General features: G+C 68.0%; 56 protein-coding genes (2 of these 56 running past the window's edge). 32 read left to right on the top strand and 24 right to left on the bottom strand.

What is annotated here, in order from left to right; genetic code table 11:
- A protein-coding gene (locus AAFM92_04025; GenBank protein ID MEL7299533.1) for an alpha-D-glucose phosphate-specific phosphoglucomutase crosses the window boundary here: on the top strand, positions 1-208 show its final stretch. The gene continues 1,418 nt to the left of window position 1, outside the view; 208 of the gene's 1,626 nt are visible here — the last part of the coding sequence; its start codon lies off the left edge, out of view; the stop codon is at positions 206-208.
- Between the two features lie 4 nt (positions 209-212).
- On the opposite strand, the gene AAFM92_04020 is transcribed toward AAFM92_04025, so the two are convergent.
- From AAFM92_04020 to AAFM92_03990, 7 genes are all read right to left on the bottom strand, one after another.
- Positions 213-3,272, bottom strand: coding sequence for a glycoside hydrolase family 38 C-terminal domain-containing protein (locus AAFM92_04020; protein MEL7299532.1), 3,060 nt, complete (start codon positions 3,270-3,272; stop codon positions 213-215).
- Between the two features lie 4 nt (positions 3,273-3,276).
- Complete coding sequence (locus AAFM92_04015) at positions 3,277-5,001, bottom strand: ABC transporter ATP-binding protein (GenBank protein ID MEL7299531.1); 1,725 nt, start codon at positions 4,999-5,001, stop codon at positions 3,277-3,279.
- A 100-nt stretch (positions 5,002-5,101) separates the two neighbouring features.
- Positions 5,102-6,058, bottom strand: a complete 957-nt coding sequence (locus AAFM92_04010; protein MEL7299530.1) for an ABC transporter permease — start codon at positions 6,056-6,058, stop codon at positions 5,102-5,104.
- Complete coding sequence (locus AAFM92_04005) at positions 6,058-7,068, bottom strand: ABC transporter permease (protein ID MEL7299529.1); 1,011 nt, start codon at positions 7,066-7,068, stop codon at positions 6,058-6,060. Before AAFM92_04005 ends, AAFM92_04010 begins: the two co-directional genes overlap by 1 nt.
- Positions 7,069-7,366: 298 nt before the next feature.
- On the bottom strand, positions 7,367-9,094 hold the full coding sequence (locus AAFM92_04000) for an ABC transporter substrate-binding protein (protein MEL7299528.1): 1,728 nt from the start codon (positions 9,092-9,094) through the stop codon (positions 7,367-7,369).
- Between the two features lie 51 nt (positions 9,095-9,145).
- Positions 9,146-9,826, bottom strand: a complete 681-nt coding sequence (locus tag AAFM92_03995; GenBank protein MEL7299527.1) for an MBL fold metallo-hydrolase — start codon at positions 9,824-9,826, stop codon at positions 9,146-9,148.
- Positions 9,826-10,662 carry a phytanoyl-CoA dioxygenase family protein gene (locus AAFM92_03990; GenBank protein ID MEL7299526.1) on the bottom strand — a complete coding sequence of 279 codons (837 nt, stop codon included), beginning with the start codon at positions 10,660-10,662 and terminating at the stop codon, positions 9,826-9,828. Before AAFM92_03990 ends, AAFM92_03995 begins: the two co-directional genes overlap by 1 nt.
- A 133-nt stretch (positions 10,663-10,795) precedes the next feature.
- Between AAFM92_03990 and AAFM92_03985 the strand changes: the two genes are divergently transcribed.
- The 4 genes from AAFM92_03985 to AAFM92_03970 all read left to right on the top strand — a co-directional run bounded on the left by AAFM92_03985 (position 10,796) and on the right by AAFM92_03970 (position 12,364).
- Positions 10,796-11,647, top strand: a complete 852-nt coding sequence (locus AAFM92_03985) for an AraC family transcriptional regulator (GenBank protein MEL7299525.1) — start codon at positions 10,796-10,798, stop codon at positions 11,645-11,647.
- A 79-nt stretch (positions 11,648-11,726) separates the two neighbouring features.
- The gene (locus AAFM92_03980) at positions 11,727-11,897 is read left to right on the top strand and encodes a hypothetical protein (GenBank protein ID MEL7299524.1); all 171 of its coding nucleotides are present in this window, start codon (positions 11,727-11,729) and stop codon (positions 11,895-11,897) included.
- Positions 11,885-12,058: a hemin uptake protein HemP gene (locus AAFM92_03975; protein MEL7299523.1), complete on the top strand. Its 174-nt coding sequence runs from the start codon at positions 11,885-11,887 to the stop codon at positions 12,056-12,058. Before AAFM92_03980 ends, AAFM92_03975 begins: the two co-directional genes overlap by 13 nt.
- Before the next feature lie 57 nt (positions 12,059-12,115).
- Positions 12,116-12,364: a DUF1289 domain-containing protein gene (locus AAFM92_03970; protein MEL7299522.1), complete on the top strand. Its 249-nt coding sequence runs from the start codon at positions 12,116-12,118 to the stop codon at positions 12,362-12,364.
- Positions 12,365-12,372: 8 nt separating this feature from the next.
- Here the strand turns inward: AAFM92_03970 and AAFM92_03965 are convergent, their stop codons facing one another.
- The 5 genes from AAFM92_03965 to AAFM92_03945 form a co-directional block, all read right to left on the bottom strand.
- On the bottom strand, positions 12,373-12,567 hold the full coding sequence (locus AAFM92_03965) for a hypothetical protein (protein ID MEL7299521.1): 195 nt from the start codon (positions 12,565-12,567) through the stop codon (positions 12,373-12,375).
- A gap of 332 nt (positions 12,568-12,899) precedes the next feature.
- Positions 12,900-13,370 carry a DNA starvation/stationary phase protection protein gene (locus AAFM92_03960; GenBank protein MEL7299520.1) on the bottom strand — a complete coding sequence of 157 codons (471 nt, stop codon included), beginning with the start codon at positions 13,368-13,370 and terminating at the stop codon, positions 12,900-12,902.
- A gap of 102 nt (positions 13,371-13,472) precedes the next feature.
- Positions 13,473-13,907 (bottom strand): hypothetical protein, encoded by a 435-nt coding sequence (locus tag AAFM92_03955; protein MEL7299519.1) that lies wholly within the window; start codon positions 13,905-13,907, stop codon positions 13,473-13,475.
- A gap of 96 nt (positions 13,908-14,003) precedes the next feature.
- Complete coding sequence (locus tag AAFM92_03950) at positions 14,004-15,713, bottom strand: aldehyde dehydrogenase family protein (protein MEL7299518.1); 1,710 nt, start codon at positions 15,711-15,713, stop codon at positions 14,004-14,006.
- Positions 15,714-15,723: 10 nt separating this feature from the next.
- Entirely contained in the window at positions 15,724-17,340 is a 1,617-nt protein-coding gene (locus AAFM92_03945) for a GMC family oxidoreductase N-terminal domain-containing protein (protein MEL7299517.1), read from the bottom strand.
- A gap of 172 nt (positions 17,341-17,512) precedes the next feature.
- On the opposite strand from AAFM92_03945, the gene AAFM92_03940 reads away from it, so the two are divergent.
- On the top strand, positions 17,513-17,887 hold the full coding sequence (locus AAFM92_03940) for a hypothetical protein (GenBank protein MEL7299516.1): 375 nt from the start codon (positions 17,513-17,515) through the stop codon (positions 17,885-17,887).
- A gap of 56 nt (positions 17,888-17,943) precedes the next feature.
- Positions 17,944-19,275, top strand: coding sequence for a cysteine--tRNA ligase (locus AAFM92_03935; GenBank protein ID MEL7299515.1), 1,332 nt, complete (start codon positions 17,944-17,946; stop codon positions 19,273-19,275).
- 80 nt (positions 19,276-19,355) lie between these two features.
- Here AAFM92_03935 and AAFM92_03930 read toward each other — a convergent pair whose 3' ends face one another.
- Positions 19,356-19,805, bottom strand: a complete 450-nt coding sequence (locus AAFM92_03930; GenBank protein MEL7299514.1) for an isoprenylcysteine carboxylmethyltransferase family protein — start codon at positions 19,803-19,805, stop codon at positions 19,356-19,358.
- Between the two features lie 265 nt (positions 19,806-20,070).
- Between AAFM92_03930 and AAFM92_03925 the strand changes: the two genes are divergently transcribed.
- The gene (locus AAFM92_03925; GenBank protein ID MEL7299513.1) at positions 20,071-20,760 is read left to right on the top strand and encodes a sugar transferase; all 690 of its coding nucleotides are present in this window, start codon (positions 20,071-20,073) and stop codon (positions 20,758-20,760) included.
- Positions 20,761-20,801: 41 nt separating this feature from the next.
- On the opposite strand, the gene AAFM92_03920 is transcribed toward AAFM92_03925, so the two are convergent.
- A complete protein-coding gene (locus tag AAFM92_03920; protein MEL7299512.1) occupies positions 20,802-22,076 on the bottom strand; it encodes a hypothetical protein in 1,275 nt (424 codons plus the stop codon).
- A 45-nt stretch (positions 22,077-22,121) separates the two neighbouring features.
- The gene (locus tag AAFM92_03915) at positions 22,122-22,781 is read right to left on the bottom strand and encodes a polysaccharide biosynthesis/export family protein (GenBank protein MEL7299511.1); all 660 of its coding nucleotides are present in this window, start codon (positions 22,779-22,781) and stop codon (positions 22,122-22,124) included.
- A gap of 191 nt (positions 22,782-22,972) precedes the next feature.
- On the opposite strand from AAFM92_03915, the gene AAFM92_03910 reads away from it, so the two are divergent.
- From AAFM92_03910 to AAFM92_03900, 3 genes are read left to right on the top strand one after another with little or no spacing between them, the layout of a single operon-like run.
- A complete protein-coding gene (locus tag AAFM92_03910) occupies positions 22,973-23,860 on the top strand; it encodes an AAA family ATPase (GenBank protein MEL7299510.1) in 888 nt (295 codons plus the stop codon).
- A gap of 20 nt (positions 23,861-23,880) precedes the next feature.
- Positions 23,881-25,494 (top strand): Wzz/FepE/Etk N-terminal domain-containing protein, encoded by a 1,614-nt coding sequence (locus AAFM92_03905; protein MEL7299509.1) that lies wholly within the window; start codon positions 23,881-23,883, stop codon positions 25,492-25,494.
- Positions 25,495-25,514: 20 nt separating this feature from the next.
- Complete coding sequence (locus AAFM92_03900; protein ID MEL7299508.1) at positions 25,515-26,348, top strand: CpsD/CapB family tyrosine-protein kinase; 834 nt, start codon at positions 25,515-25,517, stop codon at positions 26,346-26,348.
- A gap of 6 nt (positions 26,349-26,354) precedes the next feature.
- Here AAFM92_03900 and AAFM92_03895 read toward each other — a convergent pair whose 3' ends face one another.
- The 5 genes from AAFM92_03895 to AAFM92_03875 all read right to left on the bottom strand — a co-directional run bounded on the left by AAFM92_03895 (position 26,355) and on the right by AAFM92_03875 (position 30,767).
- Positions 26,355-28,211 carry a hypothetical protein gene (locus AAFM92_03895; GenBank protein ID MEL7299507.1) on the bottom strand — a complete coding sequence of 619 codons (1,857 nt, stop codon included), beginning with the start codon at positions 28,209-28,211 and terminating at the stop codon, positions 26,355-26,357.
- Complete coding sequence (locus AAFM92_03890; GenBank protein MEL7299506.1) at positions 28,211-28,471, bottom strand: hypothetical protein; 261 nt, start codon at positions 28,469-28,471, stop codon at positions 28,211-28,213. The genes AAFM92_03895 and AAFM92_03890 overlap by 1 nt, the downstream gene beginning before the upstream one ends.
- Before the next feature lie 108 nt (positions 28,472-28,579).
- Positions 28,580-29,410: a glycosyltransferase gene (locus tag AAFM92_03885; GenBank protein MEL7299505.1), complete on the bottom strand. Its 831-nt coding sequence runs from the start codon at positions 29,408-29,410 to the stop codon at positions 28,580-28,582.
- Positions 29,410-30,174: a WecB/TagA/CpsF family glycosyltransferase gene (locus AAFM92_03880; GenBank protein MEL7299504.1), complete on the bottom strand. Its 765-nt coding sequence runs from the start codon at positions 30,172-30,174 to the stop codon at positions 29,410-29,412. Before AAFM92_03880 ends, AAFM92_03885 begins: the two co-directional genes overlap by 1 nt.
- 23 nt (positions 30,175-30,197) lie before the next feature.
- Positions 30,198-30,767, bottom strand: coding sequence for an acyltransferase (locus tag AAFM92_03875; GenBank protein MEL7299503.1), 570 nt, complete (start codon positions 30,765-30,767; stop codon positions 30,198-30,200).
- 159 nt (positions 30,768-30,926) lie between these two features.
- Here AAFM92_03875 and AAFM92_03870 point away from each other — a divergent pair, with 159 nt between their 5' ends.
- The 10 genes from AAFM92_03870 (at position 30,927) to AAFM92_03825 (ending at position 41,906) form a co-directional block, all read left to right on the top strand.
- Positions 30,927-32,009 (top strand): glycosyltransferase family 2 protein, encoded by a 1,083-nt coding sequence (locus AAFM92_03870; protein ID MEL7299502.1) that lies wholly within the window; start codon positions 30,927-30,929, stop codon positions 32,007-32,009.
- On the top strand, positions 31,996-33,549 hold the full coding sequence (locus tag AAFM92_03865) for an oligosaccharide flippase family protein (protein ID MEL7299501.1): 1,554 nt from the start codon (positions 31,996-31,998) through the stop codon (positions 33,547-33,549). Before AAFM92_03870 ends, AAFM92_03865 begins: the two co-directional genes overlap by 14 nt.
- Positions 33,550-33,671: 122 nt before the next feature.
- Positions 33,672-34,445: a sulfotransferase family 2 domain-containing protein gene (locus tag AAFM92_03860; protein MEL7299500.1), complete on the top strand. Its 774-nt coding sequence runs from the start codon at positions 33,672-33,674 to the stop codon at positions 34,443-34,445.
- Positions 34,442-35,146 (top strand): SGNH/GDSL hydrolase family protein, encoded by a 705-nt coding sequence (locus tag AAFM92_03855; protein ID MEL7299499.1) that lies wholly within the window; start codon positions 34,442-34,444, stop codon positions 35,144-35,146. Before AAFM92_03860 ends, AAFM92_03855 begins: the two co-directional genes overlap by 4 nt.
- 5 nt (positions 35,147-35,151) lie before the next feature.
- Positions 35,152-36,138 (top strand): hypothetical protein, encoded by a 987-nt coding sequence (locus tag AAFM92_03850; protein MEL7299498.1) that lies wholly within the window; start codon positions 35,152-35,154, stop codon positions 36,136-36,138.
- On the top strand, positions 36,138-37,484 hold the full coding sequence (locus tag AAFM92_03845) for an O-antigen ligase family protein (GenBank protein ID MEL7299497.1): 1,347 nt from the start codon (positions 36,138-36,140) through the stop codon (positions 37,482-37,484). The genes AAFM92_03850 and AAFM92_03845 overlap by 1 nt, the downstream gene beginning before the upstream one ends.
- 208 nt (positions 37,485-37,692) lie before the next feature.
- Complete coding sequence (locus tag AAFM92_03840) at positions 37,693-38,304, top strand: CDP-alcohol phosphatidyltransferase family protein (protein ID MEL7299496.1); 612 nt, start codon at positions 37,693-37,695, stop codon at positions 38,302-38,304.
- Positions 38,305-38,319: 15 nt separating this feature from the next.
- Positions 38,320-39,528: an ABC transporter substrate-binding protein gene (locus tag AAFM92_03835; protein MEL7299495.1), complete on the top strand. Its 1,209-nt coding sequence runs from the start codon at positions 38,320-38,322 to the stop codon at positions 39,526-39,528.
- Between the two features lie 52 nt (positions 39,529-39,580).
- Positions 39,581-41,278, top strand: a complete 1,698-nt coding sequence (locus tag AAFM92_03830; protein MEL7299494.1) for an ABC transporter permease subunit — start codon at positions 39,581-39,583, stop codon at positions 41,276-41,278.
- On the top strand, positions 41,271-41,906 hold the full coding sequence (locus AAFM92_03825) for an ATP-binding cassette domain-containing protein (protein MEL7299493.1): 636 nt from the start codon (positions 41,271-41,273) through the stop codon (positions 41,904-41,906). Before AAFM92_03830 ends, AAFM92_03825 begins: the two co-directional genes overlap by 8 nt.
- 58 nt (positions 41,907-41,964) lie before the next feature.
- Here AAFM92_03825 and AAFM92_03820 read toward each other — a convergent pair whose 3' ends face one another.
- Positions 41,965-42,288, bottom strand: coding sequence for a hypothetical protein (locus AAFM92_03820; GenBank protein MEL7299492.1), 324 nt, complete (start codon positions 42,286-42,288; stop codon positions 41,965-41,967).
- 389 nt (positions 42,289-42,677) lie between these two features.
- Between AAFM92_03820 and AAFM92_03815 the strand changes: the two genes are divergently transcribed.
- Both AAFM92_03815 and AAFM92_03810 read left to right on the top strand, forming a co-directional pair.
- Entirely contained in the window at positions 42,678-42,821 is a 144-nt protein-coding gene (locus AAFM92_03815; protein ID MEL7299491.1) for a hypothetical protein, read from the top strand.
- A gap of 49 nt (positions 42,822-42,870) precedes the next feature.
- Entirely contained in the window at positions 42,871-43,209 is a 339-nt protein-coding gene (locus tag AAFM92_03810) for a TfoX/Sxy family DNA transformation protein (GenBank protein MEL7299490.1), read from the top strand.
- An 82-nt stretch (positions 43,210-43,291) separates the two neighbouring features.
- On the opposite strand, the gene ndk is transcribed toward AAFM92_03810, so the two are convergent.
- A complete protein-coding gene (gene ndk, locus AAFM92_03805; protein ID MEL7299489.1) occupies positions 43,292-43,714 on the bottom strand; it encodes a nucleoside-diphosphate kinase in 423 nt (140 codons plus the stop codon).
- 100 nt (positions 43,715-43,814) lie between these two features.
- Between ndk and AAFM92_03800 the strand changes: the two genes are divergently transcribed.
- The 5 genes from AAFM92_03800 to AAFM92_03780 all read left to right on the top strand — a co-directional run bounded on the left by AAFM92_03800 (position 43,815) and on the right by AAFM92_03780 (position 47,694).
- A complete protein-coding gene (locus AAFM92_03800; GenBank protein ID MEL7299488.1) occupies positions 43,815-44,240 on the top strand; it encodes a VOC family protein in 426 nt (141 codons plus the stop codon).
- Positions 44,241-44,353: 113 nt separating this feature from the next.
- Positions 44,354-46,195 (top strand): ABC-F family ATP-binding cassette domain-containing protein, encoded by a 1,842-nt coding sequence (locus AAFM92_03795; GenBank protein MEL7299487.1) that lies wholly within the window; start codon positions 44,354-44,356, stop codon positions 46,193-46,195.
- Positions 46,196-46,315: 120 nt separating this feature from the next.
- Positions 46,316-46,939: a MarC family protein gene (locus tag AAFM92_03790; protein MEL7299486.1), complete on the top strand. Its 624-nt coding sequence runs from the start codon at positions 46,316-46,318 to the stop codon at positions 46,937-46,939.
- A gap of 15 nt (positions 46,940-46,954) precedes the next feature.
- Positions 46,955-47,533 (top strand): TIGR02281 family clan AA aspartic protease, encoded by a 579-nt coding sequence (locus AAFM92_03785; GenBank protein ID MEL7299485.1) that lies wholly within the window; start codon positions 46,955-46,957, stop codon positions 47,531-47,533.
- Between the two features lie 17 nt (positions 47,534-47,550).
- Positions 47,551-47,694: a hypothetical protein gene (locus AAFM92_03780; protein MEL7299484.1), complete on the top strand. Its 144-nt coding sequence runs from the start codon at positions 47,551-47,553 to the stop codon at positions 47,692-47,694.
- Here AAFM92_03780 and AAFM92_03775 read toward each other — a convergent pair.
- Positions 47,691-48,143, bottom strand: a complete 453-nt coding sequence (locus tag AAFM92_03775; GenBank protein ID MEL7299483.1) for a DNA polymerase III subunit chi — start codon at positions 48,141-48,143, stop codon at positions 47,691-47,693. The two genes, AAFM92_03780 and AAFM92_03775, sit on opposite strands and share 4 nt — an antisense overlap.
- Positions 48,144-48,150: 7 nt before the next feature.
- Positions 48,151-49,617, bottom strand: coding sequence for a leucyl aminopeptidase (locus tag AAFM92_03770; protein ID MEL7299482.1), 1,467 nt, complete (start codon positions 49,615-49,617; stop codon positions 48,151-48,153).
- A 166-nt stretch (positions 49,618-49,783) separates the two neighbouring features.
- Here AAFM92_03770 and lptF point away from each other — a divergent pair, with 166 nt between their 5' ends.
- The 4 genes in view from lptF to AAFM92_03750 are tightly spaced (at most 56 nt apart) and all read left to right on the top strand, a layout consistent with a single transcriptional unit that may run on beyond the window.
- Complete coding sequence (gene lptF / locus AAFM92_03765; protein MEL7299481.1) at positions 49,784-50,905, top strand: LPS export ABC transporter permease LptF; 1,122 nt, start codon at positions 49,784-49,786, stop codon at positions 50,903-50,905.
- Positions 50,902-51,996 carry an LPS export ABC transporter permease LptG gene (gene lptG / locus AAFM92_03760; GenBank protein MEL7299480.1) on the top strand — a complete coding sequence of 365 codons (1,095 nt, stop codon included), beginning with the start codon at positions 50,902-50,904 and terminating at the stop codon, positions 51,994-51,996. The genes lptF and lptG overlap by 4 nt, the downstream gene beginning before the upstream one ends.
- Entirely contained in the window at positions 51,993-54,149 is a 2,157-nt protein-coding gene (lptD, locus tag AAFM92_03755) for an LPS assembly protein LptD (protein MEL7299479.1), read from the top strand. The genes lptG and lptD overlap by 4 nt, the downstream gene beginning before the upstream one ends.
- Before the next feature lie 56 nt (positions 54,150-54,205).
- Positions 54,206-55,414: the 5' portion of a peptidylprolyl isomerase gene (locus tag AAFM92_03750; protein MEL7299478.1), read on the top strand. It continues 12 nt past the right edge of the window; only the first 1,209 of its 1,221 coding nucleotides appear in the window; its start codon is at positions 54,206-54,208; its stop codon lies off the right edge, out of view.

Raw genomic sequence — 55,414 nt, 5'->3', positions numbered from 1 at the left:
TTCCGGCGGCGGCCGCGTGGTCTTCCGGCTGTCCGGCACGGGCACTCAGGGGGCGACGCTGCGCGTCTACCTCGAACGCCTCGAGACCGATCCTGCGGAGCTTCACCGTGACCCGCAGGAGGCGCTGGCGCCGATCATTGCCGCCGCCGACGCCATCGCCGGCATCTCGGCGCGCACGGGGCGCTCTGCGCCCGACGTCATCACCTAAGGGGCTAGAAGGCCGCGCGGAGCGTGAGGATCTGCGCGGGTCTCAGCTGCAGCACGATCTCTTGCGCGGGCTCCAGCTTTTCCTGCGTGACACCGAAAATATCGCAAGTTCTCAGGTTCTTGGGCGGCGTGTTGAAGCGCACCCTCGGCTCCACGTTCTCTCCGCGGGCTTCAAACAGCCGGAATTCAACCTCGCCGTCCACGGGGCGCACTGTCTCCACGATCAGGCCCGCGGGCACCTCGATCAGTGGCAAGACCTCCGGGCCCTGCGCCACGCGGAGCGGCGCGTTGAGATCGTAGGCCACGTGGTCGAGTTCGGCCCGTTCAAGCTCCGGGCTGGCGTAGAACGCATAGGTGAAATGGTGCCGCCCCTGGTCTGCCACGGGGTCCGGCGACGTGGCTGACTTGATCAAGGACAGGCGCATCACGTGGCCGTGGATATCGTGCCCGTACTTGCAATCATTCAGAAGCGCGGCACCGCGCTTGCCGTCCTCGAGCAAGGCCCATTTCTGCGCAGGCACTTCGAACCGCGCAGCATCGAAGTCCGATGTCCGGGACGTCGCGCGGCGGATCGCGCCCCATTGAATGTCGTAGAGCGCGTTATTCGCCTCGATGCTGACGGGAAACGCCACCTTCAGGAGGATGTGGCTCACACGCCAGTCGATTTCAGTTTCAAAATCGACGCGGCGCGAGCCCGCCGTGAGGCGGATCGTCTGCACGATCTCGCAGCCCCGCCAGAGATGGGTCACGCGCACGGCAGCGCGGACCGGTCCATTCTCCACGACCTCGAATTGCCGGGCGTTCGTGACCTCTTCCTGATTGTCCTCGAAGTATGGATCGATGTCCCAGGCATCCCAGCAGATGGGCCGATCCTCGAACGCCACGAGGCGATTGCCGTGCTCGCCTTCGGCGAGCGCCTGCCAGCCGGTGGCGAGGTCCGTGACCTCGGCCAAATGGCCGTTCGGGAGTACCTTCACCCGCAGGATGCCGTTATCGAGCCACGCATGCGTCGAGCCCACGGAGGCCCGCGCAGCATGGGGCGGGGTCTGGGCGGTGGAGACGGCCCGCGCGGAATAGCCGGGAAGATCCGAGAACCAGCAGAGCGCGCCGCCGCTGACCTTCTGCGCGGCATGGATTTCCGCATCCCCCTCCACGAAGGCGACGCGGGGCCCGCGTGTCGGCGCAGTGTTGATCGCCACCGGCGCGCCGCCAGGCGCCAGCAATGCCGAGGCCTTGTCCTCTATCTCACGGCGGAGGTTTGCAAATGTCTCCTTCGCCTCGTCGAAGACCTCGGTGATGGAGGTGCCGGTCAGGATGTCGTGGAACTGGTGCAGGCAGAGCGTCTTCCACTCCTCCTTGAGTTCGATCCCCTGCCCCAGCATGGCGGCCATGGCTTCCGCCTCATGGAGCGCCCATTCCGCCTTGCGGTTCGCGCGCTTGATCCAGCCCTGCGAGGTGTAGACGCCCCTGTGCCCCTCCATGTAATGCTCGCCCGTCCAGAGCTGCTCCTCCGGCACGAGGGGCGCGAGGCCCGCGAGCGCGTCCCGCACGGTGGACATGCGAAGGCGCGGCATCCCGGGCATCCCGCGATAGGCGTCGGCCTTGGCGAGGAGATCCTCCGTCGGCCCCCCGCCCCCGTCGCCATAGCCGTAGCAGATGGGCAGGTGGTCCTTCGCCGCGCCGTGGGCGTTGGACCACGTCCCGCGCACTTCCGAAGCGCTCAGATCGCTTTTGTAATTCGTCGGGAACGGCAGGTATTGCACAGCACGGGGCGTCGTGAGGATGTGCGCCAAGACACGGGTCCCGTCGATCCCCTCCCAGTGATGCGAGGCCCAGGGCACGCGATTGATCTGGTTCCAGTTGAGCTTGTTTGTCACGAACCAGTCGAGCCCGGCCATCTTCATGAGCTGCGGGATCTGGCCTGGGAAGCCGAACGTATCGGGCAGCCAGAGGACATTCGTCTCGACCTCCCCGAACTCCTCACGGAAAAACTCGCGCCCGAGAATGAGCTGCCGCACCAGCGCCTCGGGCCCTGGAATGTTCAGATCGGGCTCCACCCACATGCCGCCCATGACCTCCCACCGACCCTCGGCCACGCGGGCGCGGATCCCGCTGTAGATATCGGGGAAGTCGTGCTTCGTCATTTCGTAGAGCGCGGGCTGGGAATGGGAGAAGGTGTAGCCGTCATCGGCCTCCATCAGGCGCAGGACATTCGAATAGGTGCGCTGGTTTTTCAGGCGGATCTGGTCGATCGTCCAGAGATAGGCCACGTCCATATGCGCGTGCCCCACCCCGTGAAGCGTCACGTCGAGCGGGTCGCCCGCCTCCATGAGAGCGCCGCGCAGGGTGACGAGCGCGCCGGGCACGGACGCGTAGAAGGCCTCGCCCAGGGGGTCGCGGGTGTCGAGGACGTTGAAGGCGGCGTCGAGCGCGGAGATGAGCTCCGGATTGTCGGTATGTGTGGCGGCATCGTGGACGGCATGCGCGAGCCGGATGAAATCGAGCGTGTCGGGGCAGCGCTCCACGAGCGCGGGCGCGCCCATGTAGAGCTGCGCGCGGCTGTCGGGGTCAGGCGGCCACCCCGCAAGGCCCGTCCAGCCATGGAGCGTCAGGACATGCTCGCCCGTCGCCTCCTCTGGGAGCGGCAGGGTATGGTGATAGCGGTCCGCGCTGCCGAGCGGCGTTTCCCCGAGATAGACCATCGCCTCGGGATGATTGAAGATGTCGCCCAAGGCCCCCAGCGGCAGGTGAAGCGCGAGGTGGCGCTTGTCCCAGTCCGGCGGGACGGCCACGCGGGTCTTTAACAGAAAATCGAGCTTTGCCCGGCCCCAGTAGCTGTGATGCGGGATCTCCGGCCAGCCGGACGGGGCCTGCGCGAGGTCCGCGTTCACCTCGGGTCCCGGCAGCTCCTTGAAGAGAAATGGCGGCAGCGCGCGGCGCTTGCGAAAGACCATAGGCGCAATGAGCGCGAGGCGCGCCCCGAGCTTCTCGCGTGTCAGCCGAAGACGGTGCAGGGCCCTCTGACGACGGTCCTTCTCCAGCGCATGATCCTGCAGATCGTCCATCCCACTAGCCGGTCACGAGCTCGAAGCCCGCGATGCCACCGCGCATGACGCTGGGCGCGCGCTCGGCTTCGTCGCGCATGGAATCTGGGTCCCAACCTTCGGAGCCCCAGCTGCGCTGGAGATCGGGCCACGGGATCGAGTCGATGAGGAGCTGCGTGTAGGGGTGCTGGGGCGCGCCGATCACTTCCCGCGGTGGCCCGGCTTCGACGACATGCCCTTTGAAGAGGACCATCACGTAGTCGGACACGTGGTAGGCCGTGGCGAGGTCGTGCGTGATGTAGAGGATCGAGATCCCGTACTTGTCCTTCAGGTCGTAGATGTTGGACAGGATCGTGGCGCGGAGCGACGCATCGACCATGCTCACGGGCTCATCGGCGATGAGCAGCTTCGGCGAAAGCATCAGCGCGCGGGCCACGATGAGGCGCTGCCGCTGCCCGCCCGAGAGCTGGTGGGGATAGCGCGAGAGGACCAGATCGGGGTCGAGCCCCACGGCGGCGCAGGCCTCCTCCATCGCCTTTTGCGTGGCGGCCTCCGAGGTGGCGAGCCCGAACTGCTTGTAGGGGAACTTCAGCGCGTGATTGACCCGGTAGAACGGGTTGAAGCAAGCGTAAGGGTCCTGGAACACCGCCTGCACATTCTTGCGGAACGCGAGGCTCTGGGCGGCGTTCATGCGCGCCACGTCCTGCCCCTCGTAGAGCACGCGGCCCTCGCTCGGCGGATTGAAGCCCAGCATGATCGAGCCCATGGTCGATTTGCCCGAGCCCGATTGCCCCACGATGGAGATGATCTGAGGCGTGTCCCCTTCGAGCGTGAAGGACATCGGATGGAGCGCGGTGACGGTGCCGTAATCCTTGCGCACGTTCTCGAAGCGCAGGAGCGGCTCCTTCGAGCTGCGCTGCGCCGCTGGCGCGTTGCGGTCCGGGTTGAGGAAGCTGTCGCCGCCCACGAGCGGCACGGAAGAGATGAGATCCTGCGTGTAGGGATGCTTCGGGGCCTCGATGATCTGCTGGACGGTGCCGTGCTCCACGAGTTCGCCATCCTTCAGCACGGCCAACTCATCCACCGACTGCGCCATGAGCCCCATGTCGTGCCCGATGAGGATGAGGCCCGAGCCGATCTCGGCCTGGATGTCCTTCAGGGTCTGCATAACCTGCCGCTGGGTGACGACGTCGAGCGCGGAAGTGGGCTCGTCGGCGATGATGAGATCCGGGTTGAGGATGAGGCCCATGGCGATGCAGACGCGCTGCTTCATGCCGCCGGAGAGCTCGTGCGGGAAGAGCTGTCCCGCATGTTCGGGCAGACCCACCGAGACGAGCGCGGCGTCCGAGCGTTTCTGCAGCTCTGCCCGGGGCAGATTGCCCTCGTGGGCGATGATCGCATCCCACATCTGCGGCTCGACACGCATGACGGGATTGAGCGAGTTCATGGCCCCCTGGGGAATGTAGGCCACCGCCGAAAGCCGCGCGCGGCGCATGTCTTCCTCGCCAAGGGCCAGCATGTCGGTACCGGCGAGGTCGATGGAGCCGGAGGAGACGCGCCCCGGTTCGGCGAGCATCTGCATGACGGCGAGCGCGGTCGTGGTCTTTCCCGACCCGGACTCGCCGATGAAGCCCACGCGGCGCCCCTTCTCGATCGTCAGGTTGAGGCCCTTCACCGCCTGCACGACGCCCTTGGGCGTCGGAAACTCGATGGAGAGGTCTTTCAGGGTCAGGACGGGTTTGTCGGTCATGGTCTTTTCCCACGGCGGAGGTCCCGGGTCAGGCCCGGGACGGGTGTGTCGCGCTTCACGCCCCGGGCTTGACCCGGGGCCTCCCGCTTTGAGGCCGCCCTCATGACAGCTTCCTCAGGCGCGGGTTGGAGACCTCGTCGAGACCCAGATTGATGAGGAGGAGCCCGATGAACATCGTCGCGAGTAGGAGCGTGGGCAGGCCCCACCACCACCAGAGGTTCTGGATGAGCGCGCCGGCATTGATGGCCTCGTAGATCGTGCGACCCAGCGTGGGGATCCGCTGCGGCCCGAGGCCGAGGACTTCGAGCCCCACGGCGGTCACAATGGAAGTGGTGACCGAGGCAATGAAGGAGCCGAAGAGATAGGGCACGAGGTTGGGCATCATCTCCCGGAACATGATGTGGAAGGTGCCCGCACCGCTGAGCTGCGCCATCTGCACGTAGCCCGAGCGCTTCATCGAGAGCACCTGCGCGCGGATGAGGCGCGTGGGCGATTGCCAGACGAAGCCCGCGATGAGGAGCGCCATCATTGTGAGCGAGACGTCCCCGAAGGACGACTGGAAGACGACGAGGATGAGAAGCGGCGGGATCGTGATCATCACGTCGGCGAGGACACGGATCGTGTCATCCGTGCGCCCGCCCAGGAAGCCCGCGGAGAAACCGAGGAAAATGCCGATGGACATGCCTATGAGCGAGGCCAGAAGCCCCACGAAGAGCGTGTTTGGCGCGCCGATGATGAGGAGCGCGAGAAGATCGCGACCGCCGCCATCGGTGCCCAGCGGGTGGGCGAGCGTGCCTGCCTGACCGCGCATGTTCTCGAAGCCGAAGGGCGTCTGCCGCGGCAGGCCCGAGCCCACGAAGACGAGATCCGGATCCCAGAAAATGCGCCCGAGGAGGCCCAGTGCGATGATGCCGAGGAGCAGCCCCACGCCCCACATGAGCTTCGGATTGAGCCACGGATTGTCGAACCTTTTCAGCCGCCTCGCCTGCTTTCTTTCAGCACGTGTAAGCGGGGTTTCGGCTTCGGCTGCGCCGTCGTTTGTCGAATACTCAGCCATCACGCAGCCTCATGCCGGATACGGGGGTCGATGAAGGGATAGAGCAGGTCCACGAGGAAGACGCTCACGGCGGTCATGAGGATGATGACGTAACTCACCCCCTGGATGACCGGGAAGTCCTGGTTGAGGATCGCGTCGTAGAGCAATTTGCCCATCCCGTTATAGGCGAATATGCGTTCCACGAGCACCTGCCCGGCGATGAGCAGCCCGATTTTCAGTGCAAAAGCAGTGATTTGCGGGAGGATCGCGTTGCGAATCATGTAGCGGTAGAGGATGTACCGCGGCTTCAATCCCTTGGCCTTGGCCAGCGTCACGTAGTCCTCGCCCTGCACGGTGATCATGAGCCCGCGCATGCCGAGCGCCCAGAAGCCGAACGTCACGATGACGATGGAGAGCGCGGGCAGAAAGCCGTGGTAGAGGACGGATTGCACGAACGTCCATGTCCAGCCCGGCTCCACGAAGATCGAATAGGCACCGGTGAGCGGAAACCACTGCAGTTTCGCGCTGAAAATCCACATGAGGAGAAGCCCGGAAAGGATTGGCGGAATTGAGGTAAAGACCATCGCCGCCGGGATCGCCACCTTCACGAGATTGGGCGATTTCTCCCAGACCATCAGCGCGCCGAGGAGGTTGCCGATGAAGAAGGTGATCAGGAGCGACAGGATCATGAGCCCCAGTGTCCAGGGCAGCGCGTTGAGGATGAGCGTGGCGACCGGCGTCGGGAAGGCCGCGGTCGACAGCCCGAAATCGAAAACAAGAGCGCCCGACAAGTATTTGAAATACTGAACGATCAGTGGCTGATCGATGCCCATCTGTGCCCTGAGCTGCGCGAGGATTTCCTCGGAATTTGCCACCGTTCCTGCGCCCGCTGCCATGCGCCCCAGTGCGATCTCGGCGGGGTCGACCGGCGAAAGCCGCGGGATGATCCATATGATCGTCGCGGCGATCAGAATGGTGAGCACCAGCGTCACCAGACGGTTGATCAGGTAATCCCTTGGAATGCGTCCCATGGCGGGGCTCCTTTCCGTTGCGGCGGATGGGCACTGGCACACGGCGTACCCGGGGTCGTACACACAGCGTCTGCACACCGGTCGGGCGGGGTGTGCCTTGGCATCACGGGCATGGACTGCCCGCGGCAGTGATGTGTCACGGTCGCCCCAGGCCTCTTGCGGGCCCTCTCGAGGCGGCGCGAGGTCCCGGATCGGGGTCCGGGACGGTCGTCTTTCGTATCACGCCCCGGGCCTGACCCGGGACCTCTCGCCTCAGAGGTGGAGGCCCCGGGTCAGGCCCGGGGCGGCGTGAAGGTTCTTAGCCCGCGGGCTCCAGATTGTGGATGATCTGGTGCGTGTGGCCCCACCAGAAGAACGGGTGGTTGTAGTAGTTCTCCGAGGTCGGCCAGCCCGTCCAATGGGTCGTGTTGAACGGGATGAGCTTCGAGGCCTGCGCGAGCGGGATGAAGGGCATCTCGGCATCGAGATACTGGTAGGCTTCCGCCACCAGTCCTGGCACCTCGGGATCCCCAAGGGGCTTCGTGGCGATCTGGTCCACGATGGCCGTGTAGGCATCCGCCGCGGGGCCGTCCCACCGCGAGGTGTTGTTGAAGCCGGGCGAACGCTCGCCCACGGGCACGACATCGCGCGAGTTATAGCGGCCCATGGAGGCCCATGGCTCGTTCACCGACCCGCAGGACAGCCAGCTATAGGACATCTCGTAAGCGCCGAAGGGCAGAACCTCGCCCCAGAACACGCCGTTTTCCACGGGCGTCGCACGGGCGTCGATCCCGGCGCGCTGCAGCTGCTCGACGACCACGTCGATGGTGCGGGTGTATTCCGTGGAGGCGGAGTTCACGTGGATGTCGACGCCAAGCGTCTCGCCGTCCTTCATGTAGTAGTCGCCGTCGCGCACCCAGCCTTCAGCTTCGATGAGCGCCTGACCCGCCTCCACATCTGCGCGCGCCGGCAGGCCATAGCCCGCCTCCTCCACAGCTTCGATAAAGGGCGCCATGGAGCCGTATTGCGCGAACATCGTCCGCGACGCTTCCGTCGTGCCCTCGTAGGCCACGTTCACGATCTGCGAGCGGTCGATGATCGAGGCCACGGCGCGGCGCATGTTGGCGTTGTCCCAGGGCGCGACGGTGGTGTTGATCTCGAGCTGGCGCGCGCAGGGATCGGCGGCCGCGAAGGGGAAGCCGTCCACCCACGCGATGACGGCGTCGTTCTGCGCCTGAATCGCCTCGAAGGTGCCGATGGTGACGTTTTGCGCGGCGTCGAGCTGGTTCGACGCGATGAGCTGTGCGCGGCTTTCCTCGCCGCCGCTCTCGAGGAAGATGACACGCTCGGGTGCGGGCATGTCCATGAAGCCCGTCTCTGCGCCCCACCAGCTGTCGCGGCGGTCCCAGATCATGCGGTTCGACGCGCCAGAGCTGTAGGCATAGGGGCCCGTGCCGATGGGCGGGAAGAAGGTGAAGGTGGCGGGATCGTCCACCGCCGACCACACATGCTCGGGCATGATGAGGAAGGAGTTCGCGATGCGAACGCCGAAGTTTTCCACGATGAAGCGCGGATTGGAGCCCTCGAGCGTGAAGCGCACGGTGAGGTCGTCCACCTTCTCGACGGAGGCCACCTGGCTCGTGAGCGCGGACACTTCGCGGGCGGAGAAATCCTCGGTATTCTCAGCCATGTTGACAGTGAATACGACGTCATCGGCGTTGAATGCCTCGCCGTCGGACCACGTCACGCCATCGCGGAGCGTCACGGTCCACTCTGTGAAGTCCGCGTTGCTCTCGGCGCCCGTGGCGAGCCACGGCTCGAGCTCACCCGTGCCATAATTCAGGATGAAGAGCGGCTCCCACATCGTCTGGTGCGCGCCCGCGAGGCGGCGGACCCCAGAATTGTCGGTGAACCAGTTGAAGTTCTCCGGATCCGTGATCGTGCGGTCGAGGTCGAAGATGACCGTGTTTTCCCGCGCCACGCTCTGCGCGGACGCGACCGAGGCCGCGATCGCCAGGCTTGAGGCGGTGATGATGAGCTTTTTCATGGACTTCCTCCCAAAGAAGTAATTTGTTTATTGGCTGGTTATGGGCCGTAGCTAACGCAAATAATCCATCACGAGGACGCGCGTGCGCTCCGGCAGGTCGGCACGGGTCAAGTTGACCCTAGGTGAACAGGCGAAATCAACATCCGCGTCGTTGAAATGGGCGAGGAAGCTCTCGATCCACATCGTGTTGCGCGGGCGATAGGTGAGCGTGCGGAAGTGCATGGGGATCACGAGGCGCGGCTTCACGCGGCGGATCATCTCCATGAGATCGGGTAGTAAGATCGTCAGATAACCACCTGCCAATGCGAACAAAATGTCGGTGCCGCGGAAGAAATCCTGCTGCGCCTCGGTGAGCGGATTGCCCACGTCGCCCATATGGGCGCAGGCCATGCCGTCGAGCTCGAAGCGGTACATGCCGTTTTGCCCGGGCACCGCATGCTCTGGGTGGTGATCCCACTCGGCGGCCTCGATGGCCGTGATGTCGATGTCTTTGGCCCGGCTCGTGCCGCCGGACTGCGCGACCTTGAGGGCGTTCACCACCTCTGGATCGCCGCTGATGAGATCCGCCCGGCAATGGGCGCTGTCATCGTCGGAGGAGATGATGACGAGATCCGCGGGCTCGGCGATCGGCGGGTAGCCCACGCCCTCGGGCGTGTAGGGATCGGTGATGATCCGCGGGCCCGTCTCCGGTGCCAGCCCGAAGGCGGCATGGCCGTACCACGTGATCTCCATCAGTTGTTGCCCACGACGTGGGGCGAGCGCGTCCGCGTGATGTCGTCGTTCTCGGGGCGCGGATGGGTGGCCCAGCGGCCCGCCTGCCCGCGGCAGAGGATCGCCTCCACGCCCGCGGCCCAGGCGGCATCGGTGATTTGCACGGTGGGCGGGCAGTAGCGCAGCGTGAAACCGCAGCGCCGCCGATCGGACGTATTGGCCAGCGAGCCATGGACGAGCATGTCGGCGTGGAGCGAGATCTGGCCCGCTTTGAGCGCATTGGTAAAGGGCGCGCCGAGCGCGTCTGCCCCGGCCGTTTCCTGGTGGAAGACGGCGCGGCCCGCCTCCGTGGCCTGCACCGCGAAGGCGCCGCGGTCGTGCGTGCCGGGGATAAAGCGCATGGCGGAGTTCTCGGCGTCGGCGTCGTCGATGGCGAGCCAGACCGTGACCGTGCGCGCCGGGCTCAGCTTCCAGAAACTCGCGTCCTGGTGCCAGGGCACCGCCTTTGGATCGTGCGGCTTCTTCGAGAGGATCGCGGTGGCCCAGCAGAGGATATCGGGGCCGAGAATATCCTCCACGTGATCGAGGATGCGCGCGTCGGTGGCGATGTCGTAGAGGCCGGCGAGTCGCGCCTGGTAGCAATTGATCCCGTAGGCGCCTGCCTCCCCTGCATCGCGCATGAGGCCGTCGATATAGGCGCGGATCTCGGCCATCTCGGCGGCGTTGAAGATGTCGAAGGGCTGCGCGAAGCCCTGGGCATTGTAATGGGCGATTTCGGCCACGCTCAGCCGCTTCGGCGCGGGATTAACCACCGGCGCGAAGGAAAGGTCTGGGCTGTCGAGCGCCAAGCCGGGCATGAGTCGTCCTCGTTAACTCCTTGTTTACACTCCGCCCATTTTTTGCGCATTTCAGCGACGCGGCTTGATATAGACATGTACGAAATTGATCTTTTTACGCTGCAATGCCGCGAAAACTCGCTAATCTTGCTCCATGGAGACTGAGACCTACCGGCTTGCCAGCTACCTCGCGCGTGGCGAAAGCTTCCACTACGCGCGCAAGATGCTGGCCAAGCGCTTCCCGGCGCGGGCGCATACCCACGACTTTCACGAGGTGTTCCTGATCACGCGGGGCCGCACAGCGCATTGGATCAACGGGCAGATGCAGACGCTCTCGGAGGGACAGCTCGTCTTTATCCGCCCGCGGGATGCCCATGCCTTTCGCGCCGCGCGGGAGGGCTGCGAGATCATCAACGTCATGTACGAGAGCGCGAGCGCGGCGCATCTCGTGGCGCGCTATGGCGACACGCTGCGAGGCCGGTTCTTTGACGCGCCGGGTGCGCTGCCCGAGCTCCACACGCTCGGGCCCCAGCAATTCGAGCGCGCGCTGGCGATCGCGGGGCAGCTCCAAACGGCCGACAGGACCCTCGCGCGGATCGAGGAATTCCTGCTCACGCTCTGCAATCGCGTGGCCGTGCCCAGCGCGCAGGGCATGGCGGCGGGGCCGGCCTGGTTCTCCGCGGCCTGTTCTGCTGCGCAGGACATCGAGGTCTTCCGCCTCGGCGTGGCAGGCTTCATCGCCGCCGCCGGGCGCAGCCACGAGCATGTGTGCCGGACCTGCAAGGAGGTGCTCGGGCTCACCCCCACCGACTACGTCAACCGCATCCGCATCGACCACGCCGCGCGCCTCCTGCGCACGGAAGACGCAAGCATCGAGGCCATCGCCTCGCGCTGTGGCTTCGAGAATACCAGCTACTTCTACCGGCTTTTCGCGCGCTCCATGGGCGAGACGCCCAAGCGCTACCGCGCGGCGCAGAAACGCGATCCGTTCGCAGCGGCGGATTAATTCCTGATCAAAACACTAAGATTGACTCAACCAAGCAAATCAGTCAGGAATTAAGGGCAATGCAACAGAAGGTTGTCCCATGGCTGATGATTCCAGACTGCGCCCCCGTCTGCGACACTGGCATGCGCAGGATGATGGCTGGGCCCTGCTCGCGTCGCTCTTTGCCGCCCTCGGCACCGACAGCGCGACCTGGGAGATCATCGACAACCTCGTCGAGAACAAGGAGTTCGAGGGACTATGGTGGTGGTAGATTTTCCGAGAGAGGTCGAGACGTCTGAGCGCCCGGAGGACCGGGTCCCGGTCTATGATGCCGAGGTGCTGACCCGCGACGGGCTCGCCCGGATCGCGCTCGGCGACCAGCTCTACACGCTGCGCATCACGCGCGCGGGAAAGCTCATCCTGACGAAATGACACCTCTCGCCTCTGCGCGCTGATCCCTATATCTGGGACAGGCAAAGAGGCTTTTCCATGTCCAAGAAGCTCCCGTCCCCCTGCGTGGACGTCTGCAAGTACAAGCGCGCCGGGCACTGCATCGCCTGCTCTATGACGAAGCCGCAGAAGAAGATCTTCAAGCGGCTGAAAAAGCCCGTGGAGCAAGCGGCCTTCATCGACCTGATCAAGCACCAGCAGGCCCAAATGGGCAAATTCAGCGCATGGCCCGCGCTCTATGCGCGCAAGCTCGAGAAGAAAGCGAAAAAAGCCAAGAAGGCGGCCTGACGGGTCCTTTAGAGGTCGTCCGCGCCATCGTCCTGGGCGAGGCGCACGATCTCGTCGGTCAGGCGTTTCTTGTAGCGGCGCTGCCGGCGGCGGGCCTTGGCCGGGTTGGCGCGCCAGCCCTCGCGCTTGTCGGTGACGACCTCGTCGAGGTCATCGGCCGTCTCTACGCGGGCGGCGTCCTTTGGGTAGGTGCGTTTTGGCATAGATCGAGGGTAAGTTGCGCGTCCCGCGGGGCAAGTACCTGCGCCTTCGGCCCGGACTTGCCGCGCCACACTAGCGATTGTGCATTGAGGGCGTGAAGATCAGCGTCGCCCAAAAGAATGCGGTCGCAGAGGGCAGCGGCGTCGCGTGCATGGGCGTCTGACATGTGTTTGTAGGCGGGGCGCTTGACGTGATCGTACCAGCGGCCACCGCAGACATGGTCGAGCACGATGCGCTGGAAGCAGTGATCCTGATGGACCGGCCAGCCCCGTGCCCGCGCCTCACGCGGCATCACCTGCCGCGTGAGACGGAGATATCGCTCCAGCGGCGACACTCAGCGCAGATGCGCGTCGAGCATCCAGGCAAACTTCTCGTGGACCTGCTGACGCTCGATCATGAGGTCATGGGTCGCCACATCGCCGGCTTCCTCGGCATAGGCGGCCGTGCCCGCGATGGTGTCGGCGATGGTCTTCTCCGCATCGGAGAGGTGCTTGATCATCTCCTTGTCGGATTGATGGCCGTCCTGCTCGCCCACCTTGGAGCGCTTGAGCATGCCGGCAAGCTGGCCCTCGGCATGGCCGCCGATGGCCTTGATCCGCTCGGCGACGTCGTCCTGCCCTTCGAAGTGATCTTCGTAGATCTCCTGGAAGAGCGCGTGGAGAGAGCCAAAGCCCATGCCCGTCACGTTCCAGTGGAAGTTTTGCGCGAGCATCGTCGTCACGACGGTCTCCGCCACCACCTGGTTCAGCTTCTCGATGATTTCTGTCTTGGCCTCGACGGAGAGGCTCTCGGCGCTCTGCAGCATATCTTTGTCCTTTACGGTCGAGCGTCCCCACAGGAACGCGTGATTGGCTGGCCCAAAGCTGGCTGCCAAACAAATTAGAACAATTCTAAACTAGCGCAAGGGCTAGGGTCTCAGAATTGTGCTCACTGCCCGCACAATGCTGCGGAAGGCGTGGTGGTTCCGGGCCGGTACCCGGCGCCGCAGCAGGAACTCCACGCTCATCGTGTCCTTCGCGATGGCCCGGTCGACGACGCGCAATAGCCATTCCTCGTCAAAGCTCATATCCGCGGCGCCGGGCGCGCGGAAGCACACATGGCCGCCCACGGCCTCCGAGAAGACCCGCACCATGGAGGTGGCCACGGCATCGAGGCTCTTTTCCGGGCAGGCATGGATGGCGGCGCAGGCGACGGCGAGATCGAGACGCGCCTCGGCGCGGCAGGTCTGCGCGATGAAGCGCACGCGATTGAGCAAGGGCCTCAGCGCCGCGAAGGCGGTCTCTTCCGGGGCTGGGCTGTGATCCGGGGCGCTCTGTGGCGCGGCGAGCAGGACTGCGCTCACAACGGTCTTCCTTTACATCGCGGCGCTCACGCCCCGCTTACTGACGCTTAGATAGCATCAAGAAACCCGAACGAAAAGGTCAGCATTGGCCGCACCCTATCCGCGCAATGCGTGCCAAAGGAGCGCCGCCAGCCGCGCGGGCCGCCCCGTGGCGGTATAGTCCACAAGGGCGCGGGCCACCTTGTCCGCGTGCCGGTGCGTGACGAACCAGGGCGGCTTGGGCATCAGGTGCCGCTCTCCCAGCCACCACGCGCGTGGGATCGGTGCCCACGGCCCGTAGAGCACCGTGCGCTCGGAGGCCTCGAACATGAACGTGTTGTGCACGGTGCCGATGCCCGATTGCACATCCTCGAGCGTGTGCCCCGGAAACGCGCCCCACGGGATCTCGGTGAGCGCGAAGCTTGCCCCCGTCCAGGCATTCACCGCGATATTGCCGTAGCGCAGCTCCCGCAGGCAGGCGTCGAAGCAGGCCTTGCCGATCTCTGCGAGCGTTTCGGGGTGGATGACGATGTTGGCCCCGAGCGTGCCGTGGAGCGTGTCGTTGGCATAGGCGATGGCCGCGCGAAGAAACGCCTCCCCCTCCCCGGCGATATCATGGGTCGAGAGTGCATGGGCGAAGACCTCGGTCTGGGCGAATTCTCCGCCTACGCCTTCCGAGAAGATGAAATCGGGGGCCGTGCCGCGGGGGATGGCCTCGTGCGGTGCGCCCGCGGCGAAGGCCGCGCTCCGATCGGTGGCGCCTGGATAGTAGGCCGGCCGGTCCTGCGCGGCGAGAACGCGCTTCATGGCGCGGAGAAACGGCTCCTTCTGCGCCCAGACCTCGGGCAGGAGCAGGACCTGCGTGGAGACGCAATTGAACCCGGCATTCACCATTTTCTGCGTGGCGACCTGCGCGGCCTGATGCGCGATGTCCGCCCGGCTCCACGGGCCCGGCACGATGATCGTGGGGCAGACCGCGCCGAGCTCGGATGTGACGCGGCGGGTGTTCCGCGGCGTGCCCGCCGCCTTGGCCCGCTTGCCCTCTTTGCCCGCGCCCCAGACGATGAGATCGTGGGTGGCCTCGGCCCCGGTGATGTGGATCTCCTCCACCGCCGCGTGCTCGCAGAGGTAAGCGCCGACATCGCCGCCGCCGGTCACGATGCGCAGCGCATCGCGCGCAACGAGCGGTCCGAGCGCCACCTGGAAGACATCCGCCAGATAGGCGTTCACCGGGTTCATCTTCAGAAGCACCACCTGGTTTTCCACGAAGAGCTTCTGGAAGACGTCGAGCACCGGGATCGAGGCGATGTTGCCCGCGCCGAGGACGAGCGCCAGCGCGCCGGTGCGCTCTGCCTCCGGCGTGTCATAGGCGGTGGCCGTCGTCCCCGGCAGGTTCGCTTCGCTCACCCCCTCCCGCATCCAGACCTCGGCCCGGAGCCCCGGCATGATCAGCGCGTCGCGCGGGGTGGCCGGCACGACCTCCACGGCGAGCTGGCCATGGGGCAGATACCGCTTCTTGAGCCCGCGGAGATACTGCCGCCCTTGGAGGCCCTCGAGCGTGCGGATGAGCCCGTCGCAGGCGCGCAGCACCGCGTAGGGCCCGCTCAACCATTCCTCGCCCGCTTGCGGCGCGTTGGGCGCGAGGCCCTTCTTGCGCGCGGCCGTTTCGCCCCAGGCATGGGCCACCTGCCCGGTGAGGCGTTTGATGTCCTTGAGGAGCGTGATCCGGTCCGCCACGGGCGTCCGTGCCCAGGCATCCTTGGCGCCGTCGAGGGCGGCGAGGTCGGCGTCGAGCGCGGCGTGGCCCGGATCTGCATGGGCATTCATCGGTGTCTCCTCAGGCGGCAAGGATGAGATCGGCGGCTTTCTCGGCGATCATGATGGTGGGGGCGTTGGTGTTGCCGCTGACGATGTGGGGCATGACGGAGGCATCGACGACGCGGAGCCCCTCCATGCCGTGCACGCGGAGCGAGGCCGGGTCCACCACCGCGCCGCCGCCCTGCCCCATGCGGCAGGTGCCCACGGGGTGATAGATCGTATCGGCGATCTGGCGGATCCGCGCGGCCCAGTCGGCATCGCTCATGTCGCGGCTGTGGCCCACCGCCGCGCCCCGCCAAGGGGAGAGCGCGGGGGCCTCGAGGATCTCCACCGCGCGCCGTGCGCCCGCCGTGATCGTGGCGATGTCGCGTGTATCGCTCAGGTAGCGTGGGTCGATCCCCGGCGGGCCGAGCGGGTCGTCAGAGGTGAGGAACACTTCACCGCGCGAGTGAGGGCGCAGCGCGCAGACATGGGCGGAGAAGCCATGGCCCGTGCGGATCGTGCGCAGGTGGTTCTCGATCATGGCAACCACGAAATGGAGCTGGATGTCCGGCGCGGGCAGCGCGGGGTCGGTGCGGAAGAACGCACCGCCCTCGGCAATGGGCGAGGTGGCCGCGCCCGTGCGGTGCCGCAGCCATTCGGCCACCGCGCCCAGGGTCTCGGCCACGCCCGCCGCGCTGATGCCCATGGTGCCCGAAGCCCGCCCTGGACGCCGCGCGTGGTAGGTGAGGATGAGATCGAGGTGGTCCTGCAGGTTCTGGCCCACGCCGGGCAGGTCGTGGCGGACTGTGATCCCGTGGCGCGCGATCTCGTCCGCCGGGCCGATGCCGGAGAGCATGAGGAGCTGAGGCGAGCCGAAGGCGCCTGCGGAGAGGATCACCTCCCCCGCCGCGACGCGACGCGTGGCCGCCCCCTGCCGGTAGCGGAGCCCAGTGATGCGCTGGCCTTCCACGGTGAGGCCCGCCACCTGCGCGCCGGTGACGACGGTGAGGTTGGGGCGGTCCACGACCGGGTGCAGGAAGCCCACCGCGGCAGAGCAGCGCTCGCCCCTCTGCGGCCCGTCGTGAAACTGCGTGACTTGGAAGAGGCTCGCGCCCTCGTTCTCCCCGCCGTTGAAATCGGGCGTCTGGCGCAGCTGCACCTCGCCACAGGCCTCGAGGAAGCCGCGCGAGATATCGCGCACCGCCGTCTGGTCGGCCACCTGGAGCGGCCCGTCCCGCCCGGACGTGTCGCATGTGCGAACGTTGTGCTCGGACCGCATGAAATAGGGCAGCACATCCGCCCAGCCCCAGCCCGGGCAGCCATCGGCGGCCCAATGGTCATAGTCCCAGGCATGGCCGCGGACATAGAGCATGGCGTTGATCGCGCTCGAGCCGCCCAGGGCCTTGCCCCGCGGTTGGTAACCCCGACGCCCGAGGAGGCCCGCCTGAGGGACGGTCTGAAAGGCCCAGTTGTTGATTTTCGGACGCCCGGAGATCATCGCCACGCCGCCGAGCGGCATCCGCACGAGGAGCCCTTTGCCGGGCCCGCCCGCCTCGAGGAGCAGCACGCGCCGCGCGGCATCGGCGCTGAGCCGCATGGCGAGCACCGCTCCCGCGGAGCCGCCGCCGACGATGACGTGATCGAAGCTCTCCATCCGCGCATCTTGTGCCGCGCCGCCCCCGCGCACCAGCGTGACGCAGGGGCAGATCCGGCGTCTTTCCGCGGAACCGGCAACGGCTCTGAAAGGTTGTGCTGCTACCGTCGCACGCAAGAAGTTTGCAAAGCGCCCGATTGACGCGCAATTTTATGAGCTGTTTGATGATAATATGAGCGGAATAAGAACTCTTCTTCTGGCCCTCGCCGGCCTCGCGCCCGGGGAAGCGGCAGCGCAGGATCCGCTTCACCTGATCTTCGCGGGCTGCATCGGGCGCTATTCGGCGGCCATCGAGCACAGCTGGGTCGTGGGCGAGGATCCCGGCAGCTTCCCGGCGGACCGCCTCACCTTCATCTCGCTTTACGAGGCCACCGTGCCCGACGGCGCGGCGCGCGCAGCGCTGCATCACCGCGTGGCCTCCAAGATGGCGCAGGCTTCGCTGCTGACCGTCGCGCGATTTCACAATGATCCCACCCGTGCCGCGGCCGCCGGGGATGCTGCCCGTGCCCAGATCGGGGCCTGCAGCCGGATGCTCCTCGAAAGCTAACTTGCCCGCCCCTGCCCCCTCTGGTAGCGCGCTATGCGACCCCAGGGAGGCCTGTCATGGCGCTGAGCTTTTTTGACACGATGGCGGGCCATGTCCGCCCGTTTGAGCCCATCAGCACAGAGGCGACGCTCTATTCCTGCGGGCCCACCGTCTACCATCACGCGCATCTCGGAAATCTGCGGACCTACGTCTTCGTGGACACGATCAAGCGGGTGACGGAGGCCACCGGGCTGCCCGTGCGGCACGTGATGAACATCACCGATGTGGGGCACCTCGTGAGCGACGGCGACGAGGGCGAGGACAAGATGGAGGTGGGCGCGGCCCGAGAGGGGCTCGACGCGTGGTCCATCGCAAAGCGCTACGAGCAGGGTTTCGTTGCGCAGTGCGAGGCGCTCCACATCGCGGCGCCCTCGATCCTGTGCCGCGCCACCGATCACATCGGCCAGCAGATCGCCATGATCGAAGCGCTGGAGGAAAAGGGCTACACCTATACCATCGCCGACGGCGTCTATTTCGACACCACGCGCATCGATGAGTACGGCACCCTGGGCGGCGTGAAGCGCGAGGGCCAGAAGGAAGGCGCCCGCGTGGAGGCGGGCGAGAAGCGCGCGCCCACCGACTTCGCGCTCTGGAAGTTCTCTGCCGAGGGCGTGCAGCGGCAGATGGAATGGGACGCGCCCTGGGGCCGTGGCTTCCCCGGATGGCATATCGAGTGCTCGGCCATGGCGCGGCACTATCTCGGCGACACGATCGACATCCACACCGGCGGGATCGACCATATCCCGATCCACCACGCCAACGAGATCGCGCAGTCCGAATGCACGACGGGCAAGACCTTCGTGAATTACTGGATGCACGGGGCCTTCATGGAGGCCTCCGAGGGCGTGAAGATGGCGAAATCCTCGGGCGAGTTCCTCACCGTCTGGGACCTGCTCGAACGCGACGTGGATCCGCTGGCGTTCCGGCTGCTCTGCTTTCGCACGCATTACCGCAAGAACATGAAGTTCTCCTGGAAGCTCCTCGATGACAGCGTGACAGCGCTCCGGCGGCTGCGGCTGCGGGTGACGGCGCTCGAGGCGGAGGCCGATGACGGGACCGCGCCCGAGGCGCTGGCAGCCGCGCAGGCCGAGGCGCTCGCCATCCTCTCCGACGATCTCGCGCTTCCGAAGGCGCTCGTCTTTCTGCAGTCGCAACTGAAATCGAAAGTGCTCACCGCCGCCGACAAGCTCGCCTTCGTGGATTACGTCGACGGCGTCCTGCAGCTCAACCTGCGCAGCAGCCCAGCCGAAGAAGCTGCTGCGCGCGCCCGGGCAAACAGCGCCCGCTGGGCCGCCGCGGCAGAGGCTGGCGGGCATGAGCTGGGCGACGTGGTGCGCGCCTCTCTCTGAGCGCGCTTTCCGTTTCGCGGCACTGAGGCCGCTCACGGGGCTCGATCAGGGCTGCTGCTTGCACTTTTCTGACATCGGGCTCAGATCCAGCGCCGCGTTGCCTTCAGGTAGTCTTCGGCGGCGGCTCCGAAGCTCCGCGTGAGCAGCGCCTCCTCCACCCGGGCAAAGCGGCGGTCGAGCACCCACCAGAGACCCGCTGCCAGCGCGACACCGAACGCCGAGCCCTGCCCCGCGGCGGAGGCCAGCGTCAGGAGCACGAGCGCGAGGTAGATGGGATTGCGCGACACCCGGTAAGGACCCTCGACGATGAGCGCCTTCGGCACGTGGTGCGGCTCGATCGGTGTCCGCTTGCGCCAGAACCAGAGCGCCGACCAGCCGATGAGCCCCAGCGCCCCGAGGAGGAGGAGCCAGCTCAAAGCGTCGAGCACTGGGTGGGTCACGTGCAGCCCCGGCGCGACGCGGGCTCCGAGATGTATGAGAAGGATCGTGGCCAGCCACCAGAGGGGCGGGAGATCGGGAAAACCGCGCATGGCGCAGCTTAGGCCCAGGTCACCGGAGCTGACGAGCGCTTTCTGCCCGGAAGACGCGCGAAGCTGGCCGCCTTCAAGTCACTTGCCCGGGCGTGCCGTGGCGGCGCGCCGCCGACGGACCATGGCGCCGTTAATATCTCTTGACTCGACTTTGTCTAAAAGTCGTGACACCTTTGGTCGCACGTGCGGGGTCACCTGACTCCATCAAACCCTACGAAACCAAGTCGTGCCGCCAGAACAGGCGGCGCGAATGCAAGGGGTTCAGATGGAGCCAACACACGCTGCCCGAGGGGCCGATGTCCATGCATCGGCGACTCTCACTTGGCCAAGATTTCCCAAAGCCACCTATGCCACACGTCTCAAGCGTCCGCTCGACGTGGCGCTTGTCCTGCTGACGCTGCCGCTCAGCCTGCCCGTGGTGGCGATCTTCTGGCTCGCCATCCGTGTCGGTGGTGGGCGCGGCTTTTACGGACAGACACGCATAGGGAAGGACGGCCGCGCCTTCACCTGTTGGAAGCTGCGCACCATGATCCCGGATGCCGATGCCGCGCTCGCGGCACTCTGTGACGCCGATCCAGAGATCGCCGCCGAATGGGCCCGCGATCAGAAGCTGAAGCGGGACCCGCGGATCACGCCGCTGGGCCACCTCCTCCGGCGCACCCATATCGACGAGGTGCCGCAGCTCTGGAATGTCCTGCGGGGAGAGATGAGCCTCGTGGGCCCGCGCCCGTTCACCCGCGACCAGAGCGCTCTCTACGGCGCGGCGGGCGGTAGGGCCTATTACTTGCTCCGCCCCGGCGTCACCGGGCCCTGGCAGGTCCATGGCCGCGACGGCACGGCTTTCGCCGACCGCGTGACCTTCGATGAGTGGTATTTCCGGTCGGCGAGCTTCGCAATCGACGCGGCGATCCTCATGAAAACCGTGGGCGTTGTCCTCCGCGGGGACGGATCCTGAGCATGGCGACGCCCAGCCCTCAGGAGACCGCAGCAGCGGTGCTAGCGCCCGCGGGTCTGCCAGCGCCGCTCGAAGCGCAAAAAGAGCGCCTCGGAGCTGGCGCGCGCGCCCGTGCCCGTCTCCCGCGCGGAAAGGCGGAGCCCCATGGCGGCGGACCAGTCCTCTGTCAGGGCCCGGCGATAGTTGGAGCTGAGCGCGAGGCGCGTGGTCCGGGTGTCCGTCTCGATGTCGCCCTGCCGCAAGAGCGTGGCATCGAGGGAGAGCTGGGAGAGCGGCGTGAGCGTCAGATCGAGCCCCAAAAGGGCGCCCGTGGAGACCGTCGTCTCCTGCCCATCGGGGCTCGTGACCTCGCGCCGAATCCGCGCATCCGCCTCCAGCCGGCGGGAGAGCGCGTGCATGAGGCGCGCACGGTAGACGGGTTCCGCATCCGCGCCGTCGATGAGCGTGACCCCGCCATCGAAGGAGAGCTCCGAGCGGGGCGAGAGCCGGTGCGTGACGCCAGCGAGGAGCGTCGCGCGGTCCCGCCCCGCCTCGGGAAAGGCGAGTTCGACGCCCGCGCGAGCGACAAGCCGCGCGGATCGTGCCGATTGCACGCCCGCGCGCACCGTGGCGATCTCGCGCGCGGCGCCGTCCTCCTCCACGGTCCCGAAGCCCAGCCCGGCCTCGACCCGCGTCACCCGCGAGAGCGCGAACCGCGCGCCGAGATCGAGCGCGAGGCGCGTGCGGTCCACGAGCCCGGGCGCGGTGGTGCCCGCGTAGCTCAGCCTTTGCCCCGCGAGGCCCACGGTCACGCTGACCGGGCGTTCTTCGTCGAGCGTCGCCCGGGCGCTGAAGCGGAGATCGGTGCGCGTGCCCGCCCCCTCGAGATCCTCGAGATCGCTCGGGACCGTGAGCGCGCCATCCGTGTCGCGGCCCAGCGCAGTGGCATCAAGCACGCGCAGGTCGGATTGGCGCGCGGCGACATCGAGCGCCAGCGCAAGGCGTGGCGCGGCGCGGCTGTAGCGCAAGGCGAGCTCCGGGCGCGCGACGTCGACGCCTGCCTCATCCGTGGCGGCGCGCACGTCCCCACGGGCCGAGAAGCGCAGCGCCTCCGTGCGGGTGCGGGTTTCAAGCGTATAGCCGAGACCCACGCGCGCCTCGCGCAGGCTGTCTTCCTCGCCGGTCGAGAGCGACGGGTTCTGCGCCACCTCGACGCCCTGCGAGAGCGTGAGGGTGGACCGGAGGCCGCCCTCTTCGGCGAGGCCAGCCAGGCCCACGAGCGCGAGGACGCTTCCCGCGAGCCCTGCCACACGCCACGTCGCGATCCTGTATCTCATTGCGCCCCGCCCTCGTCTCTGATCCGGCCCCGGCTTCCGGCCCGGCTACTCGAAAAGCCGCCGCGCGGGGACGACGATCACGTCCCCCTGCTCCACCGGCGCCATGCCAAAGCCGCTGCGCCCATCGAGCACGGCCTCGTAGCTGAAGCGGAAGACACGCTCGCGCCCGGGAGCTTCCCGGCGTCGCAGCTGGATGCGCTTGACGGCGGCGAAATCGGTAAAGCCGCCCGCGACCGAGAGCACCTGGAGCACGGTCATGCCGTCCTCCATGGCGATGCTGCCGGGCTTCTTCACCTCGCCTATGACGAAGACGTGCCGCGGGGCGGCGACGGTGCTCTGGACGCTGCGTGGGGCGAGGCGCATGAGCGAGAGGAGCACCGTAGGAGAGGCGGCGAAATTGCTTTCGATCGCCGCCGTGAGACGTCGCTGCGCCTCCGGCAGCGAACTACCCGCCACGGGCACCGTGCCGACCAGTGGCACCGCGATCTGCCCGTCCGGCGCCACGAGCACGTCGCGGTTGAGCGTCTCGTCCTCGAGCACCTCCACACGGAGCGTGTCTCCGGGCTGGATCCGGTAGTCCTGCGCCGCGAGCGGGACGGCCAGCCATGCCGTGATCAAGGCCGCCATGACGGCCATGACCTGAGCCATGACCCGGGCCATGTGCTCGCCGCGCGGGTCCCCCGCGCTTTTCGTTACCATACCCATGCGCACGCCTCGTCCGTGTTAACCAAAGCCCGTTCCCGCCTAAGTTGTAGGCGGGAAGCGCTTTTCTGGCTAGAGTTTCAGCCACCCGCGCCCGGATGGTGCCAAATGCGCATCACTTCTGGCGCGCCGTACTCGCCCCACCGGGCGCCCCGCTCTCCCCAATCAGAACCGGCGATGGAGGTCTCGTGACCATGATCAGCTTCGACAACGGGCCCCTTCTCGCGCATTTCGGCCTCAGGACGCGGCCCTTCGATCTGCCGCCCGACCCCGCCGTCTTCTTTCCGGCCCCGGGGCACCTTCGCGCGCAGGCGGTGCTCGACCACGGGCTCGCCACGCGCGCGCCTGTGACCCTCCTCACCGGGGATCCGGGCACCGGCAAATCGCTGCTCGTGCGGGAGGCCGTCGCACGGGCGAGCGCCGATCTGAGCGTCGCCGTCCTCGCCACCGCCGCGCCCCGCGGGCGCTGCGAGCTCTTCGAGCTCATCCTCGTGGCGCTCGGCGTCCCGCTGCCCGATCCTGCCGGAGGCGCGCGGTTTGCGGCGCTCTACGCGGCGCTCGAGGAAAGGCTCGTGGCGGAATATGCGCGGGGGCGGCGCGTGCTGCTCGTCTGCGACGAGGCCCATGCGCTCGACGATGCCTGCCTCGCGCAGCTCAGGCGGCTGCTCAACATCAACTTCGGCGGTCACGATCTGCTAGAGCTCGTTCTCGTCGGCGAGACGGATCTGCGCAAGCGGCTGGGCCGCCCGGCCCACACGTCCCTCGCGCAGCTTGTCTCGGCCCATGCCCATCTCCCGGCACTCACGGAAGATGACCTGCCCGGCTACATCGACCATCGCCTCCGGGCTGCCGGGGCGGGACGCGCGATCTTCGAGCAGAGCACGGCGGCACCGCTCCTCGCGGCTTCTGGCGGTATACCGCGGCTCGTCAACCAGCTCTGCGCACACGCGCTGCTCTATGCCTTCGGCGCCGGGGCCGATCACGTGACGCGCAAGACCGTCGAGGCGGTCATCGCCGACGGCGTGGTGCTCGGCGCCGCATGCCCGCGCCCGTCACCCACGCCCGCCCGGGCCCTCGGCTAGCCCAGAGAGAGGTCAACAGAATGGATATGTCTCACAGCCTGCAGATCCTCCGGCGCCGCCTGCCCCTCGTCACGGGCATCGTGCTCCTTGGTACGGCGCTCGGCCTCGCGGCGGCGCTCCTCACGCCCCCCACCTACAGCGCCCGGGCGGTTCTCGTCGTGGAGGCCGCTCAGATGCAAGAGGATCTCGCCCCCACCACCGTGCGCACGAACGAGACCGAGGCCCTCCAGATCATCGAGCGGCGCATCCTGAGCCGTGACACGCTTCGCGCCCTCGCGCGGGACATGGCGATCTACGCGCCGGACGCGGCGCCGAGCCTCGAGGACATGCTCGAGGATCTCCGCGCCCGGATCCTCATCGAGACCGAGGGCGGCCAGTTCCGCCGCGGTCAGCGCGACGCAACCGTCGTCAGCGTCTCGTTCCGCGACCCCGTGCCCGCGCGGGCCGCCGCGGTGGCCAACGAGCTCGTGCGCCTCATCCTCGCGGTCAACGCGGAAACGCGCACCTCCCTCGCGCGGGAGACGCGCGATTTCTTCACGGCGGAGGTGACGCGACTCGAGACGGAGCTGGCTGAGAGCACCACCGCCATCCTCGCTTTCCAGGAGGCCAATCTGGAGGCGCTGCCCGACAGCCTCGATTTCCGCCGGACCCAGCAGACCAACCTGCAGGAGCGCCTCGGGCGGCTGGAACGGGAGGAGACCGCGCTCAAGGATCGCAGGCTCCAGCTCGTCACGCTCTTCGAGGCCACGGGGCAGGTCATGCTCGGCGCAGAGCCGCTGCGACCCACGTCGGGCGCGGCCCGGACGCCGTCGCGGGCACCCCCTGCGGTGGAGGGCTACCTCGCGGAGCTCAAGGCCGAGTACGCCACGCTGGGCGCGGTGCTCTCGGAAAGCAATCCGCGCATGGTGATGCTGCAGACCCGCATCGAGACCGCTCTGGCGGAAAGCGCAGCGCTGCCCGAAGCGAACCTGGCAGAGCCGGGAGACGCAGCCAGTGCCGCCGCCCTGAAGCGGGACACCGCCCTCTTTGAGGTGCAGCGCGCCGATCTCGACGCCCAGCTCGCCTATGTCGCGGGCCAGAAGCTCGCCGCGGCAGAGAAGATGGCCGAGATCGAGCAGAGCATCGGGCGGACGCCCGGAAATGCCGTGGCCCTCGCCGCGTTGGAGCGGAGCCATGGCACCCTTCAGGCCCAGTACGACCAGGCCGTGGCCAACAAGGCGCGCGCCGAGACGGGTAAGATCATCGAGGAGCTGTCCCGCGGGCAGCGCATTTCGGTGGTTGAAGACGCCGTTGCGCCCGAAAGCCCCAGCGGGCCGCCGCGCTCTCTGATCGCCCTGGGCGGCGTCTCCGGCGGTTTCGTCCTTGCCGCCTGCCTCCTCGCGCTGCTCGAGCATCTCAACCGCACGATCCGCACCCCGCGGGACCTCACAGCCGCTCTCGGCATCGATGCCTTTGCCACGATCCCCTATCTCGAGGCGCCGGGCGACACGACGCGGCGCACCTCGCTCCGGTGGGGGCGCGGGCTCCTTGCGCTTCTCGCGCTCGGCGCCCTCCTCTGGGGCGTGGACCGGCATGTCACACCTCTCGGGCCTGAAGCGGCGCGTCTCGTCTCCGCCGCCCGCGCGCTTTTCTAAATCCCTAACGGAGCCGTCCCATGGAGCGATTGCACGACGCCCTCGAAAAAGTCCGCAACGACAGGAGCGGGGCGCGACCCCCGGATCCCGGTGTCGGCGGGAGCGGCGCGGATCGCCCGCGCGCTGCCACGCCCCTCGCAGAGCTCGCCACGCTTTCGCTCGACCAGGCCATGCTCGAGGCCCACCGCATCTTTGCCGCCGAGGCCTCCGAGATGGCCACGTCCTTCGACATCCTGCGCACGCGGACCCTGCGGCTCATGCAGGCGCAGGGCTGGAAGCGCATCGCCGTAACCTCCGCGACGCCGGGCTGCGGGAAGAGCACAATCGCGCTCAATCTCGCCTTTGCCATGGCCCGCCAGCGGGACACGCGGACGCTCCAGATCGAGCTCGACATGCGCCATCCCGCGCAGCAGGCACTGCTCGGGATCGGGCACAGGCATCTGAATTCCGGCGATGGGCCCACGACGGTGGCGCAGTTTTTCCGCGGGGAGCGGGACTTCACCGAGATCGCCCACCGCCACGGCGAGGGGCTCGGGCTCGCAATCAACGGCACCACCGTCCCCGACGCCTCCGATGTGCTCCTGGCGCCCGATATCGACCAGAGGCTCCGGGAGCTCGAGCTGCGCTATGCGCCGGACATGATGATCTTTGACATGCCGCCCGTGCTTGCCAATGACGATGTCATCGCCTTCACCAAGCATGTCGACTGCGTGCTCATCATCGCGGCCGCCGACGCGACCACCTCCGACGAGGTGGACCGCTGTGAACGGGAGCTGGCCGCGATGACGAACGTGCTCGGCGTGGTGCTCAACAAGTCCCGGCTGGGCGCCCTCGAGGCCTACGGCCCCTACTGAGACCCCCTAGAAGGCGGCGATCTCCGCGCGGCCCAGCGCACCGTCGAAGAGGCCCGCGCCGCCGATGGCGCCACCGGTATTGTTGCTGTTGATGTAGAGCATGAGACGACCGCCCGGCTGGTTGGCGACGTGCGCCCAGACCCGGACCCGGCCCGGCCCGACAGGGATCCAGCCGAAATCGGATGGCGCCGTGCCCGCCGCAGACAGTGAGACCTCGCCCCAGATGTCATTGACGGTCACCCGCTGAAAGCCCACGCCCGCCACGTCGCGCGCGGTGATCTGGGTGCTCCGCTCACCGTCTCCGCCAAGGGCGCGGTCCACGTCCATGTAGAAGGTGCAGGTGCCGCTGGTCAGACCGGAAAGATCGACCTCGCCAGGCGCATTGCTGTCAAAGCGGGTGTTGTTCGGCGCGGGATACCAGCCCGCGCCCTGGTCGGTGAGGCCTTTCGAGGCCGCCCAGGCGTGGAGCTCCATGAGCGCGTTCGCATGGCCCGGCGCGGCACCGAGATCGCAGCGCAACACGCCGGCGCGCGGTTGCAGTGGCAGAAGCTCCAGCACGGGATGCGCGAGGCCCGGATAGTCGAGCCAGGTGTCATCGGACTGGTCCTGCGTGTCGTTGGCCCCGGCCGCAGCAGAGGCAAACTCGATCATGTCGCCGCGGAGAAAGCCCGTGCGCCCGGCCCCGAGCGCGGTGAGGAGGCTCGCAGCATCGACCGTGACCGTGCCCGCGCTCAGTGAGATCGCGGCATCGGGCACCTCGTGGAGGGTCTCAGCGGCCTCCGCGCGCCGGAAATAGAGCTGCGCGACCTTGGGCTGCCCGGCGGGCAAGGCGCCGCCCCGGATCCGGCGGGCAGTGGTCAGCGGGCCCGCGCTGCTGGAGAGCGTGAGTGCGGCCTCTGTCCAGGTGACGGAGTCCAGTTCAGGCTTCGGCAAGGCCACCCCGCCGAGGCGCGCGATGTTGTAGGCGATCTGCTGGGCGTATTTCGCGGCGCCGTCATCCGAGATCGCGGGATGCGCCGCGTCGCTGATGTCATAGCCGTTTTCATAGGCCACGGGATCGACGCCGCGCTCGAAGGGCACCGCCCGCGCCGCATTGCGCGCGGAGGCCACCACGCGATCGATGGAGACGCGCACGTCGCGGAAGCGGTCCATGTGCATGGCACCGCCGGAGAGCTGGTCGTAACGGTGCATGAGGAAGGAGAACGGGACCGTCTCGGTGTCCCAGAGCTCGCTCAGGACGTGATCGAAGGTCACCGCGTGGCGCGTGGCGCCGACGGGCACGGCGGACCCGTCCGCGAGGCTCGTGCCGGTGAGCGCCGTCCACCACGCATCGCCCAGCTGGTATTGAAGGAGCGCACTGTCCTCGTTCTGCCAGGCCATGAAGGCACCGTCCGGCGCGCTGATCCCGGTATCGGCCGCGAAGAGGTCGTAGGTCGCCGCGTCATCGGCCCAGAACCGGGCCTCGTCGGCTTCGCCATCCTCGAGGAGCCGGCCGAGCCCCGTGCCGGAGAATGCGAGCAGGCAGAGCTTGTGCGCCACGCCCGGCGCGAGAGCCGCGAGGGCGTTGGACATCTCCACCGCCCAGCGGCTCACCTTGTTGGCATTGGTGATCGGGTCGCGCCGCGCGCCGTCAAAGCCGCCCCCGGCATCGAGATCGTACCACCAGACCTCCAGCGCGTCTTCATCGTCCACGGTGCCGACATTGGCCATGTCGGCATGGATCGCGCGAAAGAGGCGGTGCGGCTCGGACTGTCCGAGGAGCACGATATGCGCCGTGCCCGCGGGCCCGGGCTCCGGCACGGCCTGCCCGGCCTCGCCGAAGCGCGCCTGACCGAGGCCCAGTGTCATGCCGAGACCGATCATCAGATCAGGCCAACGATGCCGGTGGCGGTGGTGCCGGTGTCCCAGACCCGCGTCACGCGGGCCGGGAACGGCGCACCGGCGGCGACGAAGATCGTGGCCTCCGATCCGTCGAGCGCGGTCACGCGCACCGAGCCCGAGGTATTCACGGAGATGGCGCGGAGCACATAGGGCAGATCGGACGCGTCATCGGGAGTGATTGTGACGAGGTCGGTCGCAGGGACGGTCAGGCCCGACTGGGTGCCTTTGAAGGGGTCTATCATGGTCTCTCCTCCTCTCCGGCGCGGGATGCGATCCGGAACGGGATCGGAGTTAACCTTTGGTGTCTTGCGGGAATCCTACTTCGGCGCACGGTGCGAGGGTCGCTGCCCTCAGCGCCCGCGTACCCAGTGCGCGCGCCCCGGCCCGCCGAGCCTTACGGCAAGGATGACAAAGGCATAGACGGCATAGCTCACCGGGCCCGCCGCGAAGAGGCGCGCGTGGTCCCGCGCGCCCAAAGGCGACTTGCCCTCGTTGGCGAGCATGCCCGGGTAGCGTCGCGCGAGCTCGCGCATCCCCGCATCCTGCCGGCGGCGGACGCGCACGAGGCCCCGGAAGCCCTCCACGAGGGGCCAACTGTAGGACGCGGCGACCTGAACACGCTCCTCCGGGCCGAAGCTCAGGCGGGCGAAGCCGTCATCGGAGATGATATCCGGGAACGCGCCCCAGCGTGCCCGGCCCGCCCGGTTGACCGCGAAGAGCCCCGCGCCCGGGGCGGTGCTCGCCATGAAGGGCAGCCGCTGCCAGGTCGCGGAGAAATGCCGGGTAACCCAGCTTCGCGCTTCAGCCACCTCGAGAGTGCCGCTCGCATAGCGCGGGGCCTCGGTGGCGAGCGCCATGTGGAGCGCAGCCACCATGGCGGGATCGAGGATCACGTCGGCGTCGAGGTAGATGCGCGTGGCCCCGCGCGCCACCGCGTCGGCGGCATTGAGGGCGCCGGGCTTGCCCGGCTCCGCGCGCTCGAGAATGCGGATCTCCCAGCCCGCCGCCGCGAGGTGCGGTGCAAGGGCCCGCGCCTCGCGCACGGTGCCATCGGTGCAGGCATTGGCGGAGACGATCACCTCTCCCCGCAGCCTGCCCATCCGCTGCGCGGCGAGGGCTGCGAGGCAGCGGCCGATATAGCCTGCCTCATTCTGCGCGGGGATGATCACCGAGAGATCCATCAGGGCGCGCGCGTCGCGGCACGCTGGATGAGCGCCGCGCGGATGAGGCCGGGAAGAATGGCAAAGCAGGCGAGATAGCGCCCTGCGAGACGCCCGGGGTCGCGCAGGAGGCGCCAGGCCCATTCGAGCGCCATCCGCCGCATCCAGGCAGGCGCGCGCGTCCCCGGAGCCGCGAGAAAATCGAGCCCCGCGCCCACCGACACGAGGCCAAGGCTAGGTGCCACCTGCCGGGCGCGGGCAGCGAGCATCTCCTGCTTGGGCGCGCCGAGCGCAAGGAAGCAGAGCGCGACGCCCGCAGCCTCGAGCGCGGCGAGGTGCTCCGCAGCCTCCGCCCCCAGCGGATCGAAATCAAAGCCCGGCGCGATCCGCGCGCGGATCTCGAGGCCGGGGACCAGCGCCCCCAGCGCGCGCTCGGCCTGCGCCAGCGTTCCAGCCGTGCTGCCGAGGAAGCCCACGGGCCGCCCGAGCTCCGCCGCCAGCCTGCAAAGCGGCACCACGAGATCGGATCCCGGCGCGAGCGCCGCCGGCGCCCCGGCGAGCCGCGACAGCCAGACGATCGGATTGCCATCGGCCGTCACCAGATCCTGCGCCGCATAGGCCGCGCGGAAGGCGGGCGCACGCCGCAGCTTCACCACATGATCGAGATTGAGCGTGGCGAGCGCGAAGCCTTCGCCCGCACGGAGCCTCTCGGCCACCGCTGACAGGGCCATGGGCGCATCGTGCATGTTAACGGCGATGGTTGTCCCGGAGAGGTGAAAGCGCATGTCTCGCTCCTCCTCGGCCGGCCTCAGGGCGCGCTGGACTGCGCCGCGGCGGCCCGTGCCTCGCGCGCATCGGCATCGGGGAAGCGCCCGTAGGGCTCGAGCGTCACACCCGAGCGGATGATGCGTGCCGGGTTCCCGGCGACGACCGATCCCGGGGGAACATCCCGCGTCACCACTGCGCCCGCGCCCACGATGCAGCTGTCGCCGATCTCCACGCCCGGCAAGATGATCGCCCCGCCCCCGATGAAGCAATGCGCGCCGATGCGCGTGTCCACGAAAAGGCCCCGCGTCCGGTCATGGCTGAGCATGCGCACGTCAAAGGCCACGTAGCTCCGCGCGCCCACGTGGATGCCGCGCGGCCAGGTCTTGTCGAACTTCGCCGAGAGCGAGAACTGGCAGGTCGGGTGCAGGTCCATCCGCCAGATGGCCCGGTAGTACCAGCGGCGCGCGGCGACCACCGCGTGGCGCAGCCCGTGGAGGCGGTTGAGGCCCGCGCGCTTCATCTTGGCCAGCGGCGCGCTCCCGTCGCCGGCGTCCGGAGCGGGTATGGTGACGGGGCCGATTTCAACCTCTGGATATTCAAGGCGTGACATGTTCTCGCTATAGTGGCAGGGTTTCCCGAGAAGTATAGTGATTTCAGGCCTATGCCCGCGCGCTCCTCCCCTGGGCTGCGTCGGCGCGCGGGCCACGGGAAAGGAGCCTCGTGCCATGGTCCGAGCTCACCCCAAGGGATGGCCGCCGGAGCAGCGCCCATGACGGCGCCCCGGGCGGCATTGGAGCCCGCGGGCGCGCCAGAGGGGCTGACCGACAACACACGGCACGGCGCGAGCGCGCCCGAGCTCACGGTCATCATCGTCAGTTTCAACACGCGCGCGCTGACTCTCCGCGCCCTTGAGACGCTCCATGACACGACGCGCCACACCCGGATCCGCACCATCGTCTGGGACAACGCCTCCGAGGACGGATCTGCAGAGGCCATCGCCCGCGCCTTTCCCGAGGTGACGCTTGTCTCCAGCGCGGAAAATGTCGGTTTCGCAAGGGCGAACAATCACGCCGTCGCGCACGTCAAAAGCGAGTGGCTTCTCCTCCTCAACCCCGACACGGAGTGTCACGAGGGGGCGGTGGACAGCCTCCTCGCCTTCGGGCGGGCCCATCCCGAGGCGGGGATCGTGGGCGGGCGCACCGTCTTTCCGGACGGCACGCTCAACATCGCCTCCTGCTGGATGCGCATCACGCCGTGGTCAGCCTTTTGCGCGGCCACCGGGCTGAGCTCGACCCTGCCCCGCTCCGCGCTCTTCAACCCCGAGGCCATGGGCCGCTGGCCGCGGGACAGTATCCGCGAGGTCGACGTGGTGGGCGGCTGTTTCATGCTCATGCGCACGGAGCTTTGGCGCCGCCTCGGGGGCTTTGACCTGCGCTATTTCATGTATGGCGAGGAGGCCGATCTCTGCCTCAGGGCAAAGGCCATGGGCTACCGCCCGATGATCACGCCAGACGCGGAGATCATGCATCTCGAGGGCGCGTCGTCCCCCTCCGAGGCGCGCAAGTACCAGATGATCGCCAAGGCCCGCATGACCCTCATCGAGCGGCACTGGCCGCCGCTGCTCGTGCCCTACGGGCGCGCTATGATGGCCCTCTGGGCGCTCAACCGCGCCGCCCTTCTTGGCCTCTTCACGAGGCTGACGGGGCAGAAGCGGGAGGCGGCGCGAAAATGGGTGGAGGTCTGGGCTGGGCGGCGGAACTGGCTTCGCGGCTATACCGCACCGGAGCGGCGCGAGAGCCCCAAGGGCGCGGTCCTCCGGGCAGAGGCGCACGCGGGACATGACGGCATATGAGCCCGCAGATCCCCGCGATGCGGCCTTCGCCATCGCGCATGACCCAGGACGTCACGGCGCGAGGGTCGGCACGGCCTCTGTCGCCGTCCTCGGGCTCTCGGCAGTGAAGACGCTCCTTCTCTTCGGTGGCATCATGATCACAGCGCGCCTCATCCCGCCCGCGGAATTCAGCGTCTTCGCGTTGGCCATGGCCGCTCTGATGATCGCGCTCAAGCTGTCGAATTTCGGTCTGCCCCAGGCGATCCTGCAGCGGCCTGACATGACCCATGGGGCCGCCACCGCGATCTTCTGGACGAATGTGGGATTTGCGGGCCTGGGCGCGGTTCTCGTGGCGGGGCTCGGCCCGCCCGCCGCTGTGCTCTTCGGAGATCCTCGCGTGGCCCCCGTCTTTGCAGCGCTGGCACTCAACGTCGTCCTCGCGGCTTTCATCGGCCAGTTCGGCGCGGTCTTGCAAAGGCGGCTCGAGACCGCGCGGCTCGCGCGCCACGAGACCATGGCAGAGGCGCTGGGGCTCGGCGCGGCGATCGCCGCTGCCTTGGCGGGGTGGAGCTACTGGGCCCTCGTCCTGCAGCAAGTGGTCATGTCTCTCGTTCTCGTGGGTCTGACGGCGCGGAGCGCGGGCTGGCGGCCCTCCCCGCCATGGCGCGCGGATTTCCGAGACGTGCGCGCGACACTCGGCTTCGGTGGCGCGCTGGCGGGCGCGGCCCTCGCCCAGCGCCTGACGCTGGACATGGGCACCCTGATCGCCGGCGCGCGGCTGGGCGATATGGCCACCGGGCTCTTCCAGCGCGCCGCACGCATCGGGAGCCTGCCGGCGGAGCGCGTGACGGTGCCCCTCGCGGCCACGTTCACCTGGTCGCTCGCCCGGCTGCAGGACGCCCCCACCGACTTCCGCCAGAGCTATGTGCGCCTTGCGAGCCGCACCGCTCTCGTCATGTTCCCCATCGGCGTGCTCATGGCAGTGGCGTCGGCGCCGTTGACGGCGGTCCTCCTCGGGCCGGGCTGGGCGGGCGCGGCGCCGCTTCTGATGCTCTTCAGCCTTATGGTGCTGCAAGCGGGCATTTTCGACGGGCTGCGCGCTCTCCTCATTTCCACCGGGCGCACAGATGTGCTGCTGGTCCACGGGCTGCTGCGGCTCGCCTTCGTGACGGCAGCGCTTCTCCTTGCCTCGGGCGCGGGGCTCGTGCCCATGGCCGCGGCGTTCATGGCCGTCGATCTCCTCGTGGCGCTACCGCTCGCGCTCGCGCTCACGCTCCGCGCAACGCCGCTATACCTGCGGGACGTTGTGCGCGCCCTGGGCCCGGCGCTCCTCGTCGCCCTAGCGCTTGCCGCGGTGTTGATGCTTCTGGTCGCGCCCGACCTCGCGCCCCTTCCCGCATTGGCGGAAGTCGCGGTCCTCGGGGCGCTGACCCTTGCGGGCTTTTCCGCCTTCGCGGCCTCGAGCGCCGCCCTGCGCCATGATCTGGCCCGGGTCGGCGCGCTCGTTGTCGCGCAGCTGCGACGCGGACGCACGGCTGCGCGGCAAGGCGACTTTTCCTAGAATCGAGCGCACCGGTGCAACTTCCGCCACGAAGCTGTTCTTTTCGCTGAATTTCTGCTAGACAAACCTTGGGACATTGGCGGGGTGCAGCGGAAGCGCTGTCAATACGTGCGGAGCGCGCCATGCCGATTGTCCGAGCCGGGGCCAAGCTCATCTACTTCGCCCATGTGCCCAAATGCGGCGGCTCCGCCGTGGAGACATACCTCGCCGATCGTTTTGGCGCCCTGGCCTTCCACGATGACGCCTTTCTGAGCCGGAATGGTCAGGAGCGGTGGAGCGCCACCTCGCCCCAGCATATCGACGCTGCCACGCTCGACACCCTCTTTCCGCGCAGCTTCTTCGATGCCTCCTTCGCGGTCGTGCGGCACCCCGTGGCGCGGCTCGTGAGCGCCTATCATTTCCAGCGGGAAATGGAGCGGGCGATCCCCGAAGGACTCGACTTCTCGGCATGGCTCGACACGTTGCCGGCGCGTCTCGCGACGCGGCGCGACGCCTACGACAATCACATCCGTCCCATGTCCGATCTCGTGCCGGGGGGCGCGGCTGTCTTTCATCTGGAGCACGGGCTCGCCGCCCTCGTGCCGTGGCTCGACACGGTCACCGGCGCGGCGACGGGGCCGCGGCGCATCGCCCACATGAACGCGCGGGGCGCCTATGTGAGCGTGAAGGCGGAGGCGGCGCCGAAAGCGGTCGTCACCGATGCCGATCGTGACTTGATTTCAGTGCTTTATGCCGAAGACTTCGCGCGATTCTCCTACGTGCTTCACGAGGCAGCGCCGCGCAGGCGGCCGCCGGATATCGCGCGCGCCGCGCTCACGGGCCGTGGCCATGTGCTGGAGCTGGCCCTTCGTCCCGTGCGTCGCCTGTCGCGCCGCCTGCGCCGTCTCCTCGCATGACGTCTGCTTCCGTCCCACGCGCTCTGTCGCTCCTGCGGGCCCTGTGTGCCGCGCTCTTCCTATCCCACGGCGCGGTCGCGGCACCCTGCCCCGAGGCCGTGGTGCGCGCGGATGCCGGGGGCGGAGAAAAGCTCCATCTCGTCGTCCTTGGCACGAGCCTCAGCGCCGGGCAGCCGTGGCCCCGGGCGCTGGCCTCGGCCCTGCAGACCTGCCTCGGCAGACCCACGCGCGTGACGGTCATCGCCGCCGCGGGTATGGGCTCGGCTTGGGGCCTCGCGCAGGCGGGAGAAGTCGCCGCCGCGCGGCCCGACCTCCTCCTCGTCGAATTCGCAACCAATGACGCTGATCTCCTCGACGGTGTGTCCCTGCGCCGGTCCCGCGCGCAGCACCGCGCGCTCGTCACATCGCTGCGGGCGGAGCGGCCCGCGACACCGATCGTGCTCGTGTCCATGACGCCGGTGCATGGTCTCAGGCAGGCCGTGCAGCGCGGCCGCCTGCCGCACTACAACGCGATATATCCCGATCTGGCCACGGAACTCGACGCTGTCCATGTCGATCTGGGCGCGGCCTGGGCGAGGGCTGCGCGGGCGCCGGACTGGCCCGATGACGCGATGCCTGACGGCTTGCACCCGCGCCCGGCACTGGCGCGGCGCGTCTTCGTCCCCGCGCTCCTCGCGGCGCTTCTGCCGGTGCTGGAATGATGCCCGTGACCCCCGGTCTGACCAAGCCTCCAGCGACGGACACGCCCCGCCCGCTCGTCCATATCGGCTACCACAAGACCGCGACGAGCTGGCTGCAAGTGCGGTTCTTCGTACCGGCGCACGGGTTTCGGCAGATCCTCGATCACGACGATGTCTTCGACCTTCTCGTCCGTCCCCACGGTCTCCGCTTCGACCCCGCCCGGGCGGGCGAAGCCATCGAGGCGCGGCTGCGCGCGGTGGAGCCCGGCGCGGTCCCGGTGATCTCATCCGAGCTCCTGAGCGGGCATCCCTTCTATGGCGGGCGGGAGAGCGATATCTACGCCGAGCGGCTCGCCCGCGTGCTGCCCCGGGCGCGCATCCTCGTCACGATCCGCAACCAGCTCCAGCTCCTGCCGTCGCTCTACATGCAGTATCTCGAGCGCGGCGGGACGTTGCCTTTCGCGCGCTTTTTCGACGGCGCCGAGACGCCCGGCTTTTTCGGCTTCGCGCCAGAGCATTACGAATACGATCTTCTCGTGGCCCGCTATCAGGCGCTTTTCGGGTCCGAGAATGTCTTTGTCCTCCCGCAGGAGGCGCTGCGGCAGGATCTCGATGCCGCCGGCGCCTGCCTCGCGCGCTTCGCGGGAGCGGCGGCCTATGCCGGGCTGCGCGGGGCCGCGCGCGCGCCCCACGCGCCAAGCTATCCCGAGGGGGCGCAGGCGGTCCTGCGCCGCGCCAATCACGTGCGCCAGAGCGTGCTCAATCCCGCGCCCTTCGTCAGTATCGGGGGCCCGCGCATTTCGGCCTACCGGTTGGCCGGCGCGCTCTCGCGCCGTTGGCCCTTCCGGGCGCGCGCCGCGCGGCGGCATCTCGTCTCCGACTACGTGGCGCGCCGCTTCGCCGGTCGCTTTGCGGTGCATAACACGCGGCTTTCGGAGATCGTCTCCCACGCGCTGGACCTGTCAGCCTATGACCGGCTCGCGGAGCCAGTCGACGCCCGGGAGGCCGGCTGATGGCGCACGCGGATCTCGCCCCGCCCGCCTCGCGCGCCGCGCGGCGCGGGGCCACTGAACGGCTCTCGCCCCTCGTGCCACTCTATCTTTTCTGCGTGGTGGTCCCTGTCTTCTTCGAGCTGGGTCCGCTTTACGTGAGCACGCTGCGCCTCCTCCTCTGCCTCCTCGTGCTGCCGCTGGGCGCGCGGCTCGTCCTCGGGCATTTCGGGCAGCTCCGCGCGACGGACATCCTCTTTTTCCTAGCGTTCCTCTGGTCGGTCCTTGCGCTTTCGGTGACGGATCCGGGCCGGACCATCGAGCAGGCAGGCTCCACCGGCGCGGAGTTTCTCGGTGGCTACCTTCTCGCGCGGGCCTGCATCCGCAGCCGGGCGCAGTTCATCGCGTTCTGCCGGCAGCTGTGCGGGGCCGTGCTCCTTCTTTTGCCGTTCGCGCTCTACGAGGCGGTCACCGGTCTGCCGCCACTCGTCTATGCGATCGAGGCCTTGCCCGGCCTGCAATCGGTGCCCGACCTTGACCTGCCGAGCCGCCTCGGCATGAACCGCGTGCAAAACACCTTCGCGCATCCCATTCATTACGGCCTTTTCTGCGCCCTCGCCTTTTCGCTGACCTTCGTCGCGCTGAAGGGCGAGATCCCTGGCATCGCGCGCTGGCTGGCCTGCGCGGGCATTGCACTCGGCTGCGGCCTGACGCTTTCGAGCGGGGCGATCCTCGCGCTCGTGCTCCAGATCGGGCTCATCGCGTGGGCCGTGGGGCTGCGCCGGGTGCGCTGGCGCTGGTGGCTGCTCGTGGCGCTTTGCGTGGCGGCCTACGTGACGGTGGATGTCCTTTCCACCCGCCGCCCGCTGCAGGTCTTCATGAGCTATGCCACGCTCAACGCACAGACCGCCTTCTGGCGGGTGGTGATCTTCGAGCATGCCTGGGCCAACGTGCTGGCACAGCCAGTCTTCGGGGCGGGCTTCCAAGACTGGGCCCGGCCCGACTGGGTCGTCAGCGACAGCATCGACAATTTCTGGCTCACGACCGCCCTGCGCTACGGGCTTCCTGGCGCACTGCTCCTAGCGCTAGGCTATGGTCACGGGCTTCTCTGGATCATGCTTCGAGACTTCCGCGGGCAGCGCGACCTGCACCAAGCCCGCCTCGCGTGGATCCTGAGCTTTGCCGGGCTCACCTTCACGCTCTGTACGGTCCACATCTGGGGCCACATCTACTCCCTCGTCTTCTTCACCTTCGCCGCGGGCCTCTGGCTGCTGGATGAGGAAGACGCGCCCGCCAGGCCTGCGCGTCGGCATAGGCGGACCACGACCTACGCTCGCACTTTCGACAGCCCGCGCCACAAGCGGCCGTGACGCACGGCCGGGCCAATCAAGCTCCGGACCCGGACGGTGCGCTGAGGCGCGCGAGATGGCATCGCGATCGGAGAATGGTGGCATGCGTGCATGCCCTGCACCCGCTCCAAGGCCGCAACGGGGCGAATTTCAGAGGATCACAAAGCCGTTGGAACCGGGCAATTACCGGTATGCAACCGGGCGCATTCTCGGCATAGCTTCGCACACCATGTTCGACGGCCAGCTTCGCCCCCTTATCGACCCGCCACTCAATGCCCTCGGGCATCGCATGGCCCGGACCGGCATCACCGCCAATGGGGTGACACTGGCGGGCCTGGGGATCGGGCTTCTGGCGGCGGCAGCCATCGTGGTGGAGGCCTATCTGGCGGCGCTCGTGCTCATCCTCGCCTCGCGGCTGGCCGACGGGCTCGACGGGGCCGTGGCCCGCGCCACGCGGAAGACGGATTTCGGCGGCTATCTCGATATCACCAGCGATTTCCTCTTCTACGGCGCGATCCCCATGGCCTTCATCTGGGCCGATCCGGCGATGAACGGCATGGCCGGCGGATGGCTCCTCGCGAGCTTCTACTTCAACGGCGCCACCTTCCTCGGCTACGCGATCCTCGCCGAGAAGCGGGAAATGGAGACGGCCGCGCGCGGCTCGAAATCGCTCTACTTCACAGGCGGGCTTCTCGAAGGCTTCGAGACCATCGTCTTCTTCTGCCTGCTCTGCATGCTGCCCGCCTATTTCGCCCCCCTCGCCTGGATCTTCGGGGGCCTCTGCTTCATCACCGCCGCCTCGCGTATCTTGCTCGCGCGGCAGGTGTTCCGGGACGACTGACGAAAGGACCCCGCCATGAAACACTTCCTCACCGCCGCCGCCACCGCGGCAGCCTTCTCCCTGGCCGGTGCGGCCCATGGCGAGCCTGACCCGGCCGATTGGGAGGCCGTGCTGAAAGAGGCGCAGGGCGAGACGGTCTTCTGGCACGCCTGGGGCGGGGCCACGACGACGAACGACTTCATCGCCTGGGTGGGCGAGCGGGTCATGAACGATTACGGCGTCACGCTCGAGCACGTGAAGCTCACCGACACCGCCGATGCCGTGGCCCGTGTGGTGGCGGAAGAGGCCGCGGGCACCGACGAGGGCGGCGCGGTCGACATGATCTGGATCAACGGCGAGAACTTCATCGCCCTGAAAGACGCGGGCCTCCTCTTCGGGCCCTTCGCTGAACAGCTGCCGAACTGGGCGCTCGTCGACACCGAGGGCAAGCCCGTCACCGTGGACTTCACCGTGCCCACCGACGGCTTCGAGAGCCCCTGGGCCGCGGCGCAGGTCGTCTTCATCTATGACAGCGAGACGATGGACACGCCGCCGACCTCCGCCGAGGCCATCGCCGCATGGGCCGCGGAAAACCCGGGCCGCTTCACCTTCCCGCAGCCGCCGGATTTCCTCGGCACGACCTTCCTCAAGCAGATGCTCTATGAGCTCGTGGAGGACCCTGCCCGCCTGCAGGAGGATGCGGGCGATGACTACGCCGAGGTCACGGCCCCGCTCTGGGCCTGGCTCGAGGAGACGACGCCCAACATGTGGCGCTCGGGCCGCGCCTACCCGGCCTCGGGCCCGCGCCAGCTCCAGCTCATCAACGACGGGGAGATCGACCTCGCCGTGAGCCTGTCTCCCGGTGAGGCCACCGCGGCCATCGCCAATCAGCAATTGCCCGAAAGCGCGCGGACCTTCGTGCTCGACAAAGGCACCATCGGGAACGCGTCCTTCGTGGCCATCCCGTACAACGCCAACGCCAAGGCGGGCGCCATGGTGGTGGCGAATTTCCTCCTGTCGCCCGAGGCACAACTCCGTGCGCAGACGCCGGAGATCCTCGGCTACGGCACCGTCCTCGACATGGACAAGCTCGCGCCCGAAGATCGCGCGGCCTTCGACACCCTCGAGCTCGGCATCGCCACGCTCTCGCCTGCCGAGCTCGGCACCGCGCTGCCCGAGCCCCATGCGAGCTGGATGACCCGGGTCGAGCAGGACTGGCTCGAGCGCTACGGCGTTGCCAACTGACGACGCCGCGATCGCGCGCGGCGCTCCACCGGCGAGGAGTCCCCTCGGGGCCGTGCCGGACCGGGGCTTCGCGCTCGTTCCCGGCCTCACCATCGCGCTACTCATCGGGCCCATCGCCGCGGGCCTGATCGGGACACTTCTGCCCGCCGTGGGATACCTCAGGCCCGGCGGGGGCGGCACGTTTTCCCTCGCCCCATGGCAGGTGCTTTTCGCGGAGCCCGGGATCGCGCGGGCGGCGTGGCTCTCGGTCAAGACCGGCCTCCTGTCGACCATGGGCGCTCTGCTGGGCTGTTTTCTCCTCATCGCGGGCTGGCAGGGCACGCGGGTCTTTTCGGCGCTGGAGCGCCTGCTCTCCCCGCTTCTCTCCGTGCCCCATGCCGCCGCGGCGCTCGGCCTCGCTTTCCTCATCGCGCCGTCTGGCTGGCTCGCGCGTCTCACATCGCCATGGCTCACGGGGTGGGAGCGGCCGCTGGACCTGCTCATCATCGGGGATCCGGGGGGCTGGGCTCTGATCGCGGGGCTCCTCGCGAAGGAGCTGCCGTTCCTGATGCTCATGGCGTTGGCCGCCCTGCCCCAGATCAACAGCGCCGCGCGCATGGAAGTGGCGCAGACGATGGGATACGGCCGCACGCGCGGCTGGGCGCTCACAGTGCTGCCCGCGCTTTACGGCCAGCTCCGGCTGCCGGTCTACGCGGTGCTCGCCTATGCCATGTCGAACGTGGACGTGGCGATCGTGCTCGGGCCGTCGACGCCGCCCCCGCTCTCCATCTTCATCCTGCGCTGGATGACGGACCCGGATCTCGCCTTGCGCGGTCCCGCCGCGGCGGCGGCTCTCCTGCAGCTCGCGCTCGTGGTAGGCGCCATCGGTGCCTGGCGCATCCTTGAGATCGCGGTCGCCCGGATCGGACACGTGGCCGTCGCCACGGGCGCGCGCGGCGCAGGCCTGCCAGACTACGCTGCGCGCGGCGTGGGCCTCGCCGTCTCGGCCCTGGCGGCGCTGGCGATCTTCGGCGGGATCGCGAGCCAGATTGCGTGGTCTTTCGCCGGGCGTTGGCGCTTTCCCGAGGCGCTGCCCTCGAGCTTTGGCCTCCGCTCCTGGGACCGACACGGCCCGGCGGCCCTCGACACGACACTGCTGACGCTGTGCCTCGCGGCGCTCGCAGCCCTCCTCGCGCTCATTCTCGTGCTGGGCTGCCTTGAGGCCGAGCACCGGCGAGGCCGTTCGCTGGGCCAGCTCGGCCTCCTCGTGCTCTACCTGCCGCTCATCCTGCCGCAGATCGCCTTTCTTCCGGGGCTTCAGATCTTGCTCCTGCAGCTTGGCGCGGGCATGGGGTTCTGGCCCGTCCTGCTCGCTCACATGGTTTTCGTCCTGCCTTACATGTTTCTCGCCCTCGCGGGCCCCTTCCGTGCCTGGGATACCCGCTATGCCACGCTCGCCCATGCCATGGGCGCGGGCCGGGAGGGCGTGCTCTGGCGCCTGCGGCTGCCGATGCTCCTCGCCCCGATCCTCACGGCCTTCGCCGTGGGCATGGCGGTCTCGGTGGGCCAGTACCTGCCAACGCTATTGGCCTCGGGCGGACGGATCACCACGCTGACGACGGAGGCCATCGCGCTTTCCTCCGGCGGGGATCGGCGCGCCATCGGGGTCTGGACGCTCGCACTCACCGCTGCGGCCTGGCTGCCCTTCGCCGCGGCGCTCCTCCTGCCCCGCCTCGTCTTCCGCAACAGGACGGGCCTGCGCCATGACTGAGGGGCTCGCGCTCGAGGGCGTGGAAATCACCCAGCAGGGCGGCAAGGTGCTGCTCGGGGTCGATGCCCGTGTGGGTCCGGGCGATGTGCTGTCGATCATGGGGCCATCGGGCGTGGGGAAATCCACGCTTCTGGCCGCCATCACCGGGACGCTTTCTGCAAATTTCCGCTGCGCCGGAACCATCCGCCTCAATGGCCGCATCCTGAATGGCTTGCCGCCGCAGGCGCGGCGCGTGGGCATCCTCTTCCAGGATCACCTGCTCTTTCCGCATCTTTCGGTGGGGCAGAATATCGGCTTTGGCCTGCCGCGGGGCACGCGGGACCGGAAGAACCGCATCGCCGACGCCCTCGCCGAGATCGACCTCGCCGGGTTCGAAGCGCGCGATCCTGCTACACTCTCCGGAGGTCAACGCGCGCGGGTGGCTCTCATGCGGATGCTCCTGGCCGAGCCCGAGGCGCTGCTCCTCGACGAGCCGTTTTCCCGGCTCGACGCCGATCTGCGGGTCCGGATGCGGGCGCTGGTCTTCGATCGGGCGCGTGCCGCACAGCTGCCGGTACTCATGGTCACCCACGACGCGGAAGATGCAGCCGCAGCCTGCGGGCAGACGATCGCGCTCAAGGCGCACTGACCCGCGCAAAAGAAAAGGGGCCGCGCAAGGCAGCCCCTTCTCCGTCAAATCAATGGTTTTACCCGTCGACTTCGATCATTTCCATGTCGACGACTTCGCCGTCCACGATGATCTTGGCGACGAGCTCGCCACCGGCCATGACCGGCGTCTCAAACTCGATGCGCAGGTCGGTGTTCGGGCCTGCGGCTGCGTCGGCCGAACCGAGCACGGTGCCGTCTTGGTCTTCAATCTGCACCATGCCTGCAGCGTCGAGCGTTGCGAGCGGCACATCGTAGAACTGTGCGCCTTCTTCGACACCGTCGAGGATACCAAATTCGTTGGCTGCTGCGGCGGAGCCGAGAAGCGTTGCGGTGGTGGCAGCGATTGCGATCTTACGGAACATGAAATATCCTTTCTGGTCGGTTTGGTCGGAGCGGGGCAGTGTGCCTCGCTGTGGGGTGACAACGGGTCGAGGCTGGTCACGTTCCAAGAGTCCGAGAAAAAATTTGGAGCGCCATTCGCTGTGTAGGCTTTCGGATTGATTTTTTCTCCATTCGTTTTCAATGCCTTATCAGGGATCAAATGCAGACCGAGGCGTTGACCTAATAACATTCTCGTGAACTCGCATGTGTTACAGGACATATTTCGCCCCCGTTTTTTACGGTTCGCAGGGCGCAAAACACCCGCGAGGCAGCCACAAAAACGCCAAATTCCCCGAGCATTCTTCTCGGAAGGGCAAACGCCCGGCCACAAAACGCGAAATCCAGGGGGGACAACGCGACGGAGGCGCCCATGGCGGCCCAAAGACCCACCCCTCAGCCGGCTGCGGCCCCGCAAAAGCGGCCCGCGCCCACAAAGACCAACTCCCAAAGCGACACGGACACGCCCAAGGCGCCCCAGCAGAGCTTCCAGTTCACGGATTGGGCCGCGCTCTAGCAGCGCGTGCGGCATTTGCATCGGGTCCGCGCGCGCCTAAGCTGCGCCCATGGCTCCGGTCAACAGCATCCGCAATCTCGACCCTGCGGCGGTCGCCCAATTCGCGCGGGCGGGCATTCACAGCGCCGAAGAAATCCGCGCGCTTGGCGCGGATGCCGCCTATGCCCGGCTCCTCGCCGCGGGCGAGCGGCCCCATTTCATCGGGTATTACGTGCTTCACATGGGATTGCAGGGTCGGCCGTGGAATGATTGCCAGGGCGCGGAGAAGGCCGCCCTGCGCGAAAGCTTCGACGCCCTGAAGGCCGCCGCAGCACGCAACCACGCCGAGAGTGATGCCATGCCACGGGAGCTGGCCCGCGCGCTCGATGCCCTCGGCATCCGCACCTGAGCCCACTGCAACACGCAGTAGAAAAGAAAAAGGCCGCACCCTTCGGCGCGGCCTCGATCCTGTGGCCGGACGTGCCGGGCGTTTAGCCCACAAGCTCCAGCCCGGAGAAGAAATACGCGATTTCGACGGCCGCCGTCTCCGGCGCGTCCGAGCCATGGACGGAATTCTCGCCCACGCTCTCGGCGAATTCCGCACGGATCGTGCCCGGCGCGGCATCGGCGGGGTTCGTCGCGCCCATCACCTCACGGTTCTTCGCGATGGCCCCATCGCCCTCGAGCACTTGTGCCACGATCGGGCCCGAGGCCATGAACTCACAGAGTTCATCGTAGAAAGGACGCTCGGCATGGACCGCGTAGAACACCCCCGCCTGCGCCTTCGTCAGGTGGATGCGCTTCTGCGCCACGATCCTGAACCCCGCCTCCTCGAACTTGGCGTTGATCGCGCCGGTGAGATTGCGCTTCGTCGCATCGGGCTTGATGATCGAAAAGGTGCGTTCGAGGGCCATGGGGCTACTCCGGTTGGTTCGAATTTGCGGCGCGCCCTAACACGGGGCCCTGAAGCTGAAAACCCTTGATCGCCGCGGGCCCTGCCCCACCCTCGCTCCCATGGTAGCCCCGCCTCCCTTCCAGCCGCTGGGCCTCGATCACGCTGTGCTCTGGGTCCGCGATCTTCCGCGCGCCCGCGCGTGGTATTGTGACGTACTCGGATGCCGCCCGGCGGCTGCGTTCCCGGATATCGGGATGGTGCATCTCTGGTTCGGCACGATCACGCTCGGCCTCTGGGATCTCGATGATCCCGCATCCGCCTATGCCCGGCCGTCTGTCGCGGGCGGCACGAACGTGGATCACCTGGGCCTCGCGGTCTCGGCATTTGACGGGGCCGCGCTTCGCGCGCATCTCGCGCGCCACGGCGTGGAGATCGAGAAGGAGCTTCACCAGCACGGGGCGCGAGGCTTCGGCCATGCGATCTACATCCGCGATCCCTGGGGCAACCGGCTGGAGCTCAAGGGGCCCGCACCGTTTCCCGACTAGCTTCGGGTCCCGGGTCGGTGGGCGGGCGCCTTTCGAGCACGCCGCACGGCGCGCGCAGAAACAGAGCCGCGCACCGACTTTCCTCTCGCGCGCAGCCGGGCTAGAGCCTGCCCATGCTCCGCATCGCCGACATAACTTACGCCGTGGAGGGCCGGCGCCTCTTCGAAGAGGCCTGCGCCACCATCCCGGCGGGCCACAAGGTGGGCCTCGTGGGCCCGAACGGCGCGGGCAAGACCACGCTCTTCCGCCTGATCCGGGGTGAACTCGCGCTCGAGAGCGGCGAGATCACACTCCCCCGCGGCACGAAGATCGGCGGCGTGGCGCAAGAGGCGCCAGCGAGCGCCGCCAGCCTCCTCGAGACAGTGCTCGAGGCCGATACCGAGCGGGCCGCGCTCCTGGCCGAGGAGACCGACGACGCCCACCGCATCGCCGAGATCCAGACGCGCCTCGCCGATATCGATGCCTGGTCGGCGGAGGCGCGCGCGGCTACCATCCTGAAGGGGCTGGGCTTCGACGAGCCAGACCAGCACCGCCCCTGCTCGGATTTCTCTGGCGGCTGGCGCATGCGCGTGGCCCTAGCGGCCGTGCTCTTCGCCGAGCCCGACCTGCTCCTCCTCGACGAGCCGACGAACTACCTCGATCTCGAGGGGGCGCTCTGGCTCGAGAGCTACCTGAAGAGCTACCCGCACACCGTCATCATCATCTCCCACGACCGAAACCTTCTGAACCGCGCAGTGGGCTCGATCCTCCATCTCGAGCATCGCCAGCTCACCTTCTATCAGGGCACGTTCGACGCCTTCGCCCGCGCCCGCGCGGCCAAGCGCGCCGTGCAGGCCGCCGAGGCCAAGAAGCAGGAGGCCAAGCGCGCGCATCTCCAGAGCTACGTGGACCGCTTCCGCTACAAGGCCGACAAGGCCAAGCAGGCGCAGGCCCGCATCAAGGCCTTGGAGAAGATGGACATCATCACCGCTCCCGAGGCCGAGGCCCGCGCGCGTTTCTCGTTCCCGGAGCCCGAGGAGCTGAGCCCGCCCATCGTCAATCTCGACGGCGCGGCGGTGGGCTATGGCGGGGCGCCCGTGCTCGACCGGCTCACGCTCAGGATCGATCAGGACGACCGCATCGCGCTCCTCGGCAAGAACGGGCAAGGCAAATCCACGCTGGCGAAGCTCCTGTCCGACAGGCTGGCCAGCGAGAAAGGCCGCGTGACGAAGGCCTCGAAGCTGCGCATCGGCTATTTCGCCCAGCACCAGGTGGACGAGCTCGAGGTGGACCAGACCCCGCTCGAACATTTGCGCGCGCTCAGGCCCGATTGGCTCCCCGGCCGGTTGCGCCCGCTGCTGGCGGGCTTCGGGCTCGGCCCGGAGCAGGCCGACACGGATGTGAAGCGCCTGTCAGGCGGGCAAAAGGCGCGGCTCTCGCTGCTGCTCGCCACGCTCGACGCGCCACACATGCTCATCCTCGACGAGCCCACGAACCACCTCGACATGGAGAGCCGCGAGGCGCTCGTGCAGGCGCTCGCGGCCTATAAAGGCGCGGTGATCCTCGTGAGCCACGACATGCACCTCCTCGGGCTCGTGGCCGACCGGCTCTGGCTCGTTTCTGGCGGGACAGTCGCGCCCTATGACGAGGATCTCGAGGCCTATCGCCGCTTTCTCCTCCAGGTCCCCGCGAAGCCGAAGAAGGAGGAGGCCCCGAAGAAGCCGAAACCCTCGCGCGACCAGATCCTCGCCCTGCGTTCCGAGGTTCGCACCGCCGAGGCGCGGGTGGAGAAGATCACCGAGATGCAGGAAAAGCTGGCGAAGAAGCTCGCCGATCCCGCGCTCTACGAAGACGCGCGCGCAGGCGAGCTTGCCGTGTGGAACAAGAAGTACGCCGAGATCATGGACGGCCTCGCCCGGGCCGAGACGCTCTGGATGGCGGCGCAGGAGAAGCTCGACGCGGTGGAAAATGGGTGATCCGCAGCCCGCAACACGCGTCACGCGCCCCGGACGTGATCCGGGGCCTTTCCCTTTTGAGCAGGAGGTCCCGGATCAAGTCCGGGACGGGTTTTCCTTGCGTCGAGGCGCAGTCCCCTGATCGACGCCGCCTTCTACATCACCGCCTTCACGACGCTTTTCGTCATCATCGATCCGATCGGCCTCGCGCCGCTCTTTGCCGCGCTGACGACGGGGATGACGGCCAAGGCGCGGCGCGCCATCGCGGTGCGGGCCTGCCTCGTGGCGCTGGCGATCCTCCTCCTCTTCGGGCTCGCGGGAGAGGCGCTGCTGGGCTTCGTGGGGATCTCGCTTCCAGCCTTCCGCATCGCGGGCGGCGCGCTCCTTTTTCTCACCGCGCTCGACATGCTCTTCGAGCGCAGGCAGGAGCGCCGGGGCGAACAGGCCGAGAGCCGCGCGGACCCGTCCGTCTTCCCGTTGGCGCTCCCGCTCATCGCGGGGCCCGGGGCGATCGCCACCATCATCCTCCTCACCGGCCAGGTGGCCGGCGACATGGCCGCCACGGCGGGCATCTTCGGGGTCATGGCGGGCGTCATCGCGCTCACCTTCCTCCTCTTCCTGGCCGGTGGCCTGCTCGAGCGAGCCCTGGGCCGCACGGGCATCAACATCGTCACCCGGCTCCTCGGCATGCTTCTGGCCGCGCTCTCGGTGCAGTTCATCCTCACAGGCCTTGCCGAAAGCGGGTTTGTAACGCTCCCCGGCTGACCCCATATTCTGCCCATGACCGGCGACAACATCGCGACCCTGCTCTTTCTCCTCGTCCTGCTCACCGTGATCGGCGGCGGGTTTTTCGTGCGCAACCGGCCCTCGCTTGGCCAGACCGCGCGCACCATGGGCACGTGGTTCCTGCTCTTCGTGGGGCTCATCGTGGCCTATGGCCTCTGGGACGACGTGCAGAGCGAATTCAGCACCTCGCAGGCCCTCGTCACCGAGGGGGAAGTCAGCGTCCCGCGCCGGGGAGATGGGCATTTCTATCTGACGCTCGAGGTCAACGGCGCGCCGATCGAGTTCGTGGTGGATACCGGCGCCACGGACGTCGTGCTGACGCGCGAGGACGCTGCCCGCGCCGGGCTCGACACGGCGGATCTCGTCTTCTTCGGACAGGCAATGACGGCGAACGGCCCGGTGGAGATCGCGCCCGTGCGGCTCGACACCGTGGAGCTCGGCAGCTTTGTCGATCGCGGCGTGCGCGCCTCGGTCAATAACGGGCAGATGCCCGGCTCCCTACTGGGCATGAGCTATCTGAGCCGTTTCGACACGCTCCAGATCCAGGATGGCCGCCTGACCCTGATGCGCTGAAGACGGAGGACGCCCCCGTGACCCTTGCCAGCTGGATCGCCGTCGGCATCGGGATCGGGACAGCCATCGGCGCGGCGATCGGGGAGATCGGGGTGGGCGTGGCCCTTGGCGCGGCAATCGGCGCGGTGCTGCACGTCGCGACCGCCAAAGGCGATGACTAGCTCTCCGCCTTCATCGTCCAGCGCCCATCTTCTTGCGCCCAGTATTGCGCGGCCACGCCCGCGCCGGTGAGCGCCTTCCATTGCACCCGCGCGCGGGCCACCGCGTCACCGTCCTGCCCGTCGAAGAGGATGAAGGTGCGTTCCTTGCCCTCCGTCTCCTCCGCCGCAATCTCTGCCCCGTCGATCGACATCAGGCAGTGCGGATCGTTCGCCGCCGCGCCGGTTGTCAGCAGGACTGGCTGGCGCGCATCGTGGTCGCCCCCCGCCAGGCCGTGAGGCAGAAAGCCCTCCTCCGGGCCGAGCCAGAGCTTTTCATCGAGCCACTTGAGCCGCTCGAGATCGGTGCCGCGAAGCGCCACGCGCCAGCCCGCGGCGAGGGACTTCTCAAGGAGCATCCGCGCCGTGACATCGAGGGGCGACGTCGTCAGGTGATAAAAACGCGCGCTCACCCCGCGCCTAGCCCTCGTAATGGTCCGCGATGAGCCGGTTGAGCGCGCGCACGCCCCAGCCCGTGGCGCCTTTCGGCGCATAGCTCGTATCGGATTTCACGCTTGCCACGCCCGCGATGTCGATATGGGCCCAGGGCATCTCGTCGAGAACGAAGCGCTGCAGGAACTGGCCCGCCGTGATGGAGCCCGCCGGGCGTCCGCCTACGTTCTTCATGTCGGCGATCTGGCTCTTGAGCTGCTTGTCATAGGCCGGTGCGAGCGGCATGCGCCACGCACCTTCATCCTCGTCGCCCGCCGCTTTGAGAAGGTTCTCGGCAAGGCTGTCGTCATTGGCGAAAACACCGGCCATCTCATGGCCGAGGCCGATGATGATGGCGCCCGTGAGCGTGGCGAGGTTGATGACACCCGATGGCTTGAAGCGATCCTGCGCGTACCAGAGCACGTCGGCGAGGACGAGGCGGCCCTCGGCGTCGGTGTTGATGATCTCCACGGTGTCGCCTTTCATGGACGTCACCACGTCGCCCGGCCGCGTGGCGTCAGGCCCCGGCATGTTCTCGACGAGCCCCACGAGGCCCACGACATTGGCCTTCGCCTTTCGCAGCGCGAGCGCGCGCATGACGCCCGAGACGACGCCCGCGCCGCCCATGTCCATGGTCATGTCTTCCATGCCACCGGCGGGCTTGAGCGAGATGCCGCCCGTGTCGAAGACCACGCCCTTGCCCACGAAGGCGAAGGGAGCCTCGTCGCCGCCACCGTTCCACTTCATCACGACGACCTTCGAGGGCGCGGACGAGCCCTGCCCAACAGAAAGAAGCGTGCGCATGCCGAGCTTCTCGAGCTCGGGCTCCTCGAGCACCTCCACCTCGAGCCCGATCTCGGACATCGCGGCGAGCTGATCGGCGAAATTCGTCGTCGTCAGGTGATTGGCCGGGGCATTCGTCAGATCGCGCGTGAAAAAGACGCCCTCGGCCACGGCGAGTGGCGCGCGGGCAGCCTCCGCCACGTCCTCCGGTTTCGAGCACATCACGGTGACCCCGTGGGGCGCGTCACCGGGTGCGCTCTTCATGTCTTTGTAGGCGTAGGCGCGCAGGGCGATCCCCTCGGAGATCTCGGCGGCCCGCCCGATGTTGCCCGCGAGCACGAGAAGCGCGCCGTCGCGCTTCGACTTGCCGATATTGGCGCCCGCGCGGCGCGCCGTCGTCGCATCGGCCTTGCGGCCGATCTTGGCCACGATGACGCCGGAGGCTTCCATGCCGGTGGGATAGGCGAGTTCCCGCGCGTCCCCTTCGGACATGTCCGCGAAGCTGTCGCTCTCGGCAAAGCGCTCGAGCGCGCCTTTCATGAGCCTGTTCACCCGCCGCGCGGTCTGGTCGAGCTTGCCCGTGGCCTCCACGAAACAAGCGACCTGCCCGGAAAAGGCGGCGACGGCGTCGAGGTCGGTCTCGATGAAATCGAAGGCGAGAGGGGTGGTCATGAATTGGCTCCGCTGGGATGGTTTGGGCGAAACCTAGCGGGGCCTCCGGGGATTGGCCACCCGCCCCGGACCGCGCAGCGCGTCTCTTTCCGAGGCGCGGGAAATGGAGTAGACCTCCGCCACTAGGGACGTCGAACGAGGGCCGCGCACGGCATGGCGGAGCAGTATGGCACGCTTTGACAGGTACATGCTTTCGCAGTGCCTGCAGCTCTTCGGGTTCTTCGCACTGGTGCTCGTGATGGTCTACTGGGTGAACCAGGCCGTTGTGCTGTTTGACCGGCTCATCGCCGATGGCCAGACAGCCCTCGTCTTCCTCGAATTCACGGCCTTGTCGCTGCCCAACCTGATCCGCCTCGTCCTCCCCGTGGCAGCGTTCGCGGCGGTGCTTTACGTCACCAATCGCATGATGGCGGACCGCGAGATCGCGGTGATGCAGGCCACCGGCTATTCCGCGCGGCGCATGGCGCGGCCGGTGGCGATGTTTGGCGTCATCACAGCGATTTTCATGGCGGCCCTCATGCACGTGCTCGTGCCCATCAGCCAGGAGCGCCTCGCGGTGCGCAACGCGGAGGTGAGCGAAAACGTCTCCGGGCGGCTCCTGCGCGAGGGCGTCTTCACCCATCCCGGACAGGGCTCCACGCTCTATCTGCGCGACATCTCCGAGGATGGCGAGCTGCTGGACGTCTTCCTCGCGGACATGCGCCCGGGCATCCGGGACCAAATCTTCACCGCCGAACGCGCCTTTCTCGTGCGCACGGAGGACGGGCCCCGCCTCGTCATGATCGACGGGCAGAGCCAGACGCTGAGCCCGGAACAGGGCACGCTCTTCGTCACCAACTTCGACGACCTCGTGATCGATGTGGGCCGCCTCGTCGATCCGTCGGCAGGCCGCCGCCCCGCGCTCAGGGAGCTGTCCACGGGCGAGCTCCTGAACCCGAGCCCGGAGATCCTCGCGCGGACCGGGCGCAACGCCGGTGAATTCGCCCAAGAAGTCCACGAACGCTTCTCGCAGCCGCTCTTTCCCCTCGTGGCCGCACTCCTCGGCTTTGCCACGCTCATGAGCGCGGGCTTTTCGCGGATGGGACTCTGGCGCCAGATCATTGCCGCGCTGGCGGCGCTCGTGCTGCTCAAGGCGCTGGAAAGCGTGGCCGCGGAGCAGATCATCTCCGACCCCGCGCGTTGGCCACTCGCTTACCTGCCCGCCGCCCTCGGGCTCGCCATCGCCTGGGCCGGGTTCTTGCGCGCAGATCGCGGGCGTCGCATAGCGCGAGGCGCGGTCCCGTCATGACGCTCCACCGCTACTTCGCCTGGCGTTTCCTGACGACCTTCGGCGCGGTCTTCGCGATCTTTCTCGGGCTCGCGCTTCTCTTCGATTTCATGGATCAGGTCAGGCGCTTCGCGGGCGACGAGGTGAGCCTCGGCGCGCTGCTCGGCCTCACAGTACTCAACGCGCCGGTGGGCTTCTACCGCATCCTTCCGCTCCTGATGATCATCGCCTCGGTGACGCTCTTCATCTCGCTCGCGCGGTCCTCGGAGCTGGTGGTGGCGCGGGCCTCGGGCCGCTCGGCGCTCCGCGCGCTCGTGGCGCCGGGTATCGTGGCGCTGGCCATCGGCGCCGTGGCGGTGGCGGTCTTCAATCCGCTCGTGGCGCAGATGAGCCAGGAATACGAGGCGCGCACGGACCGGATCGACGAGGACGGCTCCACGCTCTCGATCTCCGACGAAGGTCTCTGGCTCCGGCAGGGCTCGAGCGATGGCCAGACCGTAATCCGGGCGTTGTCCTCCACGCTCGACGGCACCACGCTGCGCCAGGTCACCTTCATCTCCTTCGCGCAGGACGGCACGCCCGTGCGCCGGATCGAAGCCGCAAACGCCACGCTCACGCGCGGCGGCTGGGACCTGCGCGACGCAAAAAGCTGGCCGCTCGATCGCAACCCCAACCCGGAGGCTGCCGCCCGCGCCTACGACACGCTGCGCATCCCGTCGTCTCTTACGCCCGAGGGCATACGAGACAGCTTCGGCTCGCCCTCCGCCATCCCGATCTGGGAACTGCCGGCCTTCATCGACCAGCTCGAGCGCGCGGGGTTCTCGGCGCGGCGGCATCTCGTGTGGTTTCACATGGAGCTCGCGCTGCCGGTCTTCATGGTTGCGATGATGCTGGTGGGGGCGAGCTTCACGGTGCGCCATGCCCGGGTGAGCCGTACCGGCGCCGCCGTGTTGGTCGCGATCCTCGCGGGCTTCGCGCTCTACTTCGTCAGGAACTTCGCGCAGATCCTCGGAGAAAACGGGCAGATGCCCATCCTTCTGGCGGCCTGGGCCCCGCCCCTCGCAGCGCTCGGCCTCGCGCTGGGCCGTCTCTTCAGGCTCGAGGACGGATGAGGCGGCTCCTCGCGCTCCTCTGCGTCGTCGTCGCGGCCTCACTGTCCGCGCCCCTCGCCGCACAGGAAAGCGACGCCCCCGGCACGCCCGCCTCCCTCGTAGCCGACCGTGTGAGCCTCACCGAGGACCGCCTCCTCATCGCCGAAGGCAATGTCGAGATCCTTCAGGGCGACACGCGTCTCACCGCCTCCCGCGTCACCTATGACGGGGAGACGGACACGCTCACCATGGAGGGCCCCATCGTCCTGCGCGACGGGCGCGCGACCATCATTCTCGCGAGCCAGGCCGAGCTCAGCGGCGGGCTGCGCGATGGCATCCTCCTCGGCGCGCGCCTCGTGCTCAACCAGCAGCTCCAGATCGCGGCCGCCGAGATCCAGCGCGTGGGCGGGCGTTACAGCCAGGCGCTGCAGGTCGGGGCCACAAGCTGCCATGTCTGCGACAGCGGCCGGCCGCCGCTCTGGCAGATCCGTGCCGCGCGCATCATCCACGATGAAGAGGAGCGGCAGCTCTATTTCGACGAGGCTCAGCTGCAGATCATGGGGGTCCCCATCCTCTACCTGCCGCGCTTGCGCCTCCCCGACCCCACGCTGGAGCGCGCCACTGGCTTTCTGCGCCCGGAATTCCGCACCTCCTCCCTCCTCGGCTACGGGGTGAAGATCCCCTACTTTATTGCCCTGGGCGACAGCCGCGATCTCACCGTCACCCCTTTCATCACGACCGAAACTCGCACGCTGGAGTTTCGCTACCGGCAGGCCTTCCGGCGCGGCGAGATCGACTGGAACACCTACGTGTCGCGCGACGAATTCGGCGACAGCGCGCTGCGCGGCGGGGTCCTCGCCACGGGCCGCTTCGATGTCTTCCGCGGCTACGAGCTCGCCTTCGATATCGAAACCGCCTCGGACCGCTCCTACTTTTCCGACTACGACTACTCGAACAAGGACCGCCTCGACAGCGCGCTTACGCTGGCCCGCACCACTGGCACGACGGACGCCGAATACGAGCTCGTCGTCTTCCGCTCGCTGCGCGATGGCGAAAACAACAACACCTTTCCCTCGCTCATCTTCGATGCCCGGCGCGACCTCGTCTTCGCGCCCGATCTCCTCGGCGGATCTGCCCGGCTCCGCGCGGATCTCCAGGCCCATCTGCGGACCTCCGACGCCAACAACGACAGCGATGGAGACGGCGTCTCGGACGGGCTCGACGTGGTGCGCACGGGCGTCACGCTCGATTGGGCGCGGGAATGGGTGACCGGGCCCGGCCTCGTCCTCGGCGCACAGGCCATGGTGGGCGCGGATGCGTTCATCATCTCCGATGACACGCTCTTCGAAGACGATGCGAGCCGGGGCGAAGCGGGCCTCGCCGTCTCTTTGGCCTGGCCACTCATGGCGCAAAGCGCTGGCGGCGCGCGCCACGTGCTCACGCCCAAGATCCAGCTCGCCAGCACCGCGCGGAGCGATGCCGACATCCCGAACGAGGATAGCACCCGCGTCGAGTTCGACGAAGGCAACCTCTTCAGCCTCAACCGCGCCCCGGGGGAGGACGTCGTGGAGGACGGCACGCGGATCGATCTCGGTCTCACCTGGACGCGCTCGGGCCCGGCGGGCTGGGAAAGCACGCTCACCTTCGGCCGGGTGGAGCGCCTGAGCGGCGCGCCCGACTTCACCGATGCCTCGGGCCTCTCGGGGGACAGCTCGAGCTGGCTCATCTCCGGCACCCTGGCCACCCAAGGGCGATATGATGTGATCGGGCGCATCACGCTCGACACCGATCTCGCCGTGCAGAAAACGGGCCTCCGCGTGGGCTATGACGGGGACAGCTTCCGCGCGGCGACGTCCTATGCCTATCTGGGCGCCGATGCGGACGAGGACCGTAACTCTGCCGCCTCCGAGCTCACGCTGACGACCGGCTACGACCTGACGCCCACCCTCACCGCCCTCGCCGATTTCCGATACGATTTCACGACCGAGGCCACCACAGAGGCCGGCATCGGCTTCCGGTGGATCAACGAATGCGTGGAGATCGCGCTTTCCGCCTCGCGCAACTTCACCTCATCGGATACTGTCACGCCCAGTACGGATTTCGGCTTCACCGTGGGATTGCGGGGCTTTGGCACCGGCGCGAGCACGCCGCGCGTGGCCCCCCGATGCCGCTGATGACCGAGGCCCGTCAGAACAAGAAAGCAGACCCAAGTTTCGTAGGGAACGCCGCCATGCGCCTCCGTCTCCTCCTCGCCCTTTTCCTCGCCCTTGCGCTCCCTGCAAGCCTCGCGGCGCAATCGCAGTTCCGCACGGTCGCCAGCGTCGACAGTGACGTCGTCACCGCCTTCGAGGTGGAGCAGCGCGCGCGCTTTCTCGCCTTTGTGAACGCCCCCGGCGCGAGCCGCGCGCTGGCGCTTGAACAACTCATCGAGGACCGGCTCAAGATCGCGGCCGCGCGCCGCGCGGGCATCGAACTCACCGAGGAGGGCCTCGCTCGCGGCATGGCGGACTTCGCAGGGCGCGCGAACCTCGAAACAGAGGCCTTCGTCGCCCGGCTCCGCAGTCAGGGCATCGAGGAAGGCACCTTTCGCGAGTTCATCCGCGTCGGTGTCACCTGGCGGGAGCTGGTGCGCGCGCGCTTCGCGGGCCGCTCCGAGATCACCGATGACGAGATCGACCGCGCACAGGGCGCCGTCGCCGGTGGCTCCCGCATCCGCGTGCTCCTCAACGAGATCGTGCTGCCCGCCCGGCCGAACCGGCCTGGCGAGGTGGCAACGGCCGAGGCCAATGCAGAGCGGCTTCAAGCAATCACCTCGATCAGCCGGTTCCAGGCGGAAGCGCGCGACCTCTCGGCCGCACCCTCGCGGGAGCAAGGCGGGCGGGTCAATTGGCTCGAGCTCTCGGACCTGCCGCCCGGCCTCGGGCCAATCCTGCTGACGCTCGCGCCCGGCGAGGTGACGCAGCCCCTGCGCACCGACAATGCCATCATCCTCTTCCAACTCCGCGACATCGAGGAGCGCGAAGGCAGCCCGGCGACGCCCGCGGCCATCGACTACGCCGCGCTTTACCTGCCGGGCGGTGACATCGCTCGGGCGAACCGGATCGAGGCCCGCGTGGACACCTGCGACGATCTCTACGGCGTGGCGCGCAACATGGCGCCCGAGGCACTGGAGCGCGGCGCGCGCGCCCCCGCCGAGATCCCCGATGACGTGGCCATAGAACTCGCCAAGCTCGATCCCGGCGAAGTCTCCACAGCGCTCACCCGCGCAGGCGGGGAGACGCTGGTCTTCCTCATGCTCTGCAATCGCGTGCCAGCGCTCGAGGACGCCGCAAGCAACGATAGCGCAAACCGGGAAGCGATCCGCAACGAACTCCGGAGCCGCCGCCTCAACGGCCTCGCGGACGGCTTCCTCGCCGAGCTGCGCGCCGAGGCCGCAATC

Source organism: Pseudomonadota bacterium (assembly GCA_038533575.1).
GTDB lineage: Bacteria > Pseudomonadota > Alphaproteobacteria > Rhodobacterales > Rhodobacteraceae > Shimia_B.
Note: the sequence above shows the minus strand (reverse complement) of the source record. Positions and strands in the feature narration are given on the sequence as shown.

Coding starts and splice junctions, on each gene's coding strand:
- AAFM92_03825 (MEL7299493.1), top strand. CDS start 41,271: ATGACTGAGGGGCTCGCGCTCGAGGGCGTGGAAATCACCCAGCAGGGC.
- AAFM92_04000 (MEL7299528.1), bottom strand. CDS start 9,094: ATGAAAAAGCTCATCATCACCGCCTCAAGCCTGGCGATCGCGGCCTCG.
- AAFM92_03795 (MEL7299487.1), top strand. CDS start 44,354: ATGCTCCGCATCGCCGACATAACTTACGCCGTGGAGGGCCGGCGCCTC.
- AAFM92_03970 (MEL7299522.1), top strand. CDS start 12,116: ATGTCCAAGAAGCTCCCGTCCCCCTGCGTGGACGTCTGCAAGTACAAG.
- AAFM92_03815 (MEL7299491.1), top strand. CDS start 42,678: ATGGCGGCCCAAAGACCCACCCCTCAGCCGGCTGCGGCCCCGCAAAAG.
- AAFM92_03880 (MEL7299504.1), bottom strand. CDS start 30,174: ATGCGCTTTCACCTCTCCGGGACAACCATCGCCGTTAACATGCACGAT.
- AAFM92_04010 (MEL7299530.1), bottom strand. CDS start 6,058: ATGGCTGAGTATTCGACAAACGACGGCGCAGCCGAAGCCGAAACCCCG.
- AAFM92_03900 (MEL7299508.1), top strand. CDS start 25,515: ATGGAGCGATTGCACGACGCCCTCGAAAAAGTCCGCAACGACAGGAGC.
- AAFM92_03995 (MEL7299527.1), bottom strand. CDS start 9,826: ATGGAGATCACGTGGTACGGCCATGCCGCCTTCGGGCTGGCACCGGAG.
- AAFM92_03785 (MEL7299485.1), top strand. CDS start 46,955: ATGACCGGCGACAACATCGCGACCCTGCTCTTTCTCCTCGTCCTGCTC.
- AAFM92_03835 (MEL7299495.1), top strand. CDS start 38,320: ATGAAACACTTCCTCACCGCCGCCGCCACCGCGGCAGCCTTCTCCCTG.
- AAFM92_03910 (MEL7299510.1), top strand. CDS start 22,973: ATGATCAGCTTCGACAACGGGCCCCTTCTCGCGCATTTCGGCCTCAGG.
- AAFM92_03885 (MEL7299505.1), bottom strand. CDS start 29,410: ATGGATCTCTCGGTGATCATCCCCGCGCAGAATGAGGCAGGCTATATC.
- AAFM92_03800 (MEL7299488.1), top strand. CDS start 43,815: ATGGTAGCCCCGCCTCCCTTCCAGCCGCTGGGCCTCGATCACGCTGTG.
- AAFM92_04005 (MEL7299529.1), bottom strand. CDS start 7,068: ATGGGACGCATTCCAAGGGATTACCTGATCAACCGTCTGGTGACGCTG.
- lptG (MEL7299480.1), top strand. CDS start 50,902: ATGACGCTCCACCGCTACTTCGCCTGGCGTTTCCTGACGACCTTCGGC.
- AAFM92_03875 (MEL7299503.1), bottom strand. CDS start 30,767: ATGTCACGCCTTGAATATCCAGAGGTTGAAATCGGCCCCGTCACCATA.
- AAFM92_03950 (MEL7299518.1), bottom strand. CDS start 15,713: ATGAATGCCCATGCAGATCCGGGCCACGCCGCGCTCGACGCCGACCTC.
- AAFM92_03855 (MEL7299499.1), top strand. CDS start 34,442: ATGACGTCTGCTTCCGTCCCACGCGCTCTGTCGCTCCTGCGGGCCCTG.
- AAFM92_03930 (MEL7299514.1), bottom strand. CDS start 19,805: ATGCGCGGTTTTCCCGATCTCCCGCCCCTCTGGTGGCTGGCCACGATC.
- AAFM92_03925 (MEL7299513.1), top strand. CDS start 20,071: ATGGAGCCAACACACGCTGCCCGAGGGGCCGATGTCCATGCATCGGCG.
- AAFM92_03820 (MEL7299492.1), bottom strand. CDS start 42,288: ATGTTCCGTAAGATCGCAATCGCTGCCACCACCGCAACGCTTCTCGGC.
- AAFM92_03845 (MEL7299497.1), top strand. CDS start 36,138: ATGGCGCACGCGGATCTCGCCCCGCCCGCCTCGCGCGCCGCGCGGCGC.
- lptD (MEL7299479.1), top strand. CDS start 51,993: ATGAGGCGGCTCCTCGCGCTCCTCTGCGTCGTCGTCGCGGCCTCACTG.
- AAFM92_03990 (MEL7299526.1), bottom strand. CDS start 10,662: ATGCCCGGCTTGGCGCTCGACAGCCCAGACCTTTCCTTCGCGCCGGTG.
- AAFM92_03975 (MEL7299523.1), top strand. CDS start 11,885: ATGGTGGTGGTAGATTTTCCGAGAGAGGTCGAGACGTCTGAGCGCCCG.
- AAFM92_03915 (MEL7299511.1), bottom strand. CDS start 22,781: ATGGGTATGGTAACGAAAAGCGCGGGGGACCCGCGCGGCGAGCACATG.
- AAFM92_03965 (MEL7299521.1), bottom strand. CDS start 12,567: ATGCCAAAACGCACCTACCCAAAGGACGCCGCCCGCGTAGAGACGGCC.
- AAFM92_03920 (MEL7299512.1), bottom strand. CDS start 22,076: ATGAGATACAGGATCGCGACGTGGCGTGTGGCAGGGCTCGCGGGAAGC.
- AAFM92_03890 (MEL7299506.1), bottom strand. CDS start 28,471: ATGATAGACCCCTTCAAAGGCACCCAGTCGGGCCTGACCGTCCCTGCG.
- AAFM92_03895 (MEL7299507.1), bottom strand. CDS start 28,211: ATGATCGGTCTCGGCATGACACTGGGCCTCGGTCAGGCGCGCTTCGGC.
- AAFM92_03940 (MEL7299516.1), top strand. CDS start 17,513: ATGAGCGGAATAAGAACTCTTCTTCTGGCCCTCGCCGGCCTCGCGCCC.
- AAFM92_03985 (MEL7299525.1), top strand. CDS start 10,796: ATGGAGACTGAGACCTACCGGCTTGCCAGCTACCTCGCGCGTGGCGAA.
- AAFM92_03960 (MEL7299520.1), bottom strand. CDS start 13,370: ATGCTGCAGAGCGCCGAGAGCCTCTCCGTCGAGGCCAAGACAGAAATC.
- AAFM92_03980 (MEL7299524.1), top strand. CDS start 11,727: ATGGCTGATGATTCCAGACTGCGCCCCCGTCTGCGACACTGGCATGCG.
- AAFM92_03905 (MEL7299509.1), top strand. CDS start 23,881: ATGGATATGTCTCACAGCCTGCAGATCCTCCGGCGCCGCCTGCCCCTC.
- AAFM92_04015 (MEL7299531.1), bottom strand. CDS start 5,001: ATGACCGACAAACCCGTCCTGACCCTGAAAGACCTCTCCATCGAGTTT.
- AAFM92_03870 (MEL7299502.1), top strand. CDS start 30,927: ATGACGGCGCCCCGGGCGGCATTGGAGCCCGCGGGCGCGCCAGAGGGG.
- ndk (MEL7299489.1), bottom strand. CDS start 43,714: ATGGCCCTCGAACGCACCTTTTCGATCATCAAGCCCGATGCGACGAAG.
- AAFM92_03935 (MEL7299515.1), top strand. CDS start 17,944: ATGGCGCTGAGCTTTTTTGACACGATGGCGGGCCATGTCCGCCCGTTT.
- AAFM92_03840 (MEL7299496.1), top strand. CDS start 37,693: ATGTTCGACGGCCAGCTTCGCCCCCTTATCGACCCGCCACTCAATGCC.
- lptF (MEL7299481.1), top strand. CDS start 49,784: ATGGCACGCTTTGACAGGTACATGCTTTCGCAGTGCCTGCAGCTCTTC.
- AAFM92_03770 (MEL7299482.1), bottom strand. CDS start 49,617: ATGACCACCCCTCTCGCCTTCGATTTCATCGAGACCGACCTCGACGCC.
- AAFM92_04020 (MEL7299532.1), bottom strand. CDS start 3,272: ATGGACGATCTGCAGGATCATGCGCTGGAGAAGGACCGTCGTCAGAGG.
- AAFM92_03860 (MEL7299500.1), top strand. CDS start 33,672: ATGCCGATTGTCCGAGCCGGGGCCAAGCTCATCTACTTCGCCCATGTG.
- AAFM92_03810 (MEL7299490.1), top strand. CDS start 42,871: ATGGCTCCGGTCAACAGCATCCGCAATCTCGACCCTGCGGCGGTCGCC.
- AAFM92_03945 (MEL7299517.1), bottom strand. CDS start 17,340: ATGGAGAGCTTCGATCACGTCATCGTCGGCGGCGGCTCCGCGGGAGCG.
- AAFM92_03865 (MEL7299501.1), top strand. CDS start 31,996: ATGACGGCATATGAGCCCGCAGATCCCCGCGATGCGGCCTTCGCCATC.